The 57212-nt window shown below is 73.9% G+C and carries 50 protein-coding genes and 2 pseudogenes (2 of these 52 cut by a window edge); 32 read left to right on the top strand and 20 right to left on the bottom strand.

What is annotated here, in order from left to right; genetic code table 11:
- Window positions 1-1511, bottom strand: partial view of an isoleucine--tRNA ligase gene (gene ileS / locus ACZ7JZ_RS04980; protein ID WP_470933240.1) — the 5' end (the start) only. 1636 nt of this gene lie to the left of the window's left edge; 1511 of the gene's 3147 nt are visible here — the first part of the coding sequence; the start codon lies at window positions 1509-1511; its stop codon lies beyond the left edge, outside the window.
- A gap of 593 nt (window positions 1512-2104) precedes the next feature.
- On the opposite strand from ileS, the gene ACZ7JZ_RS04985 reads away from it, so the two are divergent.
- The 5 genes from ACZ7JZ_RS04985 (at window position 2105) to ACZ7JZ_RS05005 (ending at window position 6810) form a co-directional block, all read left to right on the top strand.
- Window positions 2105-3022 (top strand): TraR/DksA family transcriptional regulator, encoded by a 918-nt coding sequence (locus ACZ7JZ_RS04985; protein ID WP_470933242.1) that lies wholly within the window; start codon window positions 2105-2107, stop codon window positions 3020-3022.
- Between the two features lie 106 nt (window positions 3023-3128).
- On the top strand, window positions 3129-3686 hold the full coding sequence (gene lspA / locus ACZ7JZ_RS04990) for a signal peptidase II (protein WP_470933244.1): 558 nt from the start codon (window positions 3129-3131) through the stop codon (window positions 3684-3686).
- Between the two features lie 43 nt (window positions 3687-3729).
- Window positions 3730-4671: an RluA family pseudouridine synthase gene (locus tag ACZ7JZ_RS04995; protein ID WP_470933246.1), complete on the top strand. Its 942-nt coding sequence runs from the start codon at window positions 3730-3732 to the stop codon at window positions 4669-4671.
- Between the two features lie 4 nt (window positions 4672-4675).
- Window positions 4676-5137, top strand: coding sequence for a GNAT family N-acetyltransferase (locus tag ACZ7JZ_RS05000; protein WP_470933248.1), 462 nt, complete (start codon window positions 4676-4678; stop codon window positions 5135-5137).
- An 83-nt stretch (window positions 5138-5220) separates the two neighbouring features.
- A complete protein-coding gene (locus ACZ7JZ_RS05005) occupies window positions 5221-6810 on the top strand; it encodes a Na+/H+ antiporter (protein ID WP_470933250.1) in 1590 nt (529 codons plus the stop codon).
- Here the strand turns inward: ACZ7JZ_RS05005 and ACZ7JZ_RS05010 are convergent.
- Window positions 6791-7960, bottom strand: coding sequence for a mechanosensitive ion channel family protein (locus ACZ7JZ_RS05010; protein ID WP_470933251.1), 1170 nt, complete (start codon window positions 7958-7960; stop codon window positions 6791-6793). The genes ACZ7JZ_RS05005 and ACZ7JZ_RS05010 overlap by 20 nt on opposite strands.
- A 79-nt stretch (window positions 7961-8039) precedes the next feature.
- On the opposite strand from ACZ7JZ_RS05010, the gene ACZ7JZ_RS05015 reads away from it, so the two are divergent.
- Window positions 8040-8612, top strand: a complete 573-nt coding sequence (locus ACZ7JZ_RS05015) for a dienelactone hydrolase family protein (RefSeq protein ID WP_470933253.1) — start codon at window positions 8040-8042, stop codon at window positions 8610-8612.
- A gap of 100 nt (window positions 8613-8712) precedes the next feature.
- Here the strand turns inward: ACZ7JZ_RS05015 and ACZ7JZ_RS05020 are convergent, their stop codons facing one another.
- The 5 genes from ACZ7JZ_RS05020 to ACZ7JZ_RS05040 form a co-directional block, all read right to left on the bottom strand.
- A complete protein-coding gene (locus tag ACZ7JZ_RS05020; protein WP_470933255.1) occupies window positions 8713-9720 on the bottom strand; it encodes a zinc metalloprotease in 1008 nt (335 codons plus the stop codon).
- A 168-nt stretch (window positions 9721-9888) separates the two neighbouring features.
- On the bottom strand, window positions 9889-11556 hold the full coding sequence (locus tag ACZ7JZ_RS05025) for an alkaline phosphatase D family protein (RefSeq protein WP_470933257.1): 1668 nt from the start codon (window positions 11554-11556) through the stop codon (window positions 9889-9891).
- Window positions 11557-11664: 108 nt separating this feature from the next.
- Window positions 11665-12459, bottom strand: a complete 795-nt coding sequence (locus ACZ7JZ_RS05030; protein WP_470933259.1) for a DsbA family protein — start codon at window positions 12457-12459, stop codon at window positions 11665-11667.
- A 49-nt stretch (window positions 12460-12508) separates the two neighbouring features.
- Window positions 12509-13216 (bottom strand): hypothetical protein, encoded by a 708-nt coding sequence (locus ACZ7JZ_RS05035; RefSeq protein ID WP_470933260.1) that lies wholly within the window; start codon window positions 13214-13216, stop codon window positions 12509-12511.
- Window positions 13217-13344: 128 nt separating this feature from the next.
- The gene (locus ACZ7JZ_RS05040) at window positions 13345-14679 is read right to left on the bottom strand and encodes a DUF2252 domain-containing protein (protein WP_470933262.1); all 1335 of its coding nucleotides are present in this window, start codon (window positions 14677-14679) and stop codon (window positions 13345-13347) included.
- A gap of 246 nt (window positions 14680-14925) precedes the next feature.
- On the opposite strand from ACZ7JZ_RS05040, the gene dnaE reads away from it, so the two are divergent.
- The gene (gene dnaE / locus ACZ7JZ_RS05045; RefSeq protein ID WP_470933264.1) at window positions 14926-18468 is read left to right on the top strand and encodes a DNA polymerase III subunit alpha; all 3543 of its coding nucleotides are present in this window, start codon (window positions 14926-14928) and stop codon (window positions 18466-18468) included.
- A 97-nt stretch (window positions 18469-18565) separates the two neighbouring features.
- Here the strand turns inward: dnaE and ACZ7JZ_RS05050 are convergent, their stop codons facing one another.
- Entirely contained in the window at window positions 18566-18733 is a 168-nt protein-coding gene (locus tag ACZ7JZ_RS05050; protein ID WP_470933266.1) for a hypothetical protein, read from the bottom strand.
- A gap of 232 nt (window positions 18734-18965) precedes the next feature.
- On the opposite strand from ACZ7JZ_RS05050, the gene ACZ7JZ_RS05055 reads away from it, so the two are divergent.
- From ACZ7JZ_RS05055 to ACZ7JZ_RS05070, 4 genes are all read left to right on the top strand, one after another.
- The gene (locus tag ACZ7JZ_RS05055) at window positions 18966-20246 is read left to right on the top strand and encodes an NYN domain-containing protein (RefSeq protein ID WP_470933268.1); all 1281 of its coding nucleotides are present in this window, start codon (window positions 18966-18968) and stop codon (window positions 20244-20246) included.
- Between the two features lie 136 nt (window positions 20247-20382).
- The gene (locus ACZ7JZ_RS05060; RefSeq protein WP_470933270.1) at window positions 20383-21441 is read left to right on the top strand and encodes an ABC transporter ATP-binding protein; all 1059 of its coding nucleotides are present in this window, start codon (window positions 20383-20385) and stop codon (window positions 21439-21441) included.
- A gap of 179 nt (window positions 21442-21620) precedes the next feature.
- Window positions 21621-22367 carry an ABC transporter permease gene (locus ACZ7JZ_RS05065; protein ID WP_470933418.1) on the top strand — a complete coding sequence of 249 codons (747 nt, stop codon included), beginning with the start codon at window positions 21621-21623 and terminating at the stop codon, window positions 22365-22367.
- Between the two features lie 34 nt (window positions 22368-22401).
- Window positions 22402-23214: a hypothetical protein gene (locus ACZ7JZ_RS05070; protein ID WP_470933271.1), complete on the top strand. Its 813-nt coding sequence runs from the start codon at window positions 22402-22404 to the stop codon at window positions 23212-23214.
- 27 nt (window positions 23215-23241) lie between these two features.
- Here the strand turns inward: ACZ7JZ_RS05070 and ybaK are convergent, their stop codons facing one another.
- From ybaK to ACZ7JZ_RS05085, 3 genes are all read right to left on the bottom strand, one after another.
- Entirely contained in the window at window positions 23242-23766 is a 525-nt protein-coding gene (ybaK, locus tag ACZ7JZ_RS05075) for a Cys-tRNA(Pro) deacylase (protein WP_470933273.1), read from the bottom strand.
- A gap of 11 nt (window positions 23767-23777) precedes the next feature.
- A complete protein-coding gene (locus tag ACZ7JZ_RS05080; protein WP_470933275.1) occupies window positions 23778-24518 on the bottom strand; it encodes an LON peptidase substrate-binding domain-containing protein in 741 nt (246 codons plus the stop codon).
- A 172-nt stretch (window positions 24519-24690) separates the two neighbouring features.
- Window positions 24691-26229 carry an oxidoreductase gene (locus tag ACZ7JZ_RS05085; protein WP_470933420.1) on the bottom strand — a complete coding sequence of 513 codons (1539 nt, stop codon included), beginning with the start codon at window positions 26227-26229 and terminating at the stop codon, window positions 24691-24693.
- 199 nt (window positions 26230-26428) lie between these two features.
- On the opposite strand from ACZ7JZ_RS05085, the gene hisD reads away from it, so the two are divergent.
- The 8 genes from hisD to hisF are packed head-to-tail and all read left to right on the top strand — an operon-like array spanning window position 26429 to window position 32151.
- The gene (gene hisD / locus ACZ7JZ_RS05090) at window positions 26429-27751 is read left to right on the top strand and encodes a histidinol dehydrogenase (protein ID WP_470933277.1); all 1323 of its coding nucleotides are present in this window, start codon (window positions 26429-26431) and stop codon (window positions 27749-27751) included.
- On the top strand, window positions 27748-28881 hold the full coding sequence (locus ACZ7JZ_RS05095) for a histidinol-phosphate transaminase (protein ID WP_470933278.1): 1134 nt from the start codon (window positions 27748-27750) through the stop codon (window positions 28879-28881). The genes hisD and ACZ7JZ_RS05095 overlap by 4 nt, the downstream gene beginning before the upstream one ends.
- Window positions 28878-29471 carry an imidazoleglycerol-phosphate dehydratase HisB gene (gene hisB, locus ACZ7JZ_RS05100; protein WP_470933280.1) on the top strand — a complete coding sequence of 198 codons (594 nt, stop codon included), beginning with the start codon at window positions 28878-28880 and terminating at the stop codon, window positions 29469-29471. The genes ACZ7JZ_RS05095 and hisB overlap by 4 nt, the downstream gene beginning before the upstream one ends.
- 2 nt (window positions 29472-29473) lie before the next feature.
- Window positions 29474-29641 carry a hypothetical protein gene (locus ACZ7JZ_RS05105; RefSeq protein WP_470933282.1) on the top strand — a complete coding sequence of 56 codons (168 nt, stop codon included), beginning with the start codon at window positions 29474-29476 and terminating at the stop codon, window positions 29639-29641.
- Window positions 29638-30288, top strand: coding sequence for an imidazole glycerol phosphate synthase subunit HisH (gene hisH, locus ACZ7JZ_RS05110; protein WP_470933284.1), 651 nt, complete (start codon window positions 29638-29640; stop codon window positions 30286-30288). Before ACZ7JZ_RS05105 ends, hisH begins: the two co-directional genes overlap by 4 nt.
- Window positions 30288-31019: a bifunctional 1-(5-phosphoribosyl)-5-((5-phosphoribosylamino)methylideneamino)imidazole-4-carboxamide isomerase/phosphoribosylanthranilate isomerase PriA gene (gene priA / locus ACZ7JZ_RS05115; protein ID WP_470933286.1), complete on the top strand. Its 732-nt coding sequence runs from the start codon at window positions 30288-30290 to the stop codon at window positions 31017-31019. Before hisH ends, priA begins: the two co-directional genes overlap by 1 nt.
- The gene (locus ACZ7JZ_RS05120) at window positions 31016-31399 is read left to right on the top strand and encodes a RidA family protein (RefSeq protein WP_470933288.1); all 384 of its coding nucleotides are present in this window, start codon (window positions 31016-31018) and stop codon (window positions 31397-31399) included. Before priA ends, ACZ7JZ_RS05120 begins: the two co-directional genes overlap by 4 nt.
- Window positions 31396-32151, top strand: coding sequence for an imidazole glycerol phosphate synthase subunit HisF (gene hisF / locus ACZ7JZ_RS05125; RefSeq protein WP_470933290.1), 756 nt, complete (start codon window positions 31396-31398; stop codon window positions 32149-32151). The genes ACZ7JZ_RS05120 and hisF overlap by 4 nt, the downstream gene beginning before the upstream one ends.
- A 197-nt stretch (window positions 32152-32348) precedes the next feature.
- On the opposite strand, the gene ACZ7JZ_RS05130 is transcribed toward hisF, so the two are convergent.
- Window positions 32349-32981 (bottom strand): TIGR03085 family metal-binding protein, encoded by a 633-nt coding sequence (locus ACZ7JZ_RS05130; RefSeq protein ID WP_470933292.1) that lies wholly within the window; start codon window positions 32979-32981, stop codon window positions 32349-32351.
- 93 nt (window positions 32982-33074) lie between these two features.
- Here ACZ7JZ_RS05130 and hisI point away from each other — a divergent pair, with 93 nt between their 5' ends.
- The 11 genes and pseudogenes from hisI to lgt all read left to right on the top strand — a co-directional run.
- Window positions 33075-33440, top strand: coding sequence for a phosphoribosyl-AMP cyclohydrolase (hisI, locus tag ACZ7JZ_RS05135; RefSeq protein WP_470933294.1), 366 nt, complete (start codon window positions 33075-33077; stop codon window positions 33438-33440).
- 15 nt (window positions 33441-33455) lie between these two features.
- The gene (locus ACZ7JZ_RS05140) at window positions 33456-34973 is read left to right on the top strand and encodes an anthranilate synthase component I (RefSeq protein ID WP_470933295.1); all 1518 of its coding nucleotides are present in this window, start codon (window positions 33456-33458) and stop codon (window positions 34971-34973) included.
- Between the two features lie 41 nt (window positions 34974-35014).
- On the top strand, window positions 35015-35680 hold the full coding sequence (locus tag ACZ7JZ_RS05145; RefSeq protein ID WP_470933297.1) for a TIGR02234 family membrane protein: 666 nt from the start codon (window positions 35015-35017) through the stop codon (window positions 35678-35680).
- A gap of 179 nt (window positions 35681-35859) precedes the next feature.
- Window positions 35860-36084, top strand: coding sequence for an HGxxPAAW family protein (locus tag ACZ7JZ_RS05150; protein WP_470933299.1), 225 nt, complete (start codon window positions 35860-35862; stop codon window positions 36082-36084).
- A 185-nt stretch (window positions 36085-36269) separates the two neighbouring features.
- Entirely contained in the window at window positions 36270-36779 is a 510-nt protein-coding gene (locus tag ACZ7JZ_RS05155) for a DUF2752 domain-containing protein (RefSeq protein WP_470933301.1), read from the top strand.
- Window positions 36780-36957: 178 nt separating this feature from the next.
- Entirely contained in the window at window positions 36958-37767 is an 810-nt protein-coding gene (trpC, locus tag ACZ7JZ_RS05160; RefSeq protein WP_470933303.1) for an indole-3-glycerol phosphate synthase TrpC, read from the top strand.
- Between the two features lie 7 nt (window positions 37768-37774).
- Window positions 37775-38035, top strand: a complete 261-nt coding sequence (gene trpM, locus ACZ7JZ_RS05165) for a tryptophan biosynthesis modulator TrpM (RefSeq protein WP_470933305.1) — start codon at window positions 37775-37777, stop codon at window positions 38033-38035.
- A 366-nt stretch (window positions 38036-38401) separates the two neighbouring features.
- Window positions 38402-39643 carry a tryptophan synthase subunit beta gene (gene trpB, locus ACZ7JZ_RS05170; RefSeq protein WP_470933307.1) on the top strand — a complete coding sequence of 414 codons (1242 nt, stop codon included), beginning with the start codon at window positions 38402-38404 and terminating at the stop codon, window positions 39641-39643.
- Complete coding sequence (gene trpA, locus ACZ7JZ_RS05175) at window positions 39640-40455, top strand: tryptophan synthase subunit alpha (protein ID WP_470933309.1); 816 nt, start codon at window positions 39640-39642, stop codon at window positions 40453-40455. The genes trpB and trpA overlap by 4 nt, the downstream gene beginning before the upstream one ends.
- 116 nt (window positions 40456-40571) lie before the next feature.
- A complete protein-coding gene (locus ACZ7JZ_RS05180) occupies window positions 40572-41354 on the top strand; it encodes a DsbA family protein (protein ID WP_470933311.1) in 783 nt (260 codons plus the stop codon).
- A gap of 133 nt (window positions 41355-41487) precedes the next feature.
- Window positions 41488-42516, top strand: a pseudogene (gene lgt, locus ACZ7JZ_RS05185) (prolipoprotein diacylglyceryl transferase); the annotation flags it as partial.
- 244 nt (window positions 42517-42760) lie between these two features.
- Here lgt and ACZ7JZ_RS05190 read toward each other — a convergent pair.
- The 8 genes and pseudogenes from ACZ7JZ_RS05190 to ACZ7JZ_RS05225 form a co-directional block, all read right to left on the bottom strand.
- A complete protein-coding gene (locus ACZ7JZ_RS05190) occupies window positions 42761-43021 on the bottom strand; it encodes a hypothetical protein (RefSeq protein WP_470933313.1) in 261 nt (86 codons plus the stop codon).
- Between the two features lie 43 nt (window positions 43022-43064).
- A complete protein-coding gene (locus ACZ7JZ_RS05195; protein WP_470933422.1) occupies window positions 43065-43898 on the bottom strand; it encodes an HpcH/HpaI aldolase/citrate lyase family protein in 834 nt (277 codons plus the stop codon).
- Between the two features lie 23 nt (window positions 43899-43921).
- Window positions 43922-45160, bottom strand: a complete 1239-nt coding sequence (locus ACZ7JZ_RS05200) for a CaiB/BaiF CoA transferase family protein (protein WP_470933424.1) — start codon at window positions 45158-45160, stop codon at window positions 43922-43924.
- Between the two features lie 101 nt (window positions 45161-45261).
- Window positions 45262-46230: a ribokinase gene (gene rbsK, locus ACZ7JZ_RS05205; RefSeq protein WP_470933315.1), complete on the bottom strand. Its 969-nt coding sequence runs from the start codon at window positions 46228-46230 to the stop codon at window positions 45262-45264.
- Window positions 46227-47660, bottom strand: coding sequence for an ADP-ribosylglycohydrolase family protein (locus ACZ7JZ_RS05210; protein ID WP_470933426.1), 1434 nt, complete (start codon window positions 47658-47660; stop codon window positions 46227-46229). The genes rbsK and ACZ7JZ_RS05210 overlap by 4 nt, the downstream gene beginning before the upstream one ends.
- Before the next feature lie 266 nt (window positions 47661-47926).
- Window positions 47927-49066, bottom strand: a pseudogene (locus tag ACZ7JZ_RS05215) (ADP-ribosylglycohydrolase family protein); the annotation flags it as partial.
- Between the two features lie 7 nt (window positions 49067-49073).
- Entirely contained in the window at window positions 49074-50585 is a 1512-nt protein-coding gene (locus tag ACZ7JZ_RS05220) for an ADP-ribosylglycohydrolase family protein (RefSeq protein ID WP_470933317.1), read from the bottom strand.
- The gene (locus ACZ7JZ_RS05225; RefSeq protein ID WP_470933319.1) at window positions 50582-51568 is read right to left on the bottom strand and encodes an ADP-ribosylglycohydrolase family protein; all 987 of its coding nucleotides are present in this window, start codon (window positions 51566-51568) and stop codon (window positions 50582-50584) included. The genes ACZ7JZ_RS05220 and ACZ7JZ_RS05225 overlap by 4 nt, the downstream gene beginning before the upstream one ends.
- A gap of 237 nt (window positions 51569-51805) precedes the next feature.
- Here ACZ7JZ_RS05225 and ACZ7JZ_RS05230 point away from each other — a divergent pair, with 237 nt between their 5' ends.
- Together ACZ7JZ_RS05230 and gltB are read left to right on the top strand one after the other, a co-directional pair.
- Window positions 51806-52537, top strand: coding sequence for a VIT1/CCC1 transporter family protein (locus ACZ7JZ_RS05230; protein ID WP_470933321.1), 732 nt, complete (start codon window positions 51806-51808; stop codon window positions 52535-52537).
- 503 nt (window positions 52538-53040) lie between these two features.
- Window positions 53041-57212, top strand: the 5' portion of a protein-coding gene (gltB, locus tag ACZ7JZ_RS05235; protein ID WP_470933428.1) for a glutamate synthase large subunit. It continues 367 nt past the right edge of the window; only the first 4172 of its 4539 coding nucleotides appear in the window; it begins with the start codon at window positions 53041-53043; the stop codon falls past the right edge of the window.

Here is a 57212-nt window from a genome sequence, read left to right on the forward strand (position 1 = left end):
TCGTCGATGTACGGGCGGTGCGGGTCGAGGTCCGCGTGGTCCCGGCCGGACAGCTCGGAGAGCTCGGCGCGGGAGCCGACGCAGGTGAGGTGGTCCTCCTCGCAGCGCCAGATGGGCAGCGGGGTGCCCCAGTAGCGGTTGCGGGACAGGGCCCAGTCGATGTTGTTGTTCAGCCAGTCGCCGAAGCGGCCCTGCTTGACCGACTCCGGGAACCAGTTCGTCTTCTCGTTCTCCCGCAGCATCGCGTCCTTGACGGCGGTGGTGCGGATGTACCAGGACGGCTGGGCGTAGTACAGCAGCGCGGTGTGGCAGCGCCAGCAGTGCGGGTAGCTGTGCTCGTAGGAGATGTGGCGGAAGAGCAGGCCGCGGGCGTCGAGGTCGGCGGTCAGCTGCTCGTCGGCCTTCTTGAAGAACACCCCGCCGACCAGCGGGACCTCCTCCTCGAAGGTGCCGTCGGGGCGGACCGGGTTCACGACGGGCAGGCCGTACGCGCGGCAGACCGCGAGGTCGTCGGCGCCGAAGGCCGGGGCCTGGTGGACCAGACCGGTACCGTCCTCGGTGGTGACGTACTCGGCGTTGACGACGTAGTGCGCCTCGGCGGGGAACTCGACGAGGGAGAACGGGCGCTCGTACGACCAGCGCTCCATCTCCTTGCCCGTGAACGACTGCCCGGTGGTCTCCCAGCCCTCGCCGAGGGCCTTCTCGACCAGCGGCTCGGCGACGACGACCTTCTCCTCGCCGTTGGTGGCGACGACGTAGGCCACGTCCGGGTGCGCGGCGACCGCGGTGTTGGACACCAGGGTCCACGGGGTCGTCGTCCACACCAGCAGCGCGGCCTCGCCGGCGAGCGGGCCGGAGGACAGCGGGAAGCGCACGTACACGGAGGGGTCGACGACCGTCTCGTAGCCCTGCGCGAGCTCGTGGTCGGACAGGCCGGTGCCGCAGCGGGGGCACCAGGGGGCCACGCGGTGGTCCTGGACCAGCAGGCCCTTGTTGAAGATCTCCTTCAGGGACCACCAGACCGACTCCACGTACTCCGGGTCCATGGTCCGGTACGCGTCGTCCAGGTCCACCCAGTAGCCCATGCGGGTGGTGAGCTCGGCGAAGGCGTCGGTGTGGCGGGTCACGGACTCGCGGCACTTGGCGTTGAACTCGGCGATGCCGTACGCCTCGATGTCCTGCTTGCCGTTGAACCCGAGCTCCTTCTCGACGGCGAGCTCGACGGGCAGGCCGTGGCAGTCCCAGCCGGCCTTGCGGGCCACGTGGTAGCCGCGCATGGTGCGGAAGCGGGGGAAGACGTCCTTGAAGACGCGGGCCTCGATGTGGTGCGCACCGGGCATTCCGTTGGCGGTGGGCGGGCCCTCGTAGAAGACCCACTCGGGGCGGCCCTCGGACTGCTCCAGGGTCTTCGCGAAGGTCTCGTGCTCCTGCCAGAACTCCAGCACGGCGTGCTCGAGGGCGGGCAGGTCGACCTGGGCGGGTACCGGACGGTACTGCGGCGGTGTGGTCATGAGGCTGAACTCTTCCTCCGGCGGGCTGGGTCTCCGACCGGAGGGACGAGGGCCTGGGCTCCCGCGGTACCACCCTCCTTGGCCCCCGGGACGCGCACCTGCGCGCCGGCGGCCCCCTCATTAGGGGCGCGAGCCGGTTCTACTCGCCCGAGGGGGTGCCTGCGGGCTTTCTTCCGGCGGCTCCGGGGTGATCCTTCGCATCGCGCTCGCCCCCGGGCTCGCACCGTCCCCGGGTCGCTCCTGGCTGCGTCCGACGCTACTCGTCCCCATCCATGCCTTTCGCTGGGCCCAGTGTACGGGCCGCGGGACGGGTCGGCAGACCGGATTACGGGGGGCGGGCGCTATGGCGGTCGCGGGGGCGCGGGAGCGGGGCGGGGGTCCCACGGACGGCCGGACGCGCCGGACCGGGCGCCGCCCGATCCGCCGGGGCGGATTACCGGGCGGCGAGCTGGGCACAAGGCAGGCAGGTCCGGGCCGACGGGAGCCGGGGCGGGTCCCGGTGGCGGCGCGAGCCGTTGCCGCGGCGTCCGAGTCGATTTATCGTCCCAGCACGACTCGCGTGCAAGATCACGATATGTGAAGGGGCCGCGGCCATGGTGGCGAAGAAGACCGCCGCGAAGAAGACGGCGTCCACGGATTCCGCCCGTGCGGGCGCCGGGAGGGCCGGGGGAGCCGCGGGCGGGAAGAGCACGGCCGCGGCCGGGACCGCGGCGGCGAAGAAGGCGCCGGCCCGGAAGACCGCGGCCGTGAAGACGGCCTCGAAAACGGCCGTGAAGACGGCCTCGAAAACGGCCGTGAAGACGGCTGCGAAAACGGCCGTGAAGTCGAAAACGGCCGTGAAGACGGCTGTGAAGACAGCCGGGAAGGCAGCGGGGACACCGGCCGTGAAGACGGCGCAGGCCGCCGGCCGGGGTGCGGCGAAGAAGACGGCCGCGCGGAAGACCGCGGCCGACGGGGCGGCCGAGGCCGCCGGAGGCGAGCAGACGGGAGCCGAAGTGGCCGCCAAGAAGAGCACGGGCACGGGCAGGGCCGGGACCGCGGCGGCCAGGAAGGCGGCGGAGGCCGCCACCAGCGGCCTCCCCAAGGCCGCGGCCGTCGCCGCCCCAGCCGCCCCCGGCGAGCTGGCCGTCCGGCCGGGGGAGGACCCGTGGACCCCGGACGAGGTCGCGGACGCCCGGGCCGAGCTGGAGAGCGAGGTCCTGCGGCTGCGCGCCGAGCTGCACGCCTCCGAGGAGGCGATCACCGGCCTGATGCGCGATTCGGGCGACGGCGCCGGGGACGACCAGGCGGACACCGGGGCGAAGAACATCACGCGGGAGCACGAGCTCTCCCTGGCCTCGATCGCCCGGGACATGCTGGAGCAGTCCGAGCGGGCCCTGGAGCGCCTGGAGACCGGCACGTACGGCGTCTGCGAGAACTGCGGCAACCCCATCGGGAAGGCCCGGATGCAGGCCTTCCCCCGGGCCACCCTGTGCGTGGAGTGCAAGCAGAAGCAGGAGCGCCGCCACTAGGACGCCTACGCCTGTCCCGCCGGACCCCGACCGGCCTGCGCCAGGGGGGTCCGGCGGGGCGTGACGTACTCTCGTGGGGTCGAGCACTTGAGTCGAGGGAATCCACGTGGCAGAGGCGGAGCGCACCATCGATACGCCAGGCGTTGAGGAAGCCGGTCCCGAGGCCGCGCAGCCCGGGGGCCGGCGCCGGATCGCGGCGCTGCTCGCGGTCGCCGTGGTCGCGTACCTCCTCGACCTCGGCAGCAAGATGCTCGTGGTCGCCAGGCTGGAGCACGAGGCGCCCATCGAGATCATCGGCGACCTGCTCAAGTTCGAGGCGGTGCGCAACCCCGGCGCGGCCTTCGGCTTCGGCGAGGCCTTCACCATCCTCTTCACGATCATCGCGGCGACCGTGATCGTGGTCATCGTGCGCCTGGCCCGCAAGCTCTACAGCCTGCCCTGGGCCATCGCGCTGGGCCTGCTGCTCGGCGGTGCGCTGGGCAATCTGACCGACCGGATCTTCCGCTCCCCGGGCGTGTTCCGCGGGGCCGTGGTCGACTTCATCGCCCCCGCGCACTTCGCCGTCTTCAACCTCGCGGACTCCGCGATCGTGTGCGGCGGCATCCTGATCGTGATCCTGTCCTTCCGGGGCCTGGACCCGGACGGCACCGTCCACAAGGACTGACCGCCGCGGACGGGCCGGTGCGCGAGTCCGGCATACTCGACGGGTGAGTACGATTCCCGAGGTCCGCACCCTGCCCGTCCCCGATGGCCTGGAGGGCGAGCGCGTCGACGCCGCCATCTCCCGCATGTTCGGGTTCTCCCGCACCAAGGCGGCCGAGCTGGCCGCCGCCGGCAAGGTGTCGGTCGACGGCAGCGTCGTCGGGAAGTCCGAGCGGGTGCACGGCGGTGCCTGGCTCGAGGTCGAGATGCCCGCCCCGCCGCGACCCGTGGAGATCGTCGCGGAGCCCGTCGAGGGCATGGAGATCGTCCACGACGACGAGGACATCGTCGTGATCATGAAGCCGGTCGGCGTGGCCGCGCACCCGAGCCCCGGCTGGACCGGCACCACCGTGATCGGCGGGCTCGCTGCCGCCGGGTACCGGATCTCCACCTCCGGGGCCGCCGAGCGCCAGGGCATCGTGCACCGCCTCGACGTCGGCACCTCCGGCCTGATGGCCGTCGCCAAGTCGGAGCGCGCGTACACCTCGCTGAAGCAGCAGTTCCGCGAGCGGATCGTCGACAAGCGCTACCACACCCTCGTCCAGGGCCACCCGGACCCGATGAGCGGCACGATCGACGCCCCCATCGGCCGGCACCCGAACCACGACTACAAGTGGGCCGTGATCCAGGACGGCAAGGCCTCGGTCACGCACTACGACCTCATCGAGGCCTTCCGCTCCGCCTCCCTGCTCGACATCAAGCTGGAGACGGGCCGCACGCACCAGATCCGCGTGCACATGTCCGCGCACCGCCACCCCTGCGTCGGCGACCTGACCTACGGCGCCGACCCCACGATCGCCAAGCGCCTCGGACTGACCCGGCAGTGGCTGCACGCGGTGCGCCTCGGCTTCGAGCACCCGGCCGACGGCCAGTGGGTCGAGTTCGAGAGCTCGTACCCCGCCGACCTGCAGCACGCCCTCGACGTCATCCGCGCCGAGAGCGAGTGACCCGGTGACCGCGCCCGCCGCTGCCGGCGGCTACGGGGTCCGTGTCGCGGAGTCCGAGGCGGACCGCGCCGCCTGCTTCGCCGTCCGCGAGGAGGTCTTCGTGGGGGAGCAGTCCGTCCCCGCGGAGATCGAGTACGACGCCCACGACGCGGACGCCCTCCACGTGCTCGCCGTGGCCGCCGACGGCAGCCCGCTGGGCACCGGCCGGCTGCTCGACGGGATCGAGGGGCCCGGCATCGGCTCCCTCGGCCGGCTCGCCGTGGCCAAGGCGGCCCGGGGGCTCGGCGTGGGCGCGGCCCTGGTCAGGGCCATCGAGGCGGAGGCGGCCCGGCGCGGGTTCACCGCGGTGGACCTGCACGCGCAGACCCACGCCCTCGGGTTCTACGAGCGGCTGGGCTACACGGCGTACGGGCCGGAGTTCCCGGACGCGGGCATCGCGCACCGGGCGATGCGCCGCGCGCTGTAGGGCGTACGACAGACCGTAGAGCCGGGACAAAACGCCCGACGCGCTGACCCGGAGCGGCGGGGGCCGCATGGCAGGGTGGGCGGGTGGATCAGCTCGCCCTCCTGTTCGTCCTGCTGCTCGGAGCCGTGGTCACGGTCCCGCTCGGGGACCGCCTCGGACTTCCCGCGCCGGTGCTGATGACCCTCGGGGGCGTGGTCCTCGCGCTCGTGCCCGTGGTGCCGAACGTCGACATCCCGCCCGAGTACATCCTCCCGCTCGTCCTGCCCCCGCTGCTGTACGCCTCCGTGCAGCGGACCTCCTGGCGGCAGTTCGCCGCCAACGTGCGGCCCATCCTGCTGCTGGCCGTGGCCCTGGTCTTCGTGACCACCGCGGCCGTGGCCGGAGTGGCGAACGCCCTGGTCCCGGGGCTGCCCATCGCCGCGGCCCTGGCCCTCGGCGCCCTCGTGGCCCCGCCCGACCCGGTGGCCGCCACCGCCGTCGCGGGCTCCCTGGGGCTGCCCCGCCGGCTCGTGTCGATCCTGGAGGGCGAGGGGCTCTTCAACGACGTCACGGCCATCGTGCTCTACCACGTGGCCGTGGCCGCGGTGGTCAGCGGCACCTTCTCCTGGCCCGAGGCCCTCGGCGAGTTCGTGCTCTCCGCCGTGGTCGCCGTGGCCGTCGGGCTGGCCCTGGGCTGGGCCGCCGCCCGCCTGATGGACCGGCTCGGGGACGCCACCCTGCAGATCGGGCTCACCCTCCTCGTGCCCTTCGTGGCCTACGTCCTGGCCGAGGAGTTCAAGGGCTCCGGGGTGCTCGCCGTCCTCACCACCGCCCTCTTCCTCGGCGAGTACGCCAACGACGCCGACGACGTCCTCGGCCGACTCGCCGGGCACACCTTCTGGGAGGTCGTGGACACCCTGGTCACCGGGGTGGCCTTCGGGCTGATCGGCCTGGAACTGCACGCCGTGTTCGGCACGGCCTCCGGGCGGGTCTGGGACATGGTCGGCTGGGCCGCCGCCGTGCTCGCGGTCGTGGTCGGCGTCCGCCTGGTGTGGCTGCTGCCCGCGGCCTGGCTGGCCAAGAAGCTGCACGACCGGCGGGACGTCGACGAGGAGATCCCGCTGAGCTGGCGCGAGAGCACCGTCATGTGGTGGTCCGGGATGCGGGGCGTGGCCTCCGTGGCCCTGGCCCTCGCCCTGCCCCTGAGCACCGACGACGGCTCCCCCTTCCCCCAGCGGGACGTGATCGTCTTCATCGCCTTCGCCGTGGTCATGGGCACCCTCGTGGTGCAGGGGCTGACCCTGCCCCGGGTGGTGCGGCTGCTGGGGGTGCGCGCCGACTCCGATGCCGAGCGGGCCTTCGAGCGGGAGCTCGCGATCCGCGCCGCCAAGGCCGCGAAACGGCGCCTGAGGGAGATCGGCGAGGTCGAGGAGCTCCCCGAGGACCTGCTCGAACAGCTCCAGCGCCGGGCCTACGACGTGGGGGCGCGCATCAGCCCCGAGATGGTCGACGAGGAGCGGCGCGAGGCCTGGATGCAGCGCAGCGCGCGGCTGCGCTCCCTCCAGCGGATCCAGCGCGAGATGATGTCCGCCGCCCGGCACGAGGTGCTGGCCGCCCGCAGCGAGCCCGGCGCCGACCCGGAGATCGTGGACCGGGTCCTGCGCCACCTCGACGTCAGGAGCCTGCGGCCGTAGCGGGGTCCGTGGGACCTGAAGGGTCAGTGGGATCTGAGGGGCCCGTGGGATCTGCGGGGCCTGCGGAGCCGCCGGGACCTGCGGGGCCCGCGGGCCCGTCCGTGCCGGTTCCCGGCCGCGGGACGGCCTCGGCGGTGGTGACCCGGGGGAGGGCGTACGGGTGCTCCGCGACCAGCCAGGCGACCAGCCGCTCCCGGACCTCGCAGCGCAGGGTCCAGATGTCGTCGCCGTCCTTCGCGCTGACCACCGCCCGCACCTGGATCGTGGTCGGCGTGGCGTCGGTGACCAGCAGCCCGCTCTTGCGGCCGTCCCATGCGGGGCACTCGCGGAGCACGGCGTCGAGCCGGGCCCGCAGCAGGGCCACCGGGGCGCTGTGGTCGAGGTGCAGGAAGACCGTGCCCGTCATCTCGGCCCCGCCGCGCGACCAGTTCTCGTACGGCTTGGCGGTGAAGTACGAGACGGGCATGGTGATCCGGCGCTCGTCCCAGGTGCGCACCACGAGGAAGGTCAGCGTGATCTCCTCGACCCGGCCCCACTCCCCGTCCACCACCACCGTGTCGCCGATGCGCACGGTGTCCCCGAAGGCGATCTGGAGCCCGGCGAAGAGGTTGCCCAGGGTGGACTGGGCGGCGATGCCGGCGACGATGCCGAGGATGCCGGCGGAGGCGAGCACGGAGGCGCCGACCGTGCGCATCTGCGGGAAGGTCAGCAGCATCGCCGACAGGGCGACCACCCCGACGGCCGCCGCCACCACCCGCCGGATCAGGGTCACCTGGGTGCGGACCCGGCGCACCCGGGCGCTGTCCTCGCCGGCGGCCGCGGCGTAGCGGGCGTACGCGGTGTCGACCGCGGCCGTGCTGATGCGGACGAGCAGCCAGGCCGCGGCCCCGATCAGGACCAGCCACAGGACGTGCTCGACCCCCGCCTCCTGGTCGCGGAGCACCTCGGCCCGGTCGTGGAAGCCGAGCAGCAGGGCGGTGGCGAGCACCAGCTGGAAGGGGACGCGGCAGCGGCGCAGCAGTCCCCACAGCGGGGTTTCGCCGTGCCGGGCGTCGGCCCGGCGCAGCAGCAGGTCGAGCAGGCCGCCGGCGATCAGGGTCAGCGCCAGGACGGCGGCGGCGACGATCAGGGGGCGCAGGACGTTCTCCACAGACGGACCTCCCTCGGAGGAGCCTCCTCCGCAGCGACCGTAGCCGACCGCCGCGGGCCGGTGCTGGCACGATGGGGCCATGAACATCATGCTTTTCCACTCGGCGTACGGGCTGCGGCCCGCGGTGCACGCGGCGGCCGACCGGCTGCGCGCGGCGGGGCACGAGGTGCACGTACCGGACCTCTACGAGGGGCGCACCTTCGAGACCGTCGAGGACGGGATGGCCTACCGGGACGAGGTGGGCACGGACGAGCTGCTGCGGCGGGCCGTGCTCGCGGCCGCCCCCTACTCCGAGCGCGGGCTCGTCTACGCGGGCCTGTCTCTGGGAGCCGCGATGGCCCAGCACCTGTGCTTCGCCGACGCCAGGGCGCGCGGATTGCTGCTCCTGCACGGTACGGCGGACATCGCGGACGCGGCGCAGCTGCCCGACGAGCTGCCGGTGCAGCTGCACATCGCCGACCCGGACCCCTTTGAACCGCACGACTGGCTGACGGCCTGGTACCTGCGGATGCAGCGGGCGGGGGCGGACGTGGAGGTGCACCGCTACCCGGGCGCCGGCCACCTGTTCACGGACCCGGACCTGCCGGACTACGACGCGGAGGCCGCGGAGCAGGCCTGGAAGACGGCGGTGGGCTTCCTCGACACGTTCTGAGCGGGTACGGCGGGAAGGGGCGCGGTCCGGCACCAGCCGGGCCGCGCCCCTTCCGTGTGCTCAGGCGCTCACGTGCTCAGGCGCTCAGGAGCCCGGCAGCTCAGGCGCCGCGGTACGCGGTCCAGTTGCTCTGCATGCGCGCCACCTGGCCGGCGGTGAACTGGTACATGCAGGAGTCGTACGTGTAGTCCATGAAGTTGCGGATGGGGTCGGCACCCGGCTTGCTGGCGCAGGTGTCGCGGCCCACCGGGCACTCGTACGCGGCGCTCTTCTCGGCCGGGGTGTCGGAGACGTAGTCGCCGTTCCCGTTGCAGCCGCCCTGGAAGGTGTGGTAGAGGCCCATCCAGTGGCCGACCTCGTGGGTGCCGGTGTCGCCCTCGTTGTAGTTGGCGGAGGAGCCGCCCGGCAGCGAGGAGTCGAGGAGGACCACGCCGTCCATGCTCGGGTTGGAGCTGTACGAGCTCGGGAAGGTGGCCCAGCCGAGCAGCCCGCCCGAGAGCTTGGCGGTGTAGATGTTCAGCGCGCCCGCGCCGCCCTTGCGCAGGGTCGACTTCATGTTCTTCTCGGCCGTGGAGCCGGACGCCAGGTTGTACCAGGTGGCGTTGTCCGTGTAGTCGGTCGAGACCAGCGAGAACTGGTAGTTGGTGTTCACGTTGCCGGTGCCGACCCCGCCGAAGGCGGAGTTCAGCACGGCCATCTGCTTGCCGATGTCGGTCGAGGTCAGCTTGCCGGCGGTGCCGGAGTGGATGACGTGGAAGTAGACCGGGATGGTCGTGACGGCCTCGGCGGCGCGCAGGCTGCGGGGGGTCTGCGCCTTCTTCGAGAGCTTGTTCCTCAGCTCGGCGTCCATGGCCTTGGCCTGGGCGTCGGTGACCTCGTTGGGCTCCTTGGCGTGCGCGCCGTCCTTGGGGCGGGCGACGCGGGCGGCCGCGGCGGCACCCTCGTGGCCGTGGGTGTCCTCCTCGATGCAGATCTCGGCGCCGGTCTTCGGCGCGGCGGCGACCGTGACCGGGGCGGAGAAGGAACCGAAGGCCAGGGTGCCCGCGAGGACGGCGGTACCGAGGGCGCGGCGGCGGAGCGTGGGGGATATGCGGGCGAGAGCGCGCACGTGAACTCCTCGCAAAATCATGGGGGGCAGCGGGTGGTGATCCACTCGCTGGCAGCGGAGTTTACGTGTGCATGTCAGGCGGGAGTCAAGAACTTTCGGCCAACAAACGATCAGGCCGCCCGGATCATAAGCCGGGCGGCCTGCTCGCCGTAAGAGTTTGAGCGTGCGTCAGCGGACCGGCTGCTGGACCCGCTCGACCTTCTGCGTACCGTTCAGCGTGCGGTACGAACGCGACCACGAGGTGCCCGCGTCGGCCCGCCGCTTGTCGGACACCACGAAGTAGTCCATCTGCGTGCGCTCGGCGGTCACATCGAGCACCCCGTACCCGTGCGAGTCCATCTCCACCCACTTGACGTGCCGGTTCGCCGCGCGGACGGCCGTCTCGGCGGCCACCGAGACGGTGCGCGGGGCGACGTGCAGGATGTCGTCGATGTTGTCGGAACTCACCGAGGTGACCACGAACTCCGTGGCGGCGGACCGCGACAGCGGGTAGGTCGCCGCGGTCACCGGGACCTCGTTCGCGAAGGACATGTGGATATCGCCGGTGAGGAAGACCGTGTTCTTCACGTTCCGCTGGGTCAGGTGGCCGAGCAGCTCCTTCCGGTCGTCCGTGTAGCCGTCCCACTGGTCCACGTTGACTGCCAGTCCACCCGCGGGCAGGCCCATCAGCTCGCCGAGCGGGCCCAGCAGGTGCGCCGGTACGGAGCCGAACGCCAGCGGCGAGATCATCACCGAGGTGCCGACCAGCTTCCAGGTCGCGTCCGAGCCGGCCAGCCCCGCCTTCAGCCAGTCCAGCTGCGCCCGCCCGGTGAGGGTGCGCTCCGGGTCGTCGACCGAGCCGCTGCCCGTCTTCGCCTGCGGGGAGCGGAAGGAGCGCAGGTCCAGCAGGTGCAGGTCGGCCAGGGAGCCGAAGCGCAGCCGCCGGTAGACCGTGCCCTCCGTGGAGGTGCGTACGGGCATCCACTCGAAGTAGGCCTGGCGGGCGGCCGCGGCGCGGGCCGCCCAGTCGCCCTCGGTGCCGGGGGTGTGGTTCTCGGCCCCGCCGGTCCAGGCGTCGTTCGCGAACTCGTGGTCGTCCCAGATGGCGATGACCGGGTGCGCGGCGTGCAGCGCCTGGAGGTCCGCGTCCGTCTTGTACGTGGCGTGGCGCAGGCGGTAGTCGGCGAGGGTGGTGATCTCGTGCCGCGGCTCGTGCGGGCGCACGGTGTACTTCGCCTCGGGGTAGGACCCGCTGCCGTACTCGTAGATGTAGTCGCCCAGGTGCAGGACCGCGTCGAGGTCGGTGCGGGCGGCCAGGTGGCGGTAGGCCGAGAAGTGCCCCGACTCCCAGTTCGCGCAGGACGCCACGCCGAAGCGGACCCCCGTGGCCGCGGAGTCGTGGGCGGGCGCGGTGCGGGTGCGGCCCGCGGGGGAGGAGGTGCCCCCGGCGGTGAAGCGGAACCAGTAGGCGGTGGCCGGGCGCAGGCCGCGCACGTCCGCCTTGACGGTGTGGTCGGCCGCGGCCGCGGCCGTGGTGGTGCCGCGGGCGGTGATCCGGGAGAAGGCCCGGTCCTCGGCCACCTCCCAGTGCACCTCGGTGTCGGGGCCCAGGCCGGAGCCGGGCACGGCTGCGGGGACCGGGGTGACGCGGGTCCACAGGAGGACCCCGTCGGGCAGCGGGTCGCCGGAGGCGACCCCGTGGAGGAAGGCGGGGGCGTCGGCCCCGGCCGCGTGGGCGGTCGCCGTCCCCACGGCGGCCTGCGCGGCGAAGGGAGCGAACGCGGCGGTGGCGGCAGCGGCCTTGACGACCGTGCGGCGCCGCGGCGCTGCGGCAGAAGAGGAGTGAAGACTGGTCACGGATGATCATATTACTGAGCGGTAGTCACTCTCCGACACCCCTGCGACACACAACGGGCGGGCGAACCCGCAGAGTTCGCCCGCCCGTTGCCCGGTCTTGACCCGGCGTCAGCCCTTCAGGGCCTTGTCGATCGCCTCCGTGAAGGACTGCGGGGTCTGCGGGGTCTCGATCTTCTTGCCGTCCATCTTCAGCGTCGGGGTGCCCTGCACCCCGCTCTTGTCGAAGGCCTTCGACATCTCGACCGCCCAGCGGTCGTACGTGCCGTCCTCGACCGCCTTCTTGAAGGCCGCGTTGCCCTTCAGCGCCGGCACCGAGTCCGCCACCTTCAGCAGGTACGCGTCCTTCGCGAACTCGTCCTTGTTCTCCTCGGGGTGGTTCTCGGCCGAGTACAGCGCCGACTTGTACGCGAGGAAGGCGTCCGGGCCCTCGTTCAGGGCCGCGCCGAGGGCGCTCAGGGCGTTGCGGGAGCCGGTGCCGGGGGCGCCGTTGTCGATGAAGGTCGCGCCGACGAACTTGAGCTTGTACTTGCCCGCGTCCACGTCCTTCTTGATCTGCTCGCCGTTGGCCTGCTCGAAGGTCGCGCAGACGGGGCAGCGGGCGTCCTCGTACAGCTCCAGGGTCTTCTTGGCGGCCGGCTTGCCGATGACGACCTCGGTGCCCTTCTCGCCGGAGGCGTTCTTCGGGACGGTGAGGGGGGCGGTGGCCGCCGCGTCCCACTCCGAGGGCTTGTTGCTCTGGACGACGGCGTAGCCGATGCCGCCCGCGACCACCAGGACCGCGGCGGCCGTACCGGCCACGATCAGCTGGCGGCGGGTCTTGTCCTTCTTGGCCTGGATCTCGCGCTCGGCGCGCATCCGCTCGCGGGCCGCGTCCTTGTTCGCCTTGCTGTTGCGGTTGCTCATGGTGAATCTCCGTGGGTGCTGCGTCAGGGTTGTGGGTGGACTGCCGTGCTCAGGCGCCGGTGGGCGCCGGTACGGGCGGCCCTCGCAGGCCCACGGAGTGCACGGGGAACCGGGTACGGGCCACGGACCCGTACCGCCGGGCCGCTGCGGGGCCGCCGGGCGCCGGCCGGCCCCGGTGCCGTACGGCGGCCAGCGCCGTGCCCAGCGGGCGGAAGGCCAGGGTCCCGGCCGCGGCCAGCAGCCGGCCCACGGCCCGCTCGCCGCGCCACAGCCAGAAGGCGGCCAGCAGGCCCACCGAGACGTGCACGCCCAGCAGCAGCCAGGGGGTCAGCGGATCGGGGGAGACCAGCAGGGCGGCGGCCTCCCCGGGGGCGCGGCCGGGCACCCCGGGCACCCCCACCCCGGCGAGCGCGGAGCCGACCGGGGTGCCGCCGCACAGCACGTCGAGCCCGACGGCCCGCAGCGGTCCCGAGACCGGCCCGCCGGCGGGCCCGTAGCAGACGTGCTGGCCCGAGGTGAAGACCGTGTCCGCGGCCAGCTCCAGCGGCACCAGCAGCCCGGCGATCCGCCAGAACCCGCGCTCGCGCCCGGCCAGGGCGAACGCGAGCCCGAAGACCCCGGCGCCCAGCGCACCGACCAGGACCGGGGGCAGGGCCGCCCCGGAGGCCAGCACGTGCGACGCGGCCGAGAGCAGCACGACGAAGGCGCTGAACAGCGCCGCCCGCAGTGCCCTCAGCCGGGTCCCCTTGAATTCCATCGCGGGGAAGTGTCCCACGAGAACCTGTGAAGAGAGGATTTTCGGCCCGGACCGCCCGTACCGGGACGAGCCGCCCCGGGTACCCGCTCCGGCCCGGCGGCCCGGCCGGGCGCTGCGGCCCCGCGGGCTCAGACCGCCAGCCGCCCGTTGCGGAACAGGTCCACGAAGATCTGGTGGTCGGCCCGCGCCCGGGCGCCGTACGCGTGGGCGAACTCCACCAGCAGCTCCGCGAAGGCCTCGCCGCCGTCCGCGTCCGCCGCTATGGCCGCGTCGATGGCCCGCTCCGTGGAGAACGGCACCAGCGACTGCCCGCTGCCGTGCTCGTCCGCCGCCGCGTGCATCGCCGCCGTGGCCCGCCCCAGGTCGGCCACCACGGCCGCCATCTCCGCCGGGTCGTCGATGTCCGACCAGTCCAGGTCCACCGCGTACGGGGAGACCTCCGCGACCAGCTGCCCGGCCCCGTCCAGCTCGGTCCAGCCCAGCCACGGGTCCGCGTGCGCCTGGAGGGCGCGCTGCGAGATCACCGTGCGGTGCCCCTCGTGCAGGAAGTAGTCGCGCACCGCCCGGTCCGCCACGTGCCGCGACACCGCAGGGGTCTGCGCCTGCTTGACGTAGATCACCACGTCGTTCTCCAGCGCGTCGCTGTGGCCCTCCAGCAGGATGTTGTACGAGGGCAGCCCGGCCGAGCCGATGCCCACGCCCCGCCGCCCCACCACGTCCTTGACCCGGTAGGAGTCCGGCCGCACCAGGCTCTCCTCCGGCAGGGTCTCCAGGTACCCGTCGAAGGCCGCCAGGACCTTGTAGCGCGTCGCCGCGTCCAGCTCAACCGCGCTGCCGCCGGAGGCGAACCGGCGCTCGTGGTCGCGGATCTCCGTCATCGAGTCCAGGAGCGCGAAGCGGGTCCGGGAGCGGGCCGCGCGCAGGGCGCCGAGCAGCGGCCCCTGCGCGGTCTCCAGGGTGAAGCTCGGCACCTCCTCCGTCCCGGCCCCGGCGGCCAGCCGGTGGATCCGCTCCCGGTAGGCGTGCGCGTACGTGCGCACCAGGTCGCCGATCTGGGCGTCGCTGAGCGCCTTCGTGTAGCCGAGCAGGGCCATCGAGGCGGCGAAGCGCTTGAGGTCCCAGGTGAAGGGGCCGACGTACGCCTCGTCGAAGTCGTTCACGTTGAAGACCAGGCGGCCGTTGGAGTCCATGTACGTGCCGAAGTTCTCGGCGTGGAGGTCGCCGTGGATCCAGACCCGGCCGGTGCGCTCGTCCACGTACCGCCCCTCGTGCTGCTCGCGCTCCAGGTCGGCGTAGAACAGGCAGGCCGTGCCCCGGTAGAAGGCGAAGGCCGAGGCCGCCATCTTGCGGAACTTGACCTCGAAGGCCGCGGGGTCGGCGGCCAGCAGCTCGCCGAAAGCGGTGTCGAACACGTCGAGGATCTCCTCGGCGCGCTGCTCGGTCGTGGTCTCGGGGACCGCCATGGCCGCTGCCTCCTGGTGCGGGTGGGACGGGTGCGCCGCGGGTGGCATGCGTCACACCGGTCGTGCCGGGTCGTTCGGGTGTTCTCCTAGGGTGCAACGCCCGACCGTACCGTTGCGTGCCCGGCCGCAGGACTCCGCCAGCGGGTCCCACGGCAGGGTTTCTGCCCCGGCTCTGTCCCCGGCGCGACGTAGACTTCGACGCTGTCCCCCCGTCCCGTCGGCGACCGCTCCCGGAGGTCCTGCGCCGTGTCACAGAAGCCGTTCACGCACCTGCACGTTCACACCCAGTACTCGCTGCTGGACGGGGCTGCGCGGCTCAAGGACATGTTCAGCGCGTGCAACGAGATGGGCATGACGCACATCGCCATGTCCGACCACGGCAACCTCCACGGGGCCTACGACTTCTTCCACTCGGCGAAGAAGGCGGGGGTCACGCCGATCATCGGCATCGAGGCGTACGTCGCCCCCGAGTCCCGGCGCAACAAGCGCCGCATCCAGTGGGGCCAGCCGCACCAGAAGCGCGACGACGTCTCCGGCTCCGGCGGCTACACCCACAAGACCATCTGGGCGGCGAACGACACCGGACTGCACAACCTCTTCCGGCTGTCCTCCGACGCGTACGCCGAGGGCTGGCTCACCAAGTGGCCCCGGATGGACAAGGAGACCATCTCCCAGTGGTCGGAGGGCCTGATCGCCTCCACCGGCTGCCCCTCGGGCGAGGTGCAGACCCGGCTGCGCCTGGGCCAGTTCGACGAGGCCGTCCAGGCCGCCTCGGACTACAAGGACATCTTCGGGGAGGGGCGCTACTTCCTGGAGCTGATGGACCACGGCATCGAGATCGAGCGCCGGGTCCGCGACGGGCTGCTGGAGATCGGCAAGAAGCTCGGCATCCCGCCCCTGGTGACGAACGACTCCCACTACACGTACGCGCACGAGGCGGGGGCGCACGACGCCCTGCTGTGCATCCAGACCGGCAAGAACCTCTCCGACCCCGACCGCTTCCGCTTCGACGGCTCCGGCTACTACCTGAAGTCGGCCGAGGAGATGTACGCCATCGACTCCTCGGACGCCTGGCAGGAGGGCTGCGCGAACACCCGGCTGGTCGCCGAGCAGGTCGACATCACGGGCATGTTCCAGGAGCGGAACCTCATGCCCAAGTTCGACATCCCGGAGGGCTACACCGAGATCACCTGGTTCCGCGAGGAGACCATGAGGGGGATGCACCGCCGCTTCCCCGGCGGGATCCCCGAGGACCGCATGAAGCAGGTCGAGTACGAGATGGACACCATCATCTCGATGGGCTTCCCGGGGTACTTCCTCGTGGTCGCCGACTTCATCATGTGGGCCAAGAACCAGGGCATCGCGGTGGGCCCCGGCCGCGGCTCCGCGGCCGGCTCGATCGTCGCGTACGCCCTCGGCATCACCGACCTCGACCCCATCCCGCACGGCCTGATCTTCGAGCGGTTCCTGAACCCCGAGCGCATCTCCATGCCCGACGTCGACATCGACTTCGACGAGCGCAGGCGCGTCGAGGTGATCAGGTACGTGACCGAGAAGTACGGCCAGGACAAGGTCGCCATGATCGGCACGTACGGCACCATCAAGGCCAAGAACGCCATCAAGGACTCCGCCCGCGTCCTCGGCTACCCCTACGCCATGGGCGACCGGCTCACCAAGGCCATGCCCGCCGACGTCCTCGGCAAGGGCATCCCGCTCTCCGGCATCCTCGACCCGCAGCACCCCCGCTACAGCGAGGCCGGCGAGATCCGCTCGATGTACGAGAACGAGCCCGACGTGAAGAAGGTCATCGACACCGCCCGCGGCGTCGAGGGCCTGGTCCGCCAGATGGGCGTGCACGCGGCCGGCGTGATCATGTCCAGCGAGCGGATCACCGACCACGTACCGGTCTGGGTCCGGCACACCGACGGCGTGACCATCACCCAGTGGGACTACCCGAGCTGCGAATCGCTCGGCCTGCTGAAGATGGACTTCCTCGGCCTGCGCAACCTCACGATCATGGACGACGCCGTCAAGATGGTGAAGGCCAACAAGGGGATCGACATCGACCTCCTGGCCCTCCCGCTCGACGACCCCAAGACCTTCGAGCTGCTCGGCCGCGGCGACACCCTCGGCGTGTTCCAGTTCGACGGCGGGCCCATGCGCTCCCTGCTGCGCCTGATGAAGCCCGACAACTTCGAAGACATCTCCGCCGTGTCCGCCCTGTACCGGCCGGGCCCGATGGGCATGAACTCGCACACGAACTACGCGCTGCGCAAGAACAAGCAGCAGGAGATCACCCCGATCCACCCGGAGCTGGAGGAGCCGCTCCGGGAGGTCCTGGACGTCACCTACGGCCTCATCGTGTACCAGGAGCAGGTGCAGAAGGCCGCCCAGATCATCGCCGGGTACTCCCTCGGCGAGGCCGACATCCTCCGCCGCGTGATGGGCAAGAAGAAGCCCGAGGAGCTGGCCAAGAACTTCGTGATCTTCGAGGCCGGAGCCAAGAAGAAGGGCTTCAGCGACGCCGCGATCAAGGCCCTCTGGGACGTGCTGGTCCCCTTCGCCGGCTACGCCTTCAACAAGGCCCACTCGGCCGCCTACGGCCTGGTCTCGTACTGGACGGCGTACCTCAAGGCGAACTACCCGGCCGAGTACATGGCCGGACTCCTCACCTCGGTCAAGGACGACAAGGACAAGTCCGCGATCTACCTGAACGAGTGCCGGCGCATGGGCATCAAGGTGCTCCCGCCGAACGTGAACGAGTCCGAGTCGAACTTCGCCGCCCAGGGCGACGACGTGATCCTCTTCGGCCTCACCGCCGTGCGCAACGTGGGCCAGAACGTCGTGGACTCGATCATCAAGACCCGCAAGGCCAAGGGGAAGTACTCCTCCTTCCCCGACTTCCTCGACAAGGTCGAGGCCGTGGTCTGCAACAAGCGGACCGTCGAGTCCCTGATCAAGTCCGGGGCCTTCGACGAGATGGGCCACACCCGCAAGGGCCTGGTCGCCCAGCACGAGCCGATGATCGACAACGTGGTCGCGGTCAAGCGCAAGGAGGCCGAGGGACAGTTCGACCTCTTCGGCGGCATGGGCGACGAGGGCGGCAGCGACGAGCCGGGCTTCGGCCTCGACGTGGAGTTCTCCGACCTGGAGTGGGAGAAGTCCTACCTGCTCGCCCAGGAGCGCGAGATGCTCGGCCTCTACGTCTCCGACCACCCGCTCTTCGGCCTGGAGCACGTGCTCTCCGACAAGACCGACGCCGGGATCTCCCAGCTCACCGGCGGAGAGCACGGGGACGGCGCCGTGGTCACCATCGGCGGCATCATCTCCGGCCTCCAGCGCAAGATGACCAAGCAGGGCAACGCCTGGGCCATCGCCACCGTCGAGGACCTGGCGGGCTCCATCGAGTGCATGTTCTTCCCGGCCACCTACCAGCTGGTCTCCACCCAGCTGGTCGAGGACACCGTGGTCTTCGTGAAGGGCCGCCTGGACAAGCGGGAGGACGTGCCCCGCCTGGTCGCGATGGAGATCATGGTCCCCGACCTGTCCTCCGCCGGGACCAACGCCCCCGTGGTCCTGACCATCCCCACCGTGAAGGTCACCCCGCCCATGGTCAGCCGGCTGGGTGAGATCCTGCGCCACCACAAGGGCAACACCGAGGTCCGGATCAAGCTCCAGGGCCCCCGCACCACCACCGTGCTCCGCCTCGACCGGCACCGGGTCCAGCCCGACCCCGCCCTCTTCGGCGACCTGAAGGTGCTGCTCGGCCCCTCCTGTCTGGCGGGGTAGCCGGCGGGGGCGGAGCCGGGTCGGACCCGGTGCCCGTACGGACGAGAAGGGCGCGCCCGGGGGACCGGGCGCGCCCTTCCGCGTACCGGCGGAGGCGTCAGTTGTGGCCGAACTTCTTCTGCTTGCCCTTGCGCGCCATGTCCATGGGGCTGGGGGACGCGCCGCCCGAGACGGGCGAGGACTCCGCCGAGCCCTTCGCCATGTCCGACGCGGACGAACGGACCTGCTGCTTGGCGGGCTGCTGGCGGTTCTTGTTCTTGGCCATGGTGAAGCCTCCTGTGAAGGGTGTAGGGGCCAGGGCCGCCTTCACACTCACATACCCCCTCACACCGCGCATTTTGGATCATTACCGTGCGTAATCGGTGGAACGTCTGCGGAACTTGGGGATCCGCCACGCCGGTGATCGAGTTCCGGCCGTCAACGCCCTTGCCGTCGGGCAGACTCGGGGAAAACCGAACCATCACCCGGGTCCCTCCCGGGGACCTCCGGGGAAGTGGGTGGAACGCGTGGACCGCTGCGTCGTCCTGGTGGATGCCGGCTACCTGCTGGGCGCCGCCGCGAGTCTCCTCGCCGGAGAGCCCTCGCGCTCCCGGATCACCGTCGACCACGCCGCCCTCATCCAGGGCCTGCGCGAACGGGCCGAGGCCGACACCGAACAGCCCCTCCTGCGCATCTACTGGTTCGACGGCGCACCCGACCGGGTGCCCCAGCCCGAACACCGCCGGCTGCGCGTCATGCCCCGGGTCACCGTCCGGCTCGGCGCCCTGACCCGCAGCGACGGCCGCTGGGCCCAGAAGGGCGTCGACGCCGCCATGCACGCCGAGCTCACCGAGCTGGCCAGAAACCGCGCCTGCTCCGACGTGGTCCTCGTCACCGGCGACGGCGACCTCCTGCCCGGACTCATGTCCGCCAAGGAGCACGGGGTCGCCGTCCACCTGTGGGCCGTCCAGGCCGCCGACGGGGACTACAACCAGTCCGAGGACCTCGTCGCCGAAGCCGACGAGCGGCGCGTCCTCGACCGCGCCTGGATCACCCGGGCCGTCCGCGCCAAGGACCTCGCCGGGATCTGCGCCCCGCCCCCCGCCCCCCGCCCCGAGATCCACGCCATCCTCTCCGCCCCGCTGCCCGAGGCCGCCCTCGCCGAGGCCGCCCGCAACGGCACCGCCCCCGCCACCCCGGCCCCCGGGCCCGCCGGGCCCGCCGGAGCGGCCGCCCCCGCCGCGCCCGCCCCCGCCGGGACCAAGGGCGTCCCCACCCCCAAGGACCTCGCCGCCCTCCGGGCGCCCGCCCACCCCCACGCCCCCGTCCCCGGCCCGCAGAGCCCCCCGCACAGCGGCTCCGCCACCCTGCGCTGGTCCTCCGACAAGGGCTGGATCGAGCGCGGCGGCCCCCTCGGCGAACCCGCCGAGACCGCCTCCCTGCCCACCCTCGCCCAGCTCACCAGCGCGGAGCAGCGCTGGGCCGACCGCGAGGAGGACATCACCACCGTCGGCGGCGACCCCTTCGAGGTCGGCCAGGTCTTCGCCCGCCGCTGGCTCGAACGGCTCCCCGAGACCGTCCACCTCCAGAAGCTCGCCACCCTCTACCCCCGCATCCCGCACCGCATCGACGGCGAGCTGCTCCGCTACGCCGCCCGCTTCGGCCTGCTCGCCCACAAGGACGACCAGATCGACGAACACGACCGCTACGCCATCCGCGCCGGGTTCTGGCGCGAGATCGACGTCCGCGCCGCCTCGGCCCCCCTCCCGGCCGCCCACCCGTCCCCGGTGCCCGAGTAGACCCCTCCACCGCCCGGCCCGGTCCCCGGACCGGACCCCCTCCACCGCCCAGCCCGGTCCCCGGACTGGGCGGAGTAGCGGCGTCCCCCGCCCCCCGGCGCCCCTCCCCGCCGCGAACCACGTAGGCTGCTCCCTCGTGAGTACGGGCACAGCGCAGGCGGGACAAGCCGCGGGACACGGCGACCGGGCCCCCGGGGCGGGGGCCGCCGCGCCCTCCGCTGCCGTCTGCACGGTGCGCGACCTGGTCAAGACCTACCCCCCGCTGCGCGGCGGCCGCGGCACCCCGGCCCTGCCGGAGGTACGGGCCACCGACGGGATCTCCCTGGAGATCCGCCGCGGCGAGATCTTCGGACTGCTCGGCCCCAACGGCGCCGGCAAGTCCACCCTCGTCCGCCAGCTGACCGGGCTGATGCGCCCCGACTCGGGCACCGTGGAACTCCTCGGCCACGACCTGGTGCGCCACCCCGAGCGGGCTGCGCGCCTGCTCGCGTACCTCGGGCAGGAGTCCACGGCCCTCGACGAGCTGACCGTCTCCCTGGCCGCCGAGACCACCGGCCGGCTGCGCGGGCTCGACGCCCGGACCGCCCGCGCCGAGCGCGACGCCGTCCTCGCCGAACTGGGTCTGGAACCGATCGCCGGGCGCCCCCTGAAGAAGCTCTCCGGAGGCCAGCGCCGGCTCGCCTGCTTCGCCGCCGCGCTGGTCGGCGAGCGGCCCGTACTCGTCCTCGACGAGCCGACCACCGGCATGGACCCGGTCGCGCGGCGGGCCGTCTGGAGCGCCGTGGACCGGCGGCGCGCCGAGCACGGCGCCACCGTCGTCCTCGTCACCCACAACGTCATCGAGGCCGAGACCGTCCTCGACCGGGTCGCCGTCATCGACCGCGGCCGCGTCATCGCCTGCGACACGCCCGCCGGACTGCGGGCCCGGGTCGCCGGCGAGGTCCGCGTCGAGCTGGTGTGGCGCGGGGCCCCGCCGCTCGACGTGCCCGAGGTCGCCGCGCTCCGGGCGGCCGCGACCGAGTCCGGCCGCCGCTGGGTGCTGCGGATGGGACCCGACGAGGCCCGCGCCGCGGTCGCCGCGATCACCGGCGGCCCGGCCTTCGCCGCCCTCGACGATTTCACGCTGGCCACCCCGAGCCTGGAGGACGTCTACCTGGCGCTCGGCGGCCGTACGAAGGGCCTGGTGAAGACGTGAGCACCGCGACCAACCCGCATCCCGCGACGGCGGCGGACCCCCCGGACCGCACCGCCCCCGCAGCCGCCCCCGCGCCGGCGGACCGGCCTTCCCCGGCCGCTCAGGCCGCCCCGGACACCGGCCCCGCCGCCGCGCCCGGATCCGCACCGGCGTCCGCACCCGCGACCGCCCCCGCCGAGCTGGCCCCCCGGGCGCGGCTGCTGCCCGCCCTGGCCGCGGTCTACCGGGCCCAGCTCTCCCGGGCCCGCGTGGCCCGGATCCCCCTGCTGTTCGTCGCCACCTTCCAGTCCGTCGGGATCATGGTCCTGATGCGCGGGGTGGTCGACGGGGGCAGCGAGGCCCGCGCCGTGGTCGCCGGCTCCTCGGTGCTCGTGGTCGCCTTCGTCGCCCTCAACCTGCTCGCCCAGTACTTCGGCCAGCTCCGCGCCTCCGGGGGGCTGGACCACTACGCCACCCTGCCGGTGCCGCCCGCCGCCGTCGTGCTCGGCGCGGCCGGCGCGTACGCCTCCTTCACCGTCCCCGGCACCCTCGTCACCGCCGTGTTCGGCTGCGTGCTCTTCGGCCTGCCCATGGGCGGCCTGTGGGTGCTCGCCGCAGTGGTCCCGCTGGCCGGGGCCGCCCTGGCGGGGCTCGGCGCGGCCCTCGGGCTGCTGGCCCCCCGCCAGGAGCTGGCCACCCTCGCGGGCCAGCTCGGCATGTCCGCGGCCCTGCTCCTGGGCGTGCTGCCCCCCGAGCGGATGCCCGCCCTGATCGTCTGGGCCCGCGACCTGCTCCCGTCCACGTACGGGGTCGAGGCCTTCGCCCGTACGTTCGCCCCGCACCCCGACTGGGCCGCGGTCGCCGCCGACCTGGCCGTCTGCGCGGGCGTGGGCGCCGCCTCGCTGGCCCTCGCCACGTGGGCGTACCGCCGAGCGGCGGTCCGCTGACACCGGCTCCCGCGCCACCTGGCACGATGTGGGGGTGACCGAAGCCTTCTCCCCGCCGCCCGCCGCGCCCGGCTCCCCCCACGACCCGGCAGCCGCCGGGGCCGACGCGGGACCGGACGGCCCCTCCCTGGCCGAGGACCTCAAGGCCGGCGCCGTGGTCACCCTGGCGGTGGCCTTCTCCGGACTGCTGCTGGGCCTGCTGTGGGCCTGGCTGGCACCGCGCGTGCAGTACGTGTCCAACGGCGAGGCGGTGTTCCTCCGGGACACCGAGAACGAGGGCCGCATCGGCGCCGACGGGGTCTTCTTCCTCCTGTCGCTGGGCCTCGGCGTCCTCAGCGGGCTGACGGTCTTCCTGGCCCGCCGCAGGGGCGGGGTCCCCGTGGTCGCCGGCCTGGCCCTCGGCTCCCTGATGGCCGCCCTGCTGGGCTGGCAGCTGGGCATGTGGCTGGGCCCCGACGGCGACGTGGTCTCCGCGGCGAAGGCCGCGGGCAAGGGCGTGCCCTTCGACGCCCCGCTCCAGCTGCTGGCGCACGGGGTGCTGCTGGTGTGGCCGATGGCCGCGCTGGCCACCCACCTGGCGATGGTGGGCATGTTCGGCCCCCGCGAGGCCGAACCGCTTCCGGGCTGGCCGGCGTACTACCAGCCGTACCCGCCGGTCCCCGGCTCCGGGGAGCCCGCCGCGCCCGGCGCCCCCGGCCCGTACGGCCCGCCGTCCGACGCCCGGCAGAACCCGTTCGCCGCCCCCGCGGACCCCGGGGCCGACACCCCGCCGAAGGGGTACGGGCCCCCGGCCGGCGGCCCGCAGAACCCGTTCGCCGCCCCGCAGGACCGGCCGCCGGCCCCCTGAGGCGCCGCTCCGGCCCCGGCCGCCGGCCTACCGGCGGGCGATCGGGGCCAGTACCGCCGAGGTCAGGGCGGCCAGGTCGGCCGGGGCGAGCTCGACCTCCAGGCCGCGGCGGCCCGCCGAGACGCAGATCGTCGCGTGCTCCGAGGCCGAGGAGTCCAGCACCGTCCGCAGCGGCCGCCGCTGGCCCAGCGGGGAGATCCCGCCCCGCACGTACCCCGACGAACGCTCGGCGGCCGCCGGATCGGCCATCGCGGCCCGCTTGCCGCCGACCGCCGAGGCCAGCGCCTTGAGGTCCAGCGAGCCCGCCACCGGCACCACGGCCACCGTCAGGGCCCCGTCCACCTCGGCCACCAGGGTCTTGAACACCCGGTCGGGGGACACCCCCAGCGCCTGCGCGGCCTCCTCGCCGTACGAGGCCGCCGCCGGGTCGTGCGCGTACGCGTGCACCGTGAACTCCAGGCCCGCGGCCGTCAGCGCCACCGTCGCCGGAGTGCCCCCGGCCGCGCCCTGCCCGGCCCTGCCCGGCTTCTCCCGCTTCTCCTTCTTCGCCACGGCGCGCGCCGTCAGTTCGGGCTCGTCGGGGCCCGGGTGAGCTCCACCGCGGGCAGCGAGGGCAGGTGCCGGATGACCGCCGTCTCGGTCTTCAGCAGCTTCAGCTCCTCCGCGAGCCGCGAAGCCGTGTCCGGGGCCTGGAGCAGCCGCTGCTTCGCCGGTACGTCCAGCACCGCGGCCGCCGCCACCAGGTACGACACCACCGAGGGCTCGTCGGGCAGCTCCGAACCGCCGCTCAGCGACCGCTCGCGCGCCCCCGCCAGCCGCTTCTGGTACGCGCGGAAGGCCCGCAGCACCGCCAGGGCCAGCTCCCCGCCGCCCTCGCCCGGCTCCTCCGGCAGCTCCTCCAGCTCGGCCGTCAGGTACGGCCCGTCGGCGGCCACCGACAGCAGCCGCACCCGGGTCGTCCCGGTCGCCAGCACCTCGAAGCTGCCGTCCTCGCGCTCGCGGATCGTCGCCGCGTCCGCGATGCAGCCCACGCGGTGGAAGGCCTGGACCGGGTCCGCCCCGAAGCCGGCCGCAGGGCCGCGCTCGGGCAGCGAGGTCGGGTCGGGCATGCCGGGCGCGGTCGGCGCCACCTCCCGGCCGTCGCGGATCGCCACGACGGCGAACCGGCGCGGCTCCTCCTCGGAGGTCTTGAGCAGGTCGCGCATCATGGCGCGATAGCGCTCCTCGAAGACGTTCAGGGGCAGCACGAGCCCCGGGAAGAGCACGGAGTTCAGCGGGAAGAGGGGCAGGCGAACGGAGGTCACGTCGGCCAGAGTAATGGCCGGGACACCGCCCCCGTCACCCCTGCACGCGCCCGCGACCGCCCCCGCACCCGCCCGCGACCGGCACCCGGCCCCGCCGCCCGCGCCCGCCGCGGCACCGGCCGCCCCACCGAACCCGGCCCCCGGCCCCGCCGCCCGCGGCCCGGCCGCCCGCTCACCCCCGTCTCAGCAGCCGGGACGCCCCCGCCGCCACCGTGGTCGCCAGCACCCAGCCCAGCAGCACCAGCACCGCCGCCGCCCACTGCCAGCCGCCCTCCAGCCGCCAGTACCCGTCCTGGCCGAGGTCGATCACCGGCAGCAGCACGTCCAGCGCGTACAGCACCGGATTCCACACGGGGTGCTCGTCCCCCTTGATCGAGGCCGGATCATGGCGGGAAAAGGCCGCCGCGCCCGCCGCCCACAGCACCGCCATCCACACGGCCGCCCGACCCGGCCGGTACCCGTAGGCCACCGTCCAGTCCTGGAGGTACCCCCACAGCTTCGCCGCCAGCGGCAGCGTCTCCCGGCGCCGCCGCTGCTTGGCCAGCAGCACCTCCCGCGCCTCCGCGTCCTCCCCGCTGGCCCGCAGCACCGCCGCCAGCCGCTCGTACGGCTCGGGGGAGTACTCGGGGGTCGCCGCCTCCACCCACTCCAGCCGCCGCGCCAGCGGGAACAGCCCGCGCGGCACCAGGAACTCGTACGAGAAGCCGTCCATCGAGACCAGCCCCGGGCCCGGCCAGCTCGTGGCCTGGTCCACCAGCTTGACCACCTTCGCCCCCGACAGCACCACCCGCCCCTGCTCGGGCCGCTCCCCGACGAACCGCAGCTCCGGGGTCTGGATCCGGCGCAGCGACAGCTCCTGGTCCCCGGCCAGCACGAACCGCGCCCCGTACAGGTCCACCGCGTCCCCGAAGCGCCCGTCGTCCAGCCGCAGCCCGCCCCGGCACTCGAAGCGCTGCACCCGCCCGCCGCGCCCCGCCGGGGTGTGCCCCAACCCGTACGGGGGAGTGGAGCCGGGGTCCCCGCCCGGGTCCAGGGCCACCGAGGTCAGGTAGAGCGTCCGCTCCACGGTCAGCTGCGGGGCGTTCAGCGCCCGCCTGCCGTACGGGTTGCGCAGCCGGGCCCCGCGCAGGCTCATCGACACCCCGACCTTCGCCCCGCGCAGGCTCACCTCCCCGTACGTCTCCAGCAGCTCGGCCTGGAAGTCCTGGCCCACCGACAGCCCGTCCGCCGCGATGGCCCGGCCCTTGCTGTCCCGCTGCACCACGGCCTGGCTGATCAGCAGGTCGGTGCCGATCTGCGCGTCCGTCAGCCGCACCCCGCGCGCCACCCGGCAGCGCGGCAGGTGCAGATCGCCCTCCGTGTGGATCCGGGAGGCCTCCAGCCGCGGTATCGAGCACCTGATCATCCGCAGGGTCGTGAACCGGGTCTCGGACAGTTGCACTTCGCTGTCGAAACGGCAGGCGTTCAGCTCCACGTACGGGTCCACCGTGCCGCCCGACAGCTCCAGGCGGCCGGTGATCCGGGCCCCCCGCAGCTTCAGCGACGGCACCCGGCCGGGCACCGCCGAGGGCCCGCTGAGCAGCAGTAACGCGATCACCTCGGCGCGCACGCTGCGCTCGGGACCCCAGGCCCGGTCGGCCATCGGGTCGTCGCGGTCCAGGGCGTGCGCGCTCAGGTCGCAGATGGTCCCGGTACGGAAGGCCCGCCACATCCGCAGCTCGGGCGGGCTGAGATCGGCCGGCGCCCCGTCCAGCGCACCGGGCTGTGCCTCGCGGACCTCGTCCACGGGAGGCCCCCCTTCCCCATCGGTCGTCCTTGCGAACGCTAGTGGTCGGCGGTGACATCCGGGGTGCGTATCAGCCAGTGATACAGGAGACCGGGTGCGGGAAGCGGTCTGAGAGAATCGGGATGTGATCTCTCGTATCGACCTGCGCGGTGACGCCCTCCCCGAGGGTGCCGCCCTGCGCGATCTGCTGCCCCGTGCCGAGTTCGACGTGGAAGCCGCCCTGGAGAAGGTGCGGCCCATCTGCGAGGACGTGCATCATCGCGGCACCGCGGCGCTGATCGAGTACGCGAAGAGGTTCGACGGGGTCGAGCTGGAGCAGGTCAGGGTGCCCGCCGAGGCCCTGGAGAAGGCCCTGGCCGCACTGGACCCGGCCGTCCGCGCCGCCCTGGAGGAGTCCATCCGGCGCGCCCGGACCGTGCACGCCGCGCAGCGCCGCTCGGAGCACACCACGCAGGTCGTGCCCGGCGGCACCGTCACCGAGAAGTGGGTCCCCGTCGAGCGCGTGGGCCTCTACGCGCCCGGCGGCCGCTCGGTGTACCCGTCGTCCGTGGTGATGAACGTCGTACCGGCCCAGGAGGCCGGCGTGGAGTCGATCGCCCTGGCCTCCCCGCCGCAGGCCGAGTTCGGCGGGCTGCCGCACCCGACGATCCTGGCCGCGTGCGCGCTGCTCGGCGTGGACGAGGTGTACGCGGCGGGCGGGGCCCAGGCCGTCGCCATGTTCGCGTACGGCACCGACGAGTGCGCCCCCGCCAACATGGTCACCGGCCCCGGCAACATCTGGGTCGCCGCCGCCAAGCGCTACTTCACCGGGAAGATCGGCATCGACACCGAGGCCGGTCCGACCGAGATCGCGGTCCTCGCGGACGCCACCGCCGACCCGGTGCACGTCGCCGCCGACCTGATCAGCCAGGCCGAGCACGACCCGCTGGCCGCCGCCGTGCTCGTCACGGACTCCGAGGAGCTCGCGGCCGCCGTCGAGCGGGAGCTGGAGCCGCAGGTCGCGGCCACCAAGCACGTCGAGGACCGGATCAGGCCCGCGCTCGCCGGCCGGCAGTCCGCGATCGTCCTGGTCCGCGACCTGGAGGACGGCCTCAAGGTCGTCGACGCGTACGGCGCCGAGCACCTGGAGGTGCAGACCGCCGACGCCGCCGCCCTGGCCGCCCGCGTCCGCAACGCCGGCGCGATCTTCGTGGGCCCCTGGGCCCCCGTCTCCCTCGGCGACTACTGCGCCGGGTCGAACCACGTGCTGCCCACCGGCGGCTGCGCCTGCCACTCCTCGGGCCTGTCCGTCCAGTCCTTCCTGCGCGGCATCCACATCGTGGACTACACGCGCGACGCGCTCGCCGAGGTCACCCACCACGTGGTGACCCTGGCCGAGGCCGAGGACCTGCCCGCGCACGGCGCCGCCCTCAAGGCGCGCTTCGAGTGGAAGGTGCCCGGCCAGTGACCGCGTACGACCGCGTCCGCATCGACGACCTGCCCGTCCGCGAGGAGCTCCGCGGCAAGTCCCCGTACGGCGCCCCCCAGCTCGACGTGCCCGTCCAGCTGAACACCAACGAGAACCCGTACGAGCTCCCCGAGCCCCTGGTCCGGCGGATCGCCGAGCGGGTCGCCGACGCGGCCCGCACCCTCAACCGCTACCCCGACCGGGACGCCGTCGAGCTGCGCACCGAGCTGGCGAAGTACCTCACGCGCACGGGCAAGCACCCGGTCGCCATGGAGAACGTCTGGGCCGCCAACGGCTCCAACGAGGTCCTCCAGCAGCTCCTGCAGACCTTCGGCGGCCCCGGCCGCACCGCGATCGGCTTCGAGCCCTCCTACTCCATGCACGGCCTGATCGCCCGCGGCACCGGCACCGGCTGGATCTCCGGCCCCCGCCGGGACGACTTCACCATCGACACCGCCGCGGCCGCGGCGGCCATCGCCGAGCACGCCCCCGACGTCGTCTTCGTCACCTCGCCCAACAACCCCACCGGCACCGCCGTCGCGGCGGACACCGTCCTCGCCCTGTACGAGGCCGCCCAGGCCGCGAAGGCGGCGACCGGCGGGGCCCTCGTGGTCGTGGACGAGGCCTACGTCGAGTTCAGCCACCGGGACTCGCTGCTGCCCCTCATCGCGGGCCGCCCGAACCTGGTCGTCTCCCGGACCATGTCCAAGGCCTTCGGCGCCGCCGGACTGCGCCTCGGCTACCTGGCCGCGCACCCCGCCGTGGTGGACGCCGTCCAGCTCGTGAGACTCCCGTACCACCTGTCGGCCGTCACCCAGGCCACGGCGCTCGCCGCCCTGGAGCACACCGACACCCTGCTCGGCTACGTCGAGCAGCTCAAGGCCGAGCGGGACCGCCTGGTCGCCGAACTGCGCGCCACCGGGTACGAGGTCACCGAATCCGACGCGAACTTCGTGCAGTTCGGGCGGTTCGAGGACTCCCACACCGCCTGGCAGAAGATCCTCGACCAGGGAGTCCTGGTCCGGGACAACGGAGTACCCGGATGGCTGCGGGTGACCGCGGGCACGCCGGCGGAGAACGACGCGTTCCTGGAAGCGGTTCGCGCACTGAAGAAGGAGCAGCAGGCATGAGCCGCATCGGACGGGTGGAGCGCACCACCAAGGAGACCTCTGTCCTGGTCGAGATAAACCTCGACGGCACCGGACGGGTCGACGTGTCGACGGGCGTCGGCTTCTACGACCACATGCTCGACCAGCTCGGCCGCCACGGCCTCTTCGACCTCACGGTCAAGACCGACGGCGACCTGCACATCGACTCGCACCACACCATCGAGGACACCGCCCTCGCCCTCGGCGCCGCCTTCAAGCAGGCCCTCGGCGACAAGGTCGGCATCTACCGCTTCGGCAACTGCACCGTGCCCCTGGACGAGTCCCTCGCCCAGGTCACCGTCGACCTCTCCGGCCGCCCGTACCTCGTGCACACCGAGCCCGAGAACATGGCGCCCATGATCGGCGCGTACGACACCACGATGACCCGCCACATCCTCGAGTCCTTCGTGGCCCAGGCCCAGATCGCCCTGCACGTGCACGTGCCGTACGGCCGCAACGCCCACCACATCGTGGAGTGCCAGTTCAAGGCCCTGGCCCGCGCCCTGCGCTACGCCAGCGAGCGCGACCCGCGCGCCGAGGGCATCCTGCCGTCCACGAAGGGCGCCCTCTAACCGTGACCGGTCTCTCCACCATCCTGATCGTCGTCGGCCTCTTCCTGCTCGGCGGCGTCTACTCCTTCAAGAAGCAGAAGATGCCCCGCAGCGTCATCCTGCTCCTCGCCATCGGCTCCGCGATGTGTCTGGCCGCCGGAGTCCTGCGAATCCAAGGAATCTGGGAATGAGCGCAGTGAGCCCCACGAAGAAGGTCGTGGTCTTCGACTACGGCTTCGGCAACGTCCGCTCCGCCGAGCGGGCCCTCGCCCGCGTCGGCGCCGAGGTCGAGATCACCCGCGACTACGACAAGGCCATGGACGCCGACGGACTCCTCGTCCCCGGAGTCGGCGCCTTCTCCGCCTGTATGCAGGGGCTCAAGGAGGCCCGCGGCGACTGGATCATCGGCCGCCGGCTCTCCGGCGGCCGCCCCGTCATGGGCATCTGCGTCGGCATGCAGATCCTCTTCGAGCGCGGCATCGAGCACGGCGTGGAGACCGAGGGCCTCGACGAGTGGCCCGGCACGGTCGAACCGCTCAAGGCGCCCATCGTGCCCCACATGGGCTGGAACACCGTCGAGGCCCCGGCCGACACCCAGGCCTTCGCCGGACTCGACGCCGACGCCCGCTTCTACTTCGTGCACTCCTACGCGGTCCGCCACTGGACCCTGGAGGTCGGCAACCCCAACATCCGCGCCCCCAAGGTCACCTGGGCCACCCACGGCGAGCCCTTCGTCGCGGCCGTGGAGAACCGCGCGCTGTGGGCCACCCAGTTCCACCCCGAGAAGTCCGGCGACGCCGGAGCCCAGCTCCTCACCAACTGGATCGAGACCCTCTGATGCCCGCACGCACCCTGGAGCTCCTGCCCGCCGTCGACGTCCGCGACGGCCAGGCCGTCCGCCTCGTCCACGGCGAGTCGGGCACCGAGACCTCGTACGGCTCCCCCCTCCAGGCCGCACTGGCCTGGCAGTCCTCCGGCGCCGAGTGGCTCCACCTCGTCGACCTCGACGCCGCCTTCGGCACCGGCGACAACCGCGACCTCGTCGCCGAGATCACCCGCGCCATGGACATCAAGGTCGAGCTCTCCGGAGGCATCCGCGACGACGCCTCCCTCGCCAAGGCCCTCGCCACCGGCTGCACCCGCGTCAACCTCGGCACCGCCGCCCTGGAGACCCCCGAGTGGGTCGCCAAGGTCATCGCCGAGCACGGCGACAAGATCGCCGTCGGCCTCGACGTCCGCGGCACCACCCTCAAGGGCCGCGGCTGGACCAGCGAGGGCGGGGACCTCTACGAGACCCTGGCCCGCCTCGACTCCGAGGGCTGCGCCCGCTACGTCCTCACCGACATCGGCCGCGACGGCACCCTCACCGGCCCCAACGTCGAGCTGCTGAAGAACGTCTGCGCCGCCACCGACCGGCCCGTCGTCGCCTCCGGCGGCGTCTCCTCCCTCGAGGACCTGCGGGTCCTCGCCGGCCTGGTGCCGGACGGGGTCGAGGGCGCCATCGTCGGCAAGGCCCTGTACGCCAAGGCCTTCACCCTGGAAGAGGCCCTGGAGGTGGTCTCCGCATGAGCACCGACACCACCCGCATCTCCTCCGGCGGCCCCTACGAGGACGCCATCGGCTACTCCCGCGCCGTGGCCCTGTCCAACGGGCTCGTCCTCGTCTCCGGCTGCACCGCCGCCGACGCGGGCGGCCCGTACGACCAGGCCAGGGCCGCCTTCGCGGTCGCCTTCAAGGCCCTGGAGCAGGCCGGACTCGGCCCGGAGCACGTCGTGCGCACCCGCATGTACCTCAGCCACGCGCGCGACGTGGAAGAGGTGGGCCGCGCCCACAAGGAGCTCTTCGACGCGGTCCGGCCCGCCGCGACCATGCTGATCGTCTCCGGGTTCGTGGACCCGTCGATGGTCGTCGAGGTCGAGGTCGAGGCCTACCGGGCGGTGGCGCCGTGACCCTCGCCGTACGCGTCATCCCCTGCCTGGACGTGGACAACGGCCGGGTCGTCAAGGGGGTCAACTTCCAGAACCTCCGCGACGCCGGGGACCCCGTCGAGATGGCCAAGCTGTACGACGCCGAGGGCGCCGACGAGCTGACCTTCCTCGACATCACGGCCTCCTCCGGCAACCGCGAGACCACCTACGACGTGGTGCGCCGCACCGCCGAGCAGGTGTTCATCCCGCTCACCGTGGGCGGCGGCGTGCGGTCGGCCGACGACGTGGACAAGCTGCTGCGCGCCGGCGCGGACAAGGTCGGCGTCAACACCGCCGCCATCGCCCGGCCCGAGCTCATCCAGGAGATCGCCGAGCGCTTCGGCCGGCAGGTCCTCGTCCTGTCCGTCGACGCCCGCCGGACGGACTCCGGATCCTTCGAGGTCACCACCCACGGCGGGCGCCGGGGCACCGGCATCGACGCCGTCGAGTGGGCGCACCGGGCCGCCGAGCTGGGTGCGGGCGAGATCCTGCTGAACTCGATGGACGCGGACGGGACGAAGGACGGGTACGACACCGAGATGATCGCGGCGGTGCGCAAGCACGTCACCGTGCCGGTGATCGCCTCCGGCGGGGCCGGGAGGCTCGCGGACTTCCCGCCGGCGGTGGCCGCGGGTGCGGACGCGGTCCTCGCGGCCTCCGTCTTCCACTTCGGCGACCTCCGCATCGGCCAGGTCAAGGACACCCTCCGCGAAGCGGGCCACCCGGTCCGCTGACCGTTCCCGGGGCTCCGTCCCAGACCCCGCGCCTCAATCGCCGGCGGGGCTTGATTTGCCGCCTGCGGCGGCAATATCAAGCCCGCGCGGCGATTGAGCGCACCGGGCGCGGAGCGCACGGAAACGGGGTCCGGGGCTTGCCCCGGTTTCGGGAAGGGGCGGGGTGGGGAACAGGCCCCGCGCAGCGGGACCCGGGGTCAGATGCCGAGGCTGGCCCGGGTGAGGGCCGCGACGGCGGCCTTCTCGCCGTCGAGGGAGACCGCGGCCGCCGCCTGCCGGCCGAAACAGAACAGCGTCAACTCCCCCGGCTCCCCGGTCACCGTCACCACCGGCGTCCCCTTGTGCGCCACCGCCGTCCGCCCGTCAGGCCGCCTCAGCACCAGCCCCACCGGCGACTTCCGTCCCGTCAGCCGGGCCAGCTTCTCCAGCCGCGACCACAGCGAGTCCGCGAAGACCCGGTCCAGCTCCCGCGGACTCCAGTCCGGCTGCGCCCGCCGCACGTCCTCCGCGTGCACGTAGAACTCGACCGCGTTCGCCGCCTCGTCCAGCTGCTTCAGCGCGTACACCGACATCTTCGGCGGCCCCGTCCGGATCAGCTGGATGAGCTCCTCGTACGGCTTCGCCCCGTACTCCTCCATCGCCTTGTCGAGCCGCCCCTTCAGGGCCCCCAGGAGCAGCCCGCCCGCCGCGTCCGGACGGCGCTCCCGTACGACGACATGGGCGGCCAGCTCACGGGTCCGCCAGCCCTCGCACAGGGTCGGCGCCTCGGGCCCGGCCTGCTCCAACAGGTCAGCAAGCAGCAGTCGTTCACGCTTCGCATGGGTAGACATGGCCGCCACCCTACGGCGCAAAACCCGCTCCTGCCCGCCCACCTGGCGGACAGCCTTTTCCGGCCCCTCCGGCCGGACGGCACAATGGCCCCCATGAGCACGCCCGACACCCCCAGCGGCCTCGACCCGGCCATCGCCGCCCGCCTCAAGCGCTCCGCGGACGGCCTGGTGCCCGCCATCGCCCAGCAGTACGACACCGGTGAGGTGCTCATGCTCGGCTGGATGGACGACGAGGCGCTGCACCGGACCCTGACCACCGGACGCTGCACGTACTGGTCGCGCAGCCGCCGCGAGTACTGGGTGAAGGGGGATACTTCCGGCCATGTCCAGCACGTGAAGTCGGTCGCCCTCGACTGCGACGCCGACACCGTCCTGGTCAAGGTGGACCAGGTGGGCGCCGCCTGCCACACAGGCGCCCGGACGTGCTTCGACGCCGACCAGCTCCCGCTCTCGCACTAGGCAGGCACCCACCCCATGGATCTCGACACGTTCCGCAAGCTGGCCGTCGACCGCCGCGTCATTCCGGTCATCCGCAAGCTGCTCGCCGACGGGGACACCCCGGTCGGCCTCTACCGCAAGCTCGCGGCCGAGCGCCCCGGGACCTTCCTGCTGGAGTCCGCGGAGAACGGCCGGACCGGCCAGCTGTGGTCCCGTTACTCCTTCATCGGGGTCCGCAGCGCCGCCACCCTCACCGCCCGCGACGGCGAGGCGCACTGGATCGGCACCCCGCCCGTCGGCGTCCCCGTCTCGGGCGACCCGCTGGACGCCCTGCGGCACACCGTGGAGGCCCTGCACACCCCCCGCGACCTGGCCGGGACCTACGAGGGCACGGTGCCGCCCTTCACCGGCGGCATGGTCGGCTACCTCGGCTACGACGTCGTACGGCGCCTGGAGCGGATCGGCGAGCACGGCAGCGACGACCTGCAGCTGCCCGAGCTGACCATGCTCCTCACCTCCGACCTGGCGGTCCTCGACCACTGGGACGGCACGGTCCTGCTGATCGCCAACGCCATCAACCACAACGACCTCGACAGCGGGGTGGACGAGGCGTACGCCGACGCCGTGGCCCGGCTCGACGCGATGGAGGCCGACCTGGCCCGCCCCGCGCCCTACGCCCCGGCCCCGCTGCCCGCCTCCGAGCTGCCCGGGTTCACCGCGCTGTGGGGCGGCGAGGCCTACCAGCGGGCCGTCGAGGACATCAAGGAGCGGATCCGGGCGGGCGAGGCCTTCCAGGTCGTGCCCTCGCAGCGGTTCGAGACCCCCTGCGAGGCCTCCGCCCTCGACGTGTACCGGGTCCTGCGGGCCACGAACCCCTCCCCGTACATGTACCTCTTCCGCTTCGACGGGTTCGACGTGGTCGGCTCCAGCCCCGAGGCCCTCGTCAAGGTCGAGGACGGCCGGGCCATGGTCCACCCCATCGCCGGCACCCGGCACCGCGGGGCCACCCCGCAGGAGGACCACGACCTCGCCGAGGAGCTGCTCGCCGACCCCAAGGAGCGCGCCGAGCACCTGATGCTCGTCGACCTGGGGCGCAACGACCTCGGGCGGGTCTGCGAGCCCGGCTCCGTCGAGGTCGTCGACTTCATGTCGATCGAGCGGTACTCCCACGTCATGCACATCGTCTCCACCGTGACGGGGAAGGTCGCCGAGGGCCGCACCGCCTTCGACGTGCTCACCGCCTGCTTCCCGGCCGGCACCCTCTCCGGCGCCCCCAAGCCCCGGGCCATGCAGATCATCGAGGAGCTGGAGCCCTCCCGCCGCGGCCTGTACGGCGGCTGCGTCGGCTACCTGGACTTCGCGGGCGACTCCGACACCGCCATCGCCATCCGTACGGCGCTGCTGCGCGACGGCACGGCGTACGTCCAGGCCGGCGCGGGCGTGGTCGCGGACTCCGACCCGGTCGCGGAGGACAACGAGTGCCGCAACAAGGCCGCCGCCGTCCTGCGCGCGGTCGGCGCCGCCAACCGGCTGCACCGCCGCAGCCAGGGCTGACGCCGGGCCTGGCGCCGGGGCCGCGGAACCGGTAGGGGATAGTGGGGTACGTGAGTGCCGTACCCCAGCCCCGAACCGATGCCGAGTCCGACCGCCCGGCCGGCGGCGCACCCGCCGACCGCGGCGGCAGCCGCCGCAGCGTGGCCGTGGCCCTGCTGACCGGCGCGCTCGGCGCCACCGTCGTCCTGCTGGCCTCCGGCCGCACCTGGGCCCGCGGCACCGCCGACGTGGCGGGCGGGTCCCTCCCGCTGTCCGCCGACGGCACCGCCGTCACCGGGGTGCCCGCCGCCCTGGCGATCGTCGGGCTGGCGGCCCTGGTCGCCGTGTTCGCCGTCCGCGGCGCCGGCCGGACCGCGGTCTCGGCCCTGCTCGCGCTCAGCGGCGCGGGCGCCGTCCTGGCCTCCGTGTCCGGCGCGGCCGACAGTGCGGCCCTGGACGACCAGGCGGCCCGCACCGCCGCGGACACCGCGGCCACGGTCGCCGGACTGACCCACACCGCCTGGCCGTACGTCACGGCCGCCGGCGGTGTGCTGATCCTGCTCGCCGGACTGCTCGCCCTGCGGTTCGGGAAGGCCTGGCCCGCCATGGGCGGCCGCTACGAGCGCGAGGGCGGCGCCCGGGTCCGCCGGGCCGCCCCCCGGGTGGACCCGGACCGGCCCGAGGACCTGTGGAAGGCCCTCGACCGGGGCGAGGACCCCACGGGCTGAGCCCCCCGGGCGGCCCTGCGGGCCGGGCCCCGGATCCGCCGCAGGCGGGCCCCGCGCGCGGCGCGCAGCGAGCGCGTGCCGCGCGCCCACCCCCCGGCCGGGACCCCGGTCACCGGTGCGGGACAATGGATCCCGAGCGTTCGACACAGCACGTTCGACAGAGCAACGAGGAGCAACTCATGGCGGGCAGTAGCCACGGACACACCCCGGCCGCCTGGACCGGTGTCATCATCGCCTTCATCGGTTTCTGCATCTCCGGCGCCTTCATGGTTCTGGCCAACCCGCTCGGCTTCTGGGCCGGCCTGGTCGTGGTCGCGCTGGGCGGTGTCGTCGGCATGGCGATGCGGGCCGCGGGCATGGGCGCGAAGAAGCCGGTCCGCTCCCTGGAGGGCGCCAAGGCCTGAGGCCGCGGCGCACCGCCTCCGGACTCCGGCGCACGGAGCCCCCGGGGCGGGGCAGGACACCGGTACGCACGCACACGCCCGTACGCACGCATACGCAGAGGCGCGCATGCGCACGTAGGCGCGTACCCGGAAAGGCGCGGCCCCCTCGGGCTGCGCCTTTCGGCGTCTGCGGCGACAATCACCGGGTGGACGCCCCCCGTACTCCCGAAGCCCCCGCCGCACCGGACGCCCCGGCCGCGGCACCGGCAGGCCCCGCCGGACCGGCCCCCGGATCCGCCGGGCCCGTGCCGCCGCCCTCCCGGGCCCGGCGCCTCGGCCCCCCGTTGCTCGCCCTCGCCGGGGTCGGTGCGGCCTTCGCGTACGTCGGCACCGTCGACCCGAACGAGCCCGGCCACTACCCGGTCTGCCCCCTGCTGCGCCTGACCGGCATCCTGTGCCCCGGCTGCGGCGGACTGCGCAGCGCGCACGCGTTCGCGCAGGGCGATCTCGCCACCGCCGTCGGCGCGAACGCGCTGGCCGTCGCCGGCTACTTCGTCTTCTTCGCGTTCACCGCCCTGTGGCTGGTCCGGGCCTGGCGCGGCGGACCCAAGCCCTCCACCGCCCTCAAACCCGTCTGGTGGTGGGTGATCGGCACGGTCGCCCTGGTCTTCAGCGTGGTGCGCAACCTGCCCTTCGGCGCGGCCCTGGCCCCCTGACCAGGGCGCGCCCGGCCTCTGAATAGGGCATTCCGAATGTCCAGGTGGTGGGACGCCGTCAACCGCGTGCGGAGCGGAAGCCCTCCTGCGGATACCATTTGGAGTGCCGGTCCCGCAGGTCCCACCGACCCGCACGGCCGGCCGACCATCGTCACCTACCCGGAAGGGGGCCGCTCGCGTGAGTGTGCTCGACGAGATCATCGAAGGGGTCCGCGCCGACCTCGCCGAGCGGCAGGCGCGTGTCAGCCTCGACGAGCTCAAGGAGCGTGCCGCCAAGGCGCCCCAGGCGAAGGACGGCGTCGCGGCCCTGCGCGGCGACGGTGTCAAGGTGATCTGCGAGGTGAAGCGGTCCAGCCCCTCCAAGGGCGCCCTGGCCGCCATCGCCGACCCCGCCGGGCTCGCCGCCGACTACGAGGCGGGCGGCGCGGCCGTGATCTCGGTCCTCACCGAGCAGCGCCGCTTCGGCGGTTCGCTGGCCGACCTGGAGGCCGTCCGCGCCCGGGTCGACATCCCGATCCTCCGCAAGGACTTCATCGTCACGGCGTACCAGCTCTGGGAGGCCCGCGCCTACGGTGCCGACCTCGCCCTGCTGATCGTCGCGGCCCTGGAGCAGGAGGCCCTGGTCTCCCTCATCGAGCGCGCCGAGTCCATCGGCCTGACCCCGCTGGTCGAGGTCCACGACGAGGAGGAGGTCGAGCGGGCCGTGGCCGCGGGCGCCAAGATCATCGGCGTCAACGCGCGCAACCTGAAGACCCTCGAGGTGGACCGTTCGACCTTCGAGCGGGTCGCCCCGGAGATCCCGGCGGGAATCGTCAAGATCGCCGAGTCCGGCATCCGCGGACCGCACGACCTGATCGCCTACGCCAACGAGGGCGCCGACGCCGTACTCGTCGGCGAATCCCTGGTCACCGGCCGCGACCCCAAGGCGGCCGTGGCCGACCTGGTCGCCGCCGGCGCCCACCCCGCCCTGCGGCACGGCCGGAGCTGACCCTCCCGTGACCGCCGCCCGCCGCCTGCGCCGCCCGACCCCGAGCACCCGCTCGGGGCTGGCCGGCGTGCGCGCGGGCGCCCCGGGGGCCGACCGGCACGCCCCGCTCGCCCGCGGCTGCCGCCCGCGCGGCTGCCGCGCCCCGGCCCGCCGCGTCCTCGGCCGCCGGGTGCGCTACATCCTCGGATCGGAGCCGGGGCAGGTCAACGGCATGCGATGGCGCGCCCACGCTGCGCCGCAGGCGGAAGGTGCCCTTCCGCTCCGCTAGGCCTCCCCGGGACCGTGTCCGCACCGCACCGCATGCGCGCGTACGCACCCCCGTCCGCGACGGCCCCGTCCGCCCCGTACCCCGTACGGCCGCGCACGGCACGCCGCCCGTACGGCCCTCCCCGGCAGCCCCGCGCGAGCCGCCGGCCCGCCCGCCGCCGCCCCGCAGCGTCCGCCCGGCCCCACGGGCCCCGGCCGTCCCGGCCGCGGCGTGCCCGCCCCCTCCCCGGGGTGCGCGCAGCGCCGCCGCCGGCCCGGCCCGCGGACCCCGTACGGCCGGACGACCGGACCTGCGCGCTGCGGCCGCCTCCGCCCGCGCGGCGCATACGGTGACACCACCCGAAGCTTCCGAGAGGTACGTACTGGCATGTCCAGCGAGTTCTTCATCCCCGACCACCAGGGCCCGGTCCCGAACGCCGAGGGCTACTTCGGCGACTTCGGCGGCAAGTTCATCCCGGAGGCGCTCGTCGCCGCCGTGGACGAGGTCGCCGTCGAGTACGACAAGGCCAAGAACGACCCCGCCTTCATCGCCGAGCTGGGCGACCTGATGGTCAACTACACCGGCCGGCCCAGCGCCCTCACCGAGGTCCCGCGGTTCGCCGAGCACGCGGGCGGCGCGCGGATCTTCCTCAAGCGCGAGGACCTGAACCACACCGGCTCCCACAAGATCAACAACGTGCTCGGCCAGGCCCTGCTCACCAAGCGGATGGGCAAGACCCGCGTCATCGCCGAGACCGGCGCCGGGCAGCACGGCGTCGCCACCGCCACCGCCTGCGCCCTCTTCGGCCTCGAGTGCACCGTCTACATGGGCGAGATCGACACCCAGCGCCAGGCCCTCAACGTGGCCCGGATGCGGATGCTCGGCGCCGAGGTCATCGCCGTGAAGTCCGGTTCGCGCACCCTCAAGGACGCGATCAACGAGGCCTTCCGCGACTGGGTGGCCAACGTCGACCGCACCCACTACCTCTTCGGCACGGTCGCCGGCCCCCACCCCTTCCCGGCGATGGTCCGCGACTTCCACCGCGTCATCGGCGTCGAGGCCCGCCGCCAGATCCTGGAGCGCGCCGGGCGCCTGCCCGACGCCGTCGCGGCCTGCGTCGGCGGCGGCTCCAACGCCATCGGCCTCTTCCACGCCTTCGTCCCGGACGCCGGCGTCCGCCTGGTCGGCTTCGAGCCCGCCGGGCACGGGGTCGAGACCGGAGAGCACGCGGCCACCCTGACCGCGGGCGAGCCCGGCATCCTGCACGGCTCCCGCTCCTACGTCCTCCAGGACGAGGAGGGCCAGATCACCGAGCCGTACTCGATCTCGGCCGGCCTGGACTACCCGGGCATCGGACCCGAGCACGCGTACCTGAAGGACACCGGCCGCGGCGAGTACCGCGCGGTGACCGACGACGCCGCGATGCAGGCCCTGCGCCTGCTCTCGCGCACCGAGGGCATCATCCCGGCCATCGAGTCCGCGCACGCCCTCGCGGGCGCCCTCGAACTGGGCCGGGAGCTGGGCGGTGACGGCCTGCTGGTCGTCAACCTGTCCGGCCGCGGCGACAAGGACATGGACACGGCCGCCCGCTACTTCGGGCTGTACGACGCGGAGGGGGAGCAGAAGTGAGCCAGGGGAACATCCAGCTGCTGGGCGACACCCTCGCCAAGGCGAAGTCCGAGGACCGCGCGGCCCTCGTCGCCTACCTGCCCGCCGGCTTCCCGACGGTCGACGGCGGCATCGAGGCCGTCAAGGCCGTCATCGCGGGCGGCGCGGACGTGGTCGAGGTCGGCCTGCCGCACAGCGACCCGGTCCTCGACGGCCCGGTCATCCAGACCGCCGACGACATCGCCCTGCGCGGCGGGGTGAAGATCGCCGACGTGATGCGGACGGTCCGGGAGGCCCACGCGGCCACCGGGGCCCCCGTGCTGGTCATGACGTACTGGAACCCGATCGACCGCTACGGCGTCGAGCGCTTCACCGCCGAGCTCGCGGCCGCGGGCGGCGCCGGGTGCATCCTGCCCGACCTGCCGGTCCAGGAGTCCGCGCTGTGGCGCGAGCACGCGGCGAAGCACGGTCTGGCCACCGTCTTCGTCGTCGCGCCGAGCAGCAGGGACGAGCGGCTCGCCACGATCACCGAGGCGGGCAGCGGCTTCGTGTACGCGGCCTCGCTGATGGGGGTCACCGGCACCCGCGCCTCGGTCGGCGCGCAGGCGCAGGACCTGGTGGAGCGCACCCGCCGCACCACCGACCTGCCGGTCTGCGTGGGCCTCGGCGTCTCCAACGCCGCCCAGGCCAAGGAGGTCGCGGGCTTCGCCGACGGGGTGATCGTCGGCTCGGCCTTCGTCCAGCGGCTGCTGGACGCGCCGGACCTCGCCGCGGGCCTGGAGTCCGTACGGTCCCTGGCCGCCGAGCTCGCCGAGGGCGTACGGCGGGGCTGAACGCAGAGTGACGAATCCGGGCTTAACGATCTTCAACGAGAACGGTCTGTAGTCCGTTCGGGTGGTTGAGGGGCCGGGGAGGCACGCGAGTGCCTCCCCGGTTCGTTTGGCGGAACGTGAGCGAGAAGAACCCTGAAGCGAAGCGGTCGGCCCGCGAGAAGCTCCTGGAGGAGCGCGAGCGGCAGAAGGCCAAGGAGAAGCGCCGCCGGACCCTGGTCGTCGCGGGCGCCGTCGTCGGCGTCCTCGGCCTGGCGGCCGTCGTCGGCCTGATCGCGGCCAATGCCGGCAAGGACGGCGGCAAGTCCACGGCCGGGCCGGTCGTGGCCCCCTCCGGGGCCGTGGGCAAGGACGCCCTGGCCGTCCAGACCGGCAAGGACTCCGCCCCGTCCCTGCTGACGATCTGGGAGGACTTCCGCTGCCCCGCCTGCAAGGCCTTCGAGGACGCCTACCGCACGACGATCCACGAGCTGGAGGCCAAGGGGCAGCTCAAGGTCCAGTACCACCTGGTCACCCTGATCGACGGGAACATGGGCGGCCAGGGCTCGCTCAAGTCGGCCAACGCGGCGGCCTGCGCCCAGGACGCCGGGAAGTTCACGGCGTACCACGACGTGCTCTTCCTGAACCAGCCGCCGGAGCCCGACGACGCCTTCGCCAAGGAGTCCAAGCTCTTCGAGCTGGCGGGGAAGGTCCCCGGGCTCGACACCCCCTCCTTCCGCAGCTGCGTGGAGGACGGCACGCACAACGCGTGGGTCAACAAGTCCTACGAGGCCTTCCGCGCCGGGAACTTCCGCGGCACGCCGACGGTCCTCCTGGACGGCAAGGACATCTTCTCCGACCAGTCCAACCCGCTGACCCCGCAGAAGCTCAAGGCGGCCGTGGAGGCCAAGGCCAAGGGCTGAGGGCCGCCGGGGGCGGTGGCCGGGGAGCCCCGGGCGCAGCCCCGGCCGGGCCGCGCGGCACGTGTGGATTTGGTTTCACCTTGCCGTGCGGCTTGCCTTCGGTACCGCCCGGCAAGGTAGCGTCGGCTCTGCCATGGAACTTGCTTACATTCCCAGCCCGTCGACCGGTGTGATCTACCTCGGACCGGTTCCGCTGCGCGGCTATGCCTTCTGCATCATCCTCGGCGTGTTTGCCGCCGTCTGGCTCGGCAACCGCCGCTGGATCGCGCGCGGCGGCAAGCCGGGCACGGTGGCCGACATCGCCGTCTGGGCCGTGCCCTTCGGGCTGGTCGGCGGTCGCCTCTACCACGTCCTCACCGACTACCAGCTGTACTTCAGCGAGGGTGAGAACTGGGTAGACGCCTTCAAGATCTGGGAGGGCGGCCTCGGCATCTGGGGCGCCATCGCGTTCGGCGCGGTGGGCGCCTGGATCGGCTGCCGCCGCCGGGGCATCCCGCTGCCGGCCTGGGCCGACGCCCTGGCCCCCGGCATCGCCCTGGCCCAGGCCATCGGCCGCTGGGGCAACTGGTTCAACCAGGAGCTCTACGGCCGCGCCACCGACCTGCCGTGGGCCGTCGAGATCAGCGAGGGCCCGAACCGGGTCGCGGGCACCTACCACCCCACCTTCCTGTACGAGTCGCTGTGGTGCATCGGCGTCGCCCTGCTCGTCATCTGGGCCGACCGCCGCTTCACGCTGGGCCACGGCCGGGCCTTCGCCCTGTACGTCGCGTCGTACTGCGCGGGCCGCGCCTGGATCGAGTACATGCGCGTCGACGAGGCCCACCACATCCTGGGCCTGCGCCTGAACGTGTGGACGGCGATCATCGTCTTCGTCCTCGCGGTGGTCTACTTCGTCCTCTCCGCGAAGCTGCGGCCGGGCCGCGAGGCCGTGGTCGAGCCGGGTGCCTCCGGCGGTGACGGGGACGCCGGGTCCGAGTCCGCCGAGGGCGAGTCCACGGAGGGCACCGCCGGCAAGTCCGGCGGGTCCGCCGAGGGCACGTCTGCTGCCGCGACCGCGACCGCGACTGCCACCAAGGCCAAGACCGAGCCGAAGACCGGGACCGAGGAGCCGAAGGCCGACGCCACGGCCACGACCGGGGCCGGGGTCGACGGAAAGGCCGACAACGTCGGGCTCACCAAGGCAGCCAAGACGGGCGAGGCGGCCAAGACCGCCGAGTCGGCCGAGAAGGCCGAGACCGCCGAGGCCGGCCGGGACGCGGACGGCGACAAGGCCCCCGGGGCCGCCGACGGTACGGACGCCAAGCCCGCCGAGGCCGAGAAGCGCTGACCGGGCCCCTGCCCGGACCCGACGGCCGGCCGCCCCTCCCGGGCGGCCGGCCGTCGGCGTACCCGCGCCACCGGGCCCGCTACGGGGCCCCGGCCACCGGGACGAACACGCTCAGGCGGTAGACCGTCGGCCGTTCGGGGCGCCCGCACAGGAGGTCCACGCGGAGGTCCCGGGGATCCGGTCCCGACGGCTCCGCGGCCGGCTCCCGTACCGTCTCGCGGCAGGCCGCCGGGCCCCCGGTGCGCAGCACCGGCTCCCCGTACCCCGCCCGCTCCCCGTCCCCGGCGGACCGGCGGGAGTCCCGCTCCCGCTGCTGTCTGCGCCTGCGCTGCCCCGGCATCCCGCCGTGTTCGGCGGTGCGCCGCGGCCGCAGCAACCGGGATTCAGGCCCCGCCGCCCCCGGGCGCCCGGCCGGCGAGGGCCAGGACGCGCTCCGCGGCCGCCACCACCGCCGGGTCCACGAAGCGGCCGTCGGGGAGGGCGGCCGCGCCCGGTGCGGCGCGGGCCGCGTCCACGACCGCGCGGGCCGATTCCACCTCTGCCTCGGAGGGGAGGTAGGCCTCCTCGATCACCGGCAGCTGCCGCGGGTGGATGGCCGCCCGGCCCAGGAAGCCCAGGGCCCGCCCCCGGGCGCAGGAGGCCGCGAGCCCGGCGAGGTCGCGCACGTGGGGGTACACCGACTGCGCGGGCGGCGGCAGCAGGGCGGCGCGGGCCGCGACCACCACCCGGGAGCGGACCCAGTCCAGCCCCTCGTCCGCCGACACCCCCAGCTCCGCCCGCAGGTCGGCCTCGCCGAGGGCCAGCCCCCGCAGGGCCGGGTGGGCGGTGGCGATGGCGTACGCGTGCTCGATGCCCAGCGCCGATTCCAGCAGGGCGTACAGGGCGACCCCGCCGGTCCGGTCCGCCACCTCGGCCAGCCGGGCCGGCGAGGCCACCTTGGGGATCCGCAGGGCCGAGAGCCCGCGCAGCCCGGACAGGACGTCCAGGTCGGTGGCGGCCCAGGGGGAGTCCAGCGCGTTGACCCGGACGTGCAGGGGCACCGGGGGCCGGGACGACAGCAGTTCGGCGGTGGCCGAGCGGGCGTAGTCCTTGCGGTCCGGGGCGACCGCGTCCTCCAGGTCCACGATCAGCACGTCCGGCCCGGCGGCCACGGCCTTCTCGACCACCTCCGGCCGGTCTCCGGGTACGTACAGCCAGGTCAGCGGGGTCCCGGCCAGAGACCCCGGGGCCCCGGCGGCGGTCACAGCGCCCCCTCCGCCCGCAGCTGCGCGATCTCGGCGGGCGCGAGCCCCAGCTCCCCGAGCACCTCCTCGGTGTCCGCCCCGTGCGGGCGGCCCGCCCAGCGGATCCCGCCGGGGGTCTCCGAGAGCCGGAAGAGCACGTTCTGCATCCGGATCGGGCCGAGCTCCGGGTCCTCGACCTCGGTGACCGTGTCCAGCGCCCGGTACTGCGGATCGGCCATCACGTCCCGTACGTCGTACACGGGGGCCACCGCCGCCTGCGCCGCCTCGAAGGCCTCGACGACCTCCTCCGCCTTGTGCCGGGCGATCCAGCCGCCCACGGCCTCGTCCAGCACGTCCGCGTGCCGGGCCCGGCCGGTGCCCGAGCCGAACCAGGGCTCGGCCGCCAGCTCCGGCCGGCCCACCAGCCGCACCACCCGCTCCGCGACCGACTGCGCGGAGGTGGACACCGCCAGCCAGCGGCCGTCGGCGCTGCGGTAGGTGTTGCGCGGGGCGTTGTTCACGGAGCGGTTGCCGGTGCGCGGCTGGACGTAGCCGAGCTGGTCGTACCAGAGGGGGTGCGGGCCCAGGACCGTCAGGATCGGCTCGATGATCGCCAGGTCCACCACCTGCCCCCGCCCGGTGTCGGCGCGCGCGGTCAGCGCCGTCATCACGGCGTACGCGGTGGTCAGCGCGGCGATGGAGTCCGCCAGGCCGAAGGGCGGCAGGGTGGGCGGGCCCTCCGGCTCGCCCGTGATCGCGGCGAACCCGCTCATCGCCTCGGCGAGGGTGCCGAAGCCGGGGCGGTGCGCGTAGGGGCCGTACTGGCCGAAGCCGGTGACGCGGGCGAGGACCAGGCGCGGGTTCGCGGCCGACAGCTCCGGCCAGCCCAGGCCCCACTTCTCCAGGGTCCCGGGCCGGAAGTTCTCGATCAGCACGTCCGCGGTGCCGGCCAGGCGCAGCAGCACCTCGCGCCCGCCGCTGGTGGACAGGTCCAGGGACACGGTCCGCTTGTTGCGGCCCAGCAGCTTCCACCACAGGCCGATGCCGTCCTTGGCGGGGCCGTGCCCTCGGGAGGGGTCCGGGCGGCGGGGGTGCTCGACCTTGACCACCTCGGCGCCGAAGTCCCCGAGCATGGTCGCGGCCAGCGGACCGGCGAACAGGGTCGCCAGGTCGAGGACGCGCAGCCCGGCGAGCGGTCCGGAACGGGGCGGCTCGGAACGGGGCGGGCCGCTACCGGGGAGATCGGCATCGGGCAGGTCGGTATCGGGCCGTGCGGAAGCGGGCTGCTCGGAACCCGGTCGCCCGGAACCCGGCTGCTCGGAACCGGGTCGTCCGGTCTGCTCCCCGTACGGTGCGCTCACCGCTGCCGCTCCGCCGCGAAGGCCTGCGCCGCGAACGCGTCCGTCTCGGCCCGCTCCGGCATCGACGCCGAAGCCCCCGCCCGCTGCACCGACAGCGCGGCGGCCGCCGAGGCCCAGGCCAGCGCCCCCGCCATCGGCCGGCCCTCGCCCAGGGCCACGGCCAGCGCCCCCACGAAGGTGTCCCCGGCCGCGGTGGTGTCCACCGCCCGCACCCGCGGCGCGGCCACCCGGACCGGCTGCACCCCGCGCGCCGCGTACAGGCAGCCCGCCGCGCCCAGGGTGACGACCACCTCCGGCACCTCGTGCAGCAGGGCCGCGGCGGCCTGCCCGGGGTCGGTCAGCCCGGTGAGGGCCGCGGCCTCGTGCTCGTTGGGGACCAGCAGGTCGACCGCGGCGAGCAGTTCGGGCGGCAGCGGCCGGGCGGGGGCCGGGGTCAGGACGGTGCGGACCCCGTGGGCCCGTGCCGCGAGGGCCCCGGCGAGTACGGCCGGCAGCGGCAGTTCCAGCTGGAGCAGCAGGGCCCCGGCGGCGGCGATCCGGGCCTCGTCCCCGGCCTCCAGGGCGGTGACGGCGGCATTGGCGCCGGGAACGACGACGATCGCGTTGCCGCCCTCGTCGTCCACGGTGATGTGCGCGGTGCCGCTGGCGCCCTCGACGGTCCGCAGGCCCGCCGTGTCCACGCCCGCCTCCGCGAGGACGGCGCGCAGCCGCACCCCGAAGCCGTCGGCCCCGACCGCCCCGATCATCGTCACGGCCCCGCCCGAACGGGCTGCCGCAAGGGCCTGGTTGGCGCCCTTGCCGCCGGGGACGGTACGGAACTCCCGGCCGGTGACGGTCTCGCCGAGCCGGGGGGCCTTGGCCACGTACGCCACGAGGTCCATGTTCGTACTGCCGAGCACGGCGATGGCGGGCGCCTGCGGGGCGGCTGCCGCGGCGGGGCCGGGCGGGGGAGCGGGCTGGTTCATCGGCGGACTGCCTCCTGGGCGGTCAGGGCGGCGAGGGCGCCGAAGCCGACGCCGTCGAAGCCGGGGATCGAGGTGGCCAGCCGGTCCCGCAGCGGGGCCGTCCAGCGGGCCGGGAGGGCCCCGGCGGAGCCGGCGAGGAGACCGGCCAGGGAGCCGGCGGTGGCCCCGTTGGAATCGGTGTCCCAGCCCCCGGACACGGCCCGGCAGACCGAGCCCGTGAACTCCCCGCCGGCATGGGTGAGCGCGGCGGCGACCAGGGCGGTGTTGGGGATCGCGTGCACCCAGTGGTAGTGCCCGTAGCGGGCGTGCAGCAGGTCCACGACCCCGTCGAAACCACTCCCCGCGGCGGCCGTTGCGGCGTCGATCCCGAAGCGGACCGCCCCGGCGAGCCGGGAGCGCGCGGGGACGACGGCCAGCCCGGCCCGCAGGGCGCCGTGCACGTCGGCCCGCCCGCCGGCCGCCTCCGCGAGCGCCGCTGCGGCGAACAGGGCGGCGTACAGGCCGTTGCCGGTGTGGGTCAGCCGGGCGTCACGGAAGGCCTGCCGGGCGGCTGCGGCCGGGTCGCCGGGGTTGGTCCAGCCGTGGACGTCCGCGCGGATCAGGGCCCCGATCCACTCCCGGAAGGGGTTGTGGTGGGTCGCCGTCAGCGGGGGCTCCAGGCCGAGGAGGAGGTTGCGGTACGCGATGCGCTCGGCGGTGAAGGTCCGGCCGGCCGGGAGCCCGTCCAGCCAGACCCGGGCCACGTCGGCGGTCGTGAACCCGCGGCCGTACCGGCCCAGCAGCACCAGCCCCAGCAGCGGGTAGTTGAGGTCGTCGTCCTCGGGGGCGCCGTCGATGTTCTCGGCGAGGGAGGTGGCGGCGCTGCGCCGGTTCCACGGGTGGGCGGCGAGCAGGGCGGCCGGTACGCCGCGCTCGGTGAACCAGTCGTCCAGCGGCCAGTTCCCGGCGGCGCGGGCCAGCGCCCGGATGGCGTCCAGCGGCAGCTTCTCCACGGGCTTGCCGAGCACGCACCCGACGGCCCGCCCCACCCACGCGGCTTCGAGCCGCTGCACGAAGGGATCGGCAGGGGACGGCCGTTGGGGCGCGGCTGCGTCGGTACGCGCTGTCGTGTGCGCGTGCCCGAGCCCGTGCTGCGGGTCGGCGGCGGGGGAGCGGTCGGGCCAGTCCGGGCAGGCGGCGCGGATCGCGTCGAGATCCTGCGGTTCGTCCGCGGCCAGCGGCGACGGGAGGGCGGCCAGCTCGGACAGCAGGCGCTCGGCGAGCGGCCGCAGGGCGGGTGCGGGCGGGGCGGGGGAGGCCCCGGCCCGCTCGGGGGCGGCCCGCCCGCCCGCCGCCAGCCAGGCCCGCCGGTACGCGTCCGCGTCCCGCCCGTCCTCGGCGGCCTGCCGCAGCTCGTGCCCGACCAGGTCCTCGGGTTGCACCCAGGTCATCCGGACCGGCCCGGTACCGGGTACGGCCACGGCCCCGGGTCCGGTGGTCGCCCCGGCGCGGGCGCCCCCGGGGGCGCGGACCGGAGCGGCGGGAGCGTTCACCGGGCGACCGGGGCGGTCGGGGCAGCGGGGGCGGTACGGGCCGGTGCGGGACCGGCGGGGGCGGCGGGTGCGCCTGGGCCGGTCACGGCCGCGGTCTGCGCGGGGGCGGGTGCGCCTGGGCCGGTCAGGGTCGCGGTCCGTGCGGGTGCGGGCGCGGGTGCGCCCGGCCCGGTCAGGGCGGCGAACGCCGACTCGTGGGTGCGGCGCCGGTGCAGGTCGCGGGCGAAGACCTCGCGCGCGACCGCCGCCAGCTCCGCCGCCGGGGCGTACAGGTCGAGCCGGCTGGCCGCGCCCACCTGCTCGGGCCAGGCCCGCGGGATGCCCGCGTCCCCGCCCAGCGCCCCCGCGACCGCGCCCGCCATGGTCGCGATCGAATCGCAGTCCCGGCCGTAGTTGACCGCTCCGAGCACCGAGGGCTCGTACGCCCCGCGGCCGACGAGCAGCATCCCGAGCGCGACGGGCAGTTCCTCGATGGAGTGCAGCCGGGAGGGGCGGCGCGCGGCCAGCGAGGGCCGCCGGTAGTCCGGGCCGACCGTGTCGAACGGCTCCACCGCCGCCCGCAGCGGCGCGAGCGCCGACTCGAAGTCCCCGTAGCGCGCGGCGGTTTCGCAGACCGCCTCGATCGCCGCGCGGGTCCCGTCCTTCGCCACCGCGAGCGCCGCCTCCACCGCCGTCTGCGCGGTCGCCCCCGGCGTGCAGGCCGCCGCGACCGCCGCCGCGAACACCCCGGCCGCCTCCCGCCCGTACGAGGACTGGTGCGCGCCCGCGATGTCCAGGGCCTCCGCGTAAGCCCCGGCCGGATTGCCCGCGTTGACGATCCCGACCGGCGCCATGTACATCGCGGCACCGCAGTTGACGATGTTGCCGGAGCCCGCCTCGCGCGGGTCCACGTGCCCGTAGTGCAGCCGCGCCACGATCCACTTCTCCGCGAGGAAGATCCGCTGGAGCGGCAGGGCCTCCGCTTCCAGCTCGGGGATCCACCGGGGGTTCGAGATCAGGTCCGGGACCAGGTGCTCGGCCACCGCGTACGCGTCGAGGTGGTCGCGGACCTGCGCGTACACCCGCACCAGCGCGTGGGTCATGAGGGTGTCGTCGGTGACGTGCCCGTCGCCCTTGTGGTACGGCGCGATGGGCCGGGCCGTACGCCAGTCCTCGTGGAACGGGCCCACGATCCCGCGGACCCGGCCGCCGTGCCGCTCGGCGATCTGCTCGGGGGTCCAGCCCTCCACCGGCCCGCCCAGCGCATCGCCGACGGCGGCGCCGACGAGGCACCCGGCCGCCCTTTCCTCCAGAGTGAGCGTCATGTCTGAATCATCCCTTGAGCGAGGTGAGTTCGGTCCGTGCGAGCAGGGCGGCCAGTTCCACGAGGTCGGTGCCGGCGAGCCGGGGCAGGGCGCAGCCGGACAGGGTGCGGCAGGCCGCGCGCCAGGGCGCGGGGATGCTCTCCCCGCCGCCGAGCGCCCCGGTCAGCGCTCCGGCCAGGGCGGGGGCGGAGTCGGCGACGCGGGAGAGGCAGGCGGCGGCCGGCACCGCCTCGGAGACCCGGCCGCGGGCGGCGGTGGCCAGGGCCAGGGCGACGGGCACGGTCTCGGCCGCGGCGATCCCGTAGCTGTAGACGTGGTCGACGATCTCGTGCTCCAGGGTCGGCACGAGCGCGAAGGCCCCGCCGGGGCCGTCACCGGCGCCCGCGCGGGCGATCCGGACGGCGTGGCGGGCGTTGCGGCCGATCTCCGTGGCCGCGGGGAGCTGGGCCAGGGCCGCGTCCACGGCCGCGTCCACGCCCGCCCCGCCGAGGGCGGCGGCCACGGCGGCGGCGGTGGCCCGCGCCCCGTGCACCCCGTCCCCGTCCTGGGTGTACCGGGCGTCGAACTCGGCCAGACCCGCGGCCGCTTCGGGGTCCCCGGGGTGCACCACGGCGAGTACGGCGGCCCGTACGCAGGCCGCGTCGTCGAAGTAGTGGGGGTTGTCGTGGCCGGTGGCGGGAGGGCGCAGCCCGGCGGCCAGGTTGCCGAGGCCCGCGCGTACGGAGATCCGGGCGCGCAGCGGCAGCACCGCCGACTCGACTTCGGGGGCCCGCTCGGCCGCGGCCGCGACCTCGCTGGCCAGGGCGTTCCAGGCGAGGTCGATCGCGGCGCGCATCCGCCGGGACCGGGACAGGTCGCTGAGCAGCGCCCCGGCGGCGCTGAGCACCGACTCGGCGGCGAACGCGGCCCATTCGGCGTCGTCGGACGGGCCGAGGCGCAGCGGCTCGGGGGGCTGGTTGAGGGCGATCGGGACGGGGAGGGTGGTGGTGGCGTTCTGCTCGGCGAAGGTGTCGAGCTCGCGGGTCAGCCGCCGGGTCCACTCGGGCATCCGGGAGGCCCGGTGCCGGGCGGCCGGCCAGCCCGCGGCGTCCCCGGCGGCGAGGCCGAGCAGCAGCCCCTCGATGCGGCGGGCGCCGTCGCCCGCGGGGGGCGGGACGGTGCCGAGGGCGAGGGGCGCGGCCGCCGCGGCCCGGTCCGCGCAGGCGCCGGTACGGGCGGGGGAGGCCGTACGGGCCCCGGCGGGCGCCGGGGCGGTGGCGGAGGACGCGGCGGCGCCGGTGAGGGCCGGGGCGGGTGCGGCCGCGAGGGCGGGCACGGGCCCGGCCGGGGCGGCGGGTACGGGCGCGGGGCGGGCCGGGGTCCCGGCCGCCGGGTCCGCAGCGGCGGGCTGCGGCTGCGTACCGCCGCCGTACCGGGCGGGGGAGCCGGTGTCCCGGGCGGGGACCAGGGCCCCCGCGGGCTCCGGGGCCGGGGCGTCGCTGCCGGGGCGGGACGCGGGCGGGAGGGGGTGGTGCGTCATCGGGCCGGCTCGCTTTCCGGGGTGAGGAGGTCCGCGATGTCCAGGACGTGGTACCCCCGCATCGAGGGCAGGCAGCTGCCGCGGACCGGGCCGATGGCCGAGGACCAGTGCGAGGGGATCGACGCGACCCCGCTCAGCGCCCCGGCCAGGGCGCCGGCGACCGCGGCCGTGGTGTCCGCGTCGCGGCCCATGTTGACGGCGGTCAGGACGGATTCGGCGAACTCCCCGCGGGCCGCGGCGAAGGCGCCGAAGGCCAGGCTGACGGCCTCGGGGGCCAGATCGGTCCAGGGGTAGCCGCCGATCACCACGGCGGACCGCACGGCCCGCTCCCCGCGCGGGGCGGCCGTCACGGCCCGCCGCAGCGAGCGCGCGGTCCACGAGTCGGAGGGGATCACCGACAGGGCCGCGGCGACCACGGCGGCCGGGCTGCCCCCGGCCATCGCCGCGGCGACCCCGGCCGCCACGGCCTGGCCCCCGTAGATGCCCTCCCCGTCGTGGCTGACGCAGCCGTCGATGGCGACCAGCCGGGCGGCCTCGGCGGGCCGGCCCGCGGCGAAGACCCCGAAGGGGGCGGCCCGCATCGCGAGCCCGTCGCTCCACGCGTGCCGGTGCTGGGCGGAGATGGGGGCGGCGAGTCCGCGCCGCAGGTTCTCCAGGGTGCCCCGCTCGGAGAAGCCGGCCCCGCGGAACGGGCCCTCGTCCAGGTCGGCGATCCAGTGGTGCCAGGCGCGTTCGACGTGCGAGACGGTCAGCGCCGAGCCGTGCCGGGCCAGCAGCAGGCCCGAGAAGATGGCGTACTCGGTGTCGTCCGTACCCGCCGGGTCGTCCGAGACGAATCCCTCGATCCGGCCCCACCGGGCCCTGATCTCCGAGGGCTTCATGTTCTCCGCGGGGGCGCCGAGCGCGTCCCCCACCGCAAGTCCCAGAAGAGCGCCCCGGGCCCGCTCGAGGAGGACCTGCGGATTGCATGCAATCTGCTTCATGGCGGCGCCTCTCCACTTGGTGGGCCCCATCATGGGCCCTAGGGGGATTTGTGCCATGACACGGGGTTTGTCGGCGGGCGCGAAACACCCCGGTCACCCGGTCGCCCGCGGCCAAAAGCCCTGGTAAGTACGGCCTTCCTTGCTGGCGGGCGCGGAAATTCGTGCGTAGTTTCGAGGTGTTCAGGGGGACCCGGATGCCGCAGGGCACCCGTATGCGCAAAAGGGGAGTGAAGACGCATGTCCATCATCGACATCGAAGCGCCGCTGCACGAGGCGCACCGCGACAACCACACCCACCGCGATGTCAACGGCGGATGGCTGCGGCCGGCGGTCTTCGGCGCGATGGACGGGCTCGTCTCCAACCTCGCCCTGATGACCGGCGTCGCCGGCGGCGCGGTCTCCCCGCAGACGGTCGTCATCACCGGCCTCGCCGGACTGGCCGCGGGCGCCTTCTCCATGGCCGCGGGCGAGTACACCTCCGTCGCCTCGCAGCGCGAGCTGGTCCAGGCGGAACTGGACGTGGAGCGCCAGCAGTTGCACAAGCACCCGGTGGACGAGATGGAGGAGCTCGCCGAACTGTACGTGTCCCGCGGCGTGGAGCCCGCCCTCGCCCGCGAAGTGGCCATGCAGCTCTCCCGCGACCCGGAGCAGGCGCTGGAGATCCACGCCCGCGAGGAACTGGGCATCGACCCCGACGACCTGCCCTCGCCGATGGTGGCCGCCGTGTCCTCCTTCGCCTCCTTCGCGCTCGGCGCCCTGCTGCCGCTGCTGCCGTACCTGCTCGGGGCCACGGCCCTGTGGCCGGCCGTGCTGCTGGCCCTCGGCGGGCTCTTCCTGTGCGGCGCGGTGGTCTCGAAGGTGACCGCGAGCCGCTGGTGGTACAGCGGACTGCGCCAGCTCCTGCTGGGCGGCGCGGCGGCGGCGGTGACGTACGGCATCGGCGCGGCGATCGGCACGGCCGTCGGCTGACCCGGCCCGCCCGGGGAGGCACTCCGCTCGCCGCGCCGACCCGGCCCGGAGGCGGGAGACTGTCGGGACGGTGTGACGTACGCCCCGGCCGGTGGGGGCGTACGGCCCTAGGCCGTCCGCCCCGGAGGTGAGACACTATGCATCAGCCAACATAAATAATCTCTACAGCCAGTCCCTTGTCTGGCGCCCCGGTTGTTTCGAGCACATGTACGCCGGGCATGAGACGGAGGCGCGCGGGCAAGGGTGCCCGACCCGCTCCCCAGGACCTCACTCCACCGCGATCCGTCCGCGAAGGTCCCCTTTTCCGCCTCGGGCAGTGTCCGCATGGTGAAACGCGATATCCGCTTCTCGGGATCGCCGTCATCATGTAACCTGCACGAAATTTCGCAGAGGGCCAACGTCGTCCCTCGGCACTTGCATATGCCACGACGACGACGGGAGAGCCGATGCGTTCCGCATCCACGCACTCCGCGACCGGCCCCAGCACCACCGCCTGGTCGCCCATGGACGGTCGCCCCGCCCCCCAGGGCCTGTACGACCCGCGCAACGAGAAGGACGCCTGCGGCGTCGGATTCGTGGCGAACCTCACCGGAGAGGCCACCCACACCCTCGTTGAGCAGGCACTGACCGTCCTGCGGAACCTCGAGCACCGTGGCGCCACCGGCTCCGAGCCGGACTCGGGCGACGGCGCCGGCATCCTCTCCCAGGTCCCGGACGCCTTCCTCCGCGAGGTCGCCGGATTCGAACTCCCCGAGGCCGGCTCCTACGCCGTCGGCATCGCCTTCCTGCCCGCCGACGACTCCGCACAGGCCGTCGCGCAGATCGAGGCCATCGCCGCGGACGAGGGCCTCACCGTCCTCGGCTGGCGCGAGGTCCCGGTCAGCCCCGACCTCCTCGGCAACGGCGCCCGCGCCACCATGCCGGCCTTCTCCCAGCTGTTCGTCGCCGACGGAGAGAGCGCCGGCATCGAGCTGGACCGCAAGGCCTTCGTGCTGCGCAAGCGCTCCGAGCGCGAGGCCGGCGTGTACTTCCCGTCGCTCTCCGCCCGCACCATCGTCTACAAGGGCATGCTGACCACCGGCCAGCTGGAGCCCTTCTTCCCCGACCTCTCCGACCGCCGCTTCGCCTCCGCGGTCGCCCTGGTCCACTCCCGGTTCTCCACGAACACCTTCCCGAGCTGGCCGCTCGCCCACCCGTACCGCTTCGTCGCCCACAACGGCGAGATCAACACGGTCAAGGGCAACCGCAACTGGATGCGCGCCCGCGAGTCCCAGCTCGCCGGCGAGGTCTTCGGCGCCGGCAAGGACCTCTCCCGGATCTTCCCCGTCTGCACCCCGGACGCCTCCGACTCCGCCTCCTTCGACGAGGTCCTCGAACTGCTCCACCTCGGCGGCCGCTCCCTGCCCCACGCGGTGCTGATGATGATCCCCGAGGCGTGGGAGAACCACACCTCCATGGACCCGGCCCGCAGGGCCTTCTACCAGTACCACGCCACGATGATGGAGCCCTGGGACGGCCCGGCGTGCGTCACCTTCACCGACGGCACCCAGGTCGGCGCGGTCCTCGACCGCAACGGCCTGCGCCCCGGCCGCTACTGGGTCACCGACGACGGCCTCGTCGTCCTCGGCTCCGAGGTCGGCGTCCTCGACATCGACCCCGCCAAGGTCGTCCGCAAGGGCCGCCTCCAGCCCGGCCGCATGTTCCTCGTCGACACCGCCCAGAAGCGGATCATCGAGGACGACGAGATCAAGGCCCAGCTCGCCGCCGGGGCCCCGTACGCCGAATGGCTCGAAGCCGGCGAGATCGAGCTGGAGGACCTGCCCGAGCGCGAGCACGTCGTCCACACCCACGCCTCGGTCACCCGCCGCCAGCAGACCTTCGGCTACACCGAGGAAGAGCTCAAGATCCTCCTCGCCCCGATGGCCCGCACCGGCGCCGAGCCCATCGGCTCCATGGGCACCGACTCGCCCATCGCCGCCCTGTCCGAGCGCCCCCGGCTGCTCTTCGACTACTTCACCCAGCTCTTCGCGCAGGTCACCAACCCGCCGCTGGACGCCATCCGCGAGGAGCTCGTCACCTCGCTGCGCTCCCACATCGGCCCGCAGTCCAACCTGCTCGCCCCGACCGCCGTGTCCTGCCGCAACATCATGCTGCCGTTCCCGGTGATCGACAACGACGAGCTGGCCAAGCTCATCCACATCAACGCCGACGGCGACATGCCCGGCATGAAGGCCGCCACGCTCTCCGGCCTCTACCGGGTCTCCGGCGGCGGCGACGCCCTCGCCGCCCGCCTCGACGCCATCTGCGCCGAGACCGACGCCGCCATCGCCGACGGCGCCCGCCTCATCGTCCTCTCGGACCGCCACTCGGACGCCGAGCACGCACCGATCCCCTCGCTGCTGCTCACCTCCGCCGTCCACCACCACCTCATCCGCACCAAGCAGCGCACCCACGTGGGCCTGCTCATCGAGGCCGGCGACGTCCGCGAGGTCCACCACGTGGCCCTCCTCATCGGCTACGGCGCCGCCGCGGTCAACCCGTACCTCGCCATGGAGTCGGTCGAGGACCTGCTGCGCGCCGGCACCTTCATCGAGGGCATCGAGCCCGAGCAGGCCATCAGGAACCTGATCTACGCCCTCGGCAAGGGCGTCCTGAAGGTCATGTCCAAGATGGGCATCTCCACCGTCGCCTCCTACCGCGGAGCCCAGGTCTTCGAGGCCGTCGGCCTCGACGAGGAGTTCGTCGCCGCGTACTTCAACGGCACCGCCACCAAGATCGGCGGCGCCGGCCTGGAGGTCGTCGCCAAGGAGGTGGCCGCCCGCCACGCCAAGGCCTACCCCGCCTCCGGCATCGCCCCGGCGCACCGCGCCCTGGAGATCGGCGGCGAGTACCAGTGGCGCCGCGAGGGCGAGCCGCACCTGTTCGACCCGGACACGGTCTTCCGCCTCCAGCACGCCACCCGCAACCGCCGGTACGACATCTTCAAGCAGTACACGGACCGGGTGAACGAGCAGTCCGAGCGCCTCATGACGCTCCGCGGGCTCTTCGGCTTCAACAGCGACCGCCCGTCGATCCCCGTGGACGAGGTCGAGCCGGTCTCCGAGATCGTCAAGCGCTTCTCCACCGGCGCCATGTCGTACGGCTCCATCTCCAAGGAGGCGCACGAGACCCTCGCCATCGCCATGAACCAGCTGGGCGGCAAGTCCAACACCGGTGAGGGCGGCGAGGACCCGGAGCGCCTGTACGACCCCGCGCGCCGCTCGTCCATCAAGCAGGTCGCCTCGGGCCGCTTCGGCGTCACCTCCGAGTACCTGGTCAACGCGGACGACATCCAGATCAAGATGGCCCAGGGCGCCAAGCCCGGCGAGGGCGGCCAGCTGCCCGGCCACAAGGTCTACCCGTGGGTCGCCAAGACCCGGCACTCCACCCCGGGCGTCGGCCTGATCTCCCCGCCGCCGCACCACGACATCTACTCCATCGAGGACCTCGCCCAGCTCATCCACGACCTCAAGAACGCCAACCCGGCCGCCCGCATCCACGTGAAGCTGGTCTCCGAAGTCGGCGTCGGCACGGTCGCGGCGGGCGTCTCCAAGGCCCACGCGGACGTCGTCCTCATCTCCGGCCACGACGGCGGTACGGGCGCCTCCCCGCTGACCTCCCTCAAGCACGCGGGCGGACCCTGGGAGCTCGGCCTCGCCGAGACCCAGCAGACCCTGCTGCTCAACGGCCTGCGCGACCGCATCGTCGTCCAGACCGACGGCCAGCTGAAGACCGGCCGCGACGTGGTCATCGCCGCCCTCCTCGGCGCCGAGGAGTTCGGCTTCGCGACCGCCCCGCTCGTCGTCTCCGGCTGCGTCATGATGCGCGTCTGCCACCTGGACACCTGTCCCGTCGGCATCGCCACCCAGAACCCGGTCCTGCGCGAGCGCTTCTCCGGCAAGGCCGAATTCGTCGTCAACTTCTTCGAGTTCATCGCCGAAGAGGTCCGCGAGCTGCTCGCCGAGCTCGGCTTCCGCACCCTGGAAGAGGCCGTCGGCCGCGCCGAGATCCTCGACACCTCCCAGGCCGTCACCCACTGGAAGGCGCAGGGCCTCGACCTCCAGCCGCTCTTCCACGTGCCCGAGCTGCCCGAGGGCGCGGTCCGCCACGCCCTCGTCGCCCAGGACCACGGCCTGGAGAAGGCCCTCGACAACGAGCTCGTCCGGCTCGCCGCGGACGCCCTGTCCGCCGAGACCGCCGAAGCCGCCCAGCCGGTCCGCGCCCGGGTCGCCATCCGGAACATCAACCGGACCGTCGGCACCATGCTCGGCCACGAGGTCACCAAGAAGTTCGGCGGCGCGGGCCTGCCCGCCGACACCATCGACCTCACCTTCACCGGCTCCGCGGGCCAGTCCTTCGGCGCCTTCCTCCCCAGCGGCATCACCCTGCGCCTGGAGGGCGACGCCAACGACTACGTCGGCAAGGGCCTCTCCGGCGGCCGCGTGATCGTCCGCCCCGACCGCGGCGCCGACCACCTCGCCGAGTACTCCGTCATCGCCGGCAACACCATCGGCTACGGGGCCACCGGCGGCGAGATGTTCCTGCGCGGCCGCACCGGCGAGCGCTTCTGCGTCCGCAACTCCGGCGCCCTGGTCGTCTCGGAGGGCGTGGGCGACCACGGCTGCGAGTACATGAC

The sequence above is a fragment of the Streptomyces sp. NPDC038213 genome (assembly GCF_055600495.1).

Coding starts and splice junctions, on each gene's coding strand:
- ACZ7JZ_RS05085 (WP_470933420.1), bottom strand. CDS start 26,229: ATGTGGCGGGCCTTCCGTACCGGGACCATCTGCGACCTGAGCGCGCAC.
- ACZ7JZ_RS05030 (WP_470933259.1), bottom strand. CDS start 12,459: ATGAGCAACCGCAACAGCAAGGCGAACAAGGACGCGGCCCGCGAGCGG.
- ACZ7JZ_RS05220 (WP_470933317.1), bottom strand. CDS start 50,585: ATGACGCACCACCCCCTCCCGCCCGCGTCCCGCCCCGGCAGCGACGCC.
- hisI (WP_470933294.1), top strand. CDS start 33,075: ATGAGCACGCCCGACACCCCCAGCGGCCTCGACCCGGCCATCGCCGCC.
- trpB (WP_470933307.1), top strand. CDS start 38,402: ATGTCCAGCGAGTTCTTCATCCCCGACCACCAGGGCCCGGTCCCGAAC.
- ACZ7JZ_RS05050 (WP_470933266.1), bottom strand. CDS start 18,733: ATGGCCAAGAACAAGAACCGCCAGCAGCCCGCCAAGCAGCAGGTCCGT.
- ACZ7JZ_RS05190 (WP_470933313.1), bottom strand. CDS start 43,021: ATGCCGGGGCAGCGCAGGCGCAGACAGCAGCGGGAGCGGGACTCCCGC.
- ACZ7JZ_RS05040 (WP_470933262.1), bottom strand. CDS start 14,679: ATGGCGGTCCCCGAGACCACGACCGAGCAGCGCGCCGAGGAGATCCTC.
- ACZ7JZ_RS05230 (WP_470933321.1), top strand. CDS start 51,806: ATGTCCATCATCGACATCGAAGCGCCGCTGCACGAGGCGCACCGCGAC.
- hisH (WP_470933284.1), top strand. CDS start 29,638: ATGAGCGCAGTGAGCCCCACGAAGAAGGTCGTGGTCTTCGACTACGGC.
- ACZ7JZ_RS05150 (WP_470933299.1), top strand. CDS start 35,860: ATGGCGGGCAGTAGCCACGGACACACCCCGGCCGCCTGGACCGGTGTC.
- ACZ7JZ_RS05015 (WP_470933253.1), top strand. CDS start 8,040: ATGAACATCATGCTTTTCCACTCGGCGTACGGGCTGCGGCCCGCGGTG.
- rbsK (WP_470933315.1), bottom strand. CDS start 46,230: ATGAACCAGCCCGCTCCCCCGCCCGGCCCCGCCGCGGCAGCCGCCCCG.
- ACZ7JZ_RS05225 (WP_470933319.1), bottom strand. CDS start 51,568: ATGAAGCAGATTGCATGCAATCCGCAGGTCCTCCTCGAGCGGGCCCGG.
- priA (WP_470933286.1), top strand. CDS start 30,288: ATGCCCGCACGCACCCTGGAGCTCCTGCCCGCCGTCGACGTCCGCGAC.
- ACZ7JZ_RS04985 (WP_470933242.1), top strand. CDS start 2,105: ATGGTGGCGAAGAAGACCGCCGCGAAGAAGACGGCGTCCACGGATTCC.
- ACZ7JZ_RS05210 (WP_470933426.1), bottom strand. CDS start 47,660: ATGACCTGGGTGCAACCCGAGGACCTGGTCGGGCACGAGCTGCGGCAG.
- ACZ7JZ_RS05140 (WP_470933295.1), top strand. CDS start 33,456: ATGGATCTCGACACGTTCCGCAAGCTGGCCGTCGACCGCCGCGTCATT.
- hisB (WP_470933280.1), top strand. CDS start 28,878: ATGAGCCGCATCGGACGGGTGGAGCGCACCACCAAGGAGACCTCTGTC.
- ACZ7JZ_RS05130 (WP_470933292.1), bottom strand. CDS start 32,981: ATGTCTACCCATGCGAAGCGTGAACGACTGCTGCTTGCTGACCTGTTG.
- ACZ7JZ_RS05120 (WP_470933288.1), top strand. CDS start 31,016: ATGAGCACCGACACCACCCGCATCTCCTCCGGCGGCCCCTACGAGGAC.
- ACZ7JZ_RS05035 (WP_470933260.1), bottom strand. CDS start 13,216: ATGGAATTCAAGGGGACCCGGCTGAGGGCACTGCGGGCGGCGCTGTTC.